Source organism: Acinetobacter sp. EKM10A (assembly GCF_011075215.1).
In the GTDB taxonomy this organism is placed as follows: Bacteria; Pseudomonadota; Gammaproteobacteria; order Pseudomonadales; family Moraxellaceae; genus Acinetobacter; species Acinetobacter baumannii.
Window position 1 is genome coordinate 57,672 of record NZ_JAALLK010000006.1, and the last position, 57,671, is coordinate 115,342.

At 40.0% G+C, this 57,671-nt stretch carries 54 protein-coding genes (1 of these 54 only partly in view); 42 read left to right on the forward strand and 12 right to left on the reverse strand.

Annotation, left to right across the window (positions count from 1 at the left end; genetic code table 11):
* From soxR to G9371_RS09710, 3 genes are all read left to right on the forward strand, one after another.
* A protein-coding gene (gene soxR, locus G9371_RS09700) for a redox-sensitive transcriptional activator SoxR (RefSeq protein WP_000004112.1) crosses the window boundary here: on the forward strand, positions 1–397 show its 3' portion. 56 nt of this gene lie to the left of the window's left edge; the window shows 397 of its 453 coding nt (coding positions 57–453); its start codon lies off the left edge, out of view; it ends in the stop codon at positions 395–397.
* A gap of 161 nt (positions 398–558) precedes the next feature.
* Positions 559–993 (forward strand): I78 family peptidase inhibitor, encoded by a 435-nt coding sequence (locus G9371_RS09705; protein ID WP_000720060.1) that lies wholly within the window; start codon positions 559–561, stop codon positions 991–993.
* An 858-nt stretch (positions 994–1,851) separates the two neighbouring features.
* Positions 1,852–2,787: a dihydrodipicolinate synthase family protein gene (locus G9371_RS09710; RefSeq protein WP_000065199.1), complete on the forward strand. Its 936-nt coding sequence runs from the start codon at positions 1,852–1,854 to the stop codon at positions 2,785–2,787.
* 56 nt (positions 2,788–2,843) lie between these two features.
* On the opposite strand, the gene G9371_RS09715 is transcribed toward G9371_RS09710, so the two are convergent.
* The gene (locus G9371_RS09715) at positions 2,844–3,752 is read right to left on the reverse strand and encodes a DMT family transporter (protein WP_000106975.1); all 909 of its coding nucleotides are present in this window, start codon (positions 3,750–3,752) and stop codon (positions 2,844–2,846) included.
* A gap of 417 nt (positions 3,753–4,169) precedes the next feature.
* Here G9371_RS09715 and G9371_RS09720 point away from each other — a divergent pair, with 417 nt between their 5' ends.
* The 6 genes from G9371_RS09720 to G9371_RS09745 all read left to right on the forward strand — a co-directional run bounded on the left by G9371_RS09720 (position 4,170) and on the right by G9371_RS09745 (position 9,344).
* Complete coding sequence (locus G9371_RS09720; RefSeq protein ID WP_029424206.1) at positions 4,170–4,853, forward strand: GntR family transcriptional regulator; 684 nt, start codon at positions 4,170–4,172, stop codon at positions 4,851–4,853.
* Between the two features lie 168 nt (positions 4,854–5,021).
* Complete coding sequence (locus G9371_RS09725; protein WP_004709512.1) at positions 5,022–5,954, forward strand: 4-hydroxyproline epimerase; 933 nt, start codon at positions 5,022–5,024, stop codon at positions 5,952–5,954.
* A complete protein-coding gene (locus tag G9371_RS09730; protein WP_029424205.1) occupies positions 5,951–7,054 on the forward strand; it encodes an NAD(P)/FAD-dependent oxidoreductase in 1,104 nt (367 codons plus the stop codon). Before G9371_RS09725 ends, G9371_RS09730 begins: the two co-directional genes overlap by 4 nt.
* A complete protein-coding gene (locus G9371_RS09735) occupies positions 7,055–7,285 on the forward strand; it encodes a (2Fe-2S)-binding protein (protein WP_000615327.1) in 231 nt (76 codons plus the stop codon).
* Positions 7,285–8,547, forward strand: a complete 1,263-nt coding sequence (locus tag G9371_RS09740) for an FAD/NAD(P)-binding oxidoreductase (RefSeq protein WP_029424204.1) — start codon at positions 7,285–7,287, stop codon at positions 8,545–8,547. The genes G9371_RS09735 and G9371_RS09740 overlap by 1 nt, the downstream gene beginning before the upstream one ends.
* Before the next feature lie 44 nt (positions 8,548–8,591).
* The gene (locus G9371_RS09745) at positions 8,592–9,344 is read left to right on the forward strand and encodes an AraC family transcriptional regulator (protein WP_029424203.1); all 753 of its coding nucleotides are present in this window, start codon (positions 8,592–8,594) and stop codon (positions 9,342–9,344) included.
* 66 nt (positions 9,345–9,410) lie between these two features.
* Here the strand turns inward: G9371_RS09745 and abaF are convergent, their stop codons facing one another.
* From abaF to G9371_RS09760, 3 genes are all read right to left on the reverse strand, one after another.
* Entirely contained in the window at positions 9,411–10,700 is a 1,290-nt protein-coding gene (gene abaF, locus G9371_RS09750; RefSeq protein WP_000214024.1) for a fosfomycin efflux MFS transporter AbaF, read from the reverse strand.
* A 157-nt stretch (positions 10,701–10,857) separates the two neighbouring features.
* Positions 10,858–12,438, reverse strand: a complete 1,581-nt coding sequence (locus G9371_RS09755) for an aldehyde dehydrogenase (NADP(+)) (RefSeq protein WP_029424202.1) — start codon at positions 12,436–12,438, stop codon at positions 10,858–10,860.
* Between the two features lie 152 nt (positions 12,439–12,590).
* The gene (locus tag G9371_RS09760) at positions 12,591–14,162 is read right to left on the reverse strand and encodes an APC family permease (RefSeq protein ID WP_000203776.1); all 1,572 of its coding nucleotides are present in this window, start codon (positions 14,160–14,162) and stop codon (positions 12,591–12,593) included.
* Between the two features lie 448 nt (positions 14,163–14,610).
* On the opposite strand from G9371_RS09760, the gene G9371_RS09765 reads away from it, so the two are divergent.
* Complete coding sequence (locus tag G9371_RS09765; RefSeq protein ID WP_029424201.1) at positions 14,611–15,990, forward strand: L-serine ammonia-lyase; 1,380 nt, start codon at positions 14,611–14,613, stop codon at positions 15,988–15,990.
* Between the two features lie 43 nt (positions 15,991–16,033).
* Here the strand turns inward: G9371_RS09765 and paaZ are convergent, their stop codons facing one another.
* The gene (gene paaZ / locus G9371_RS09770) at positions 16,034–18,136 is read right to left on the reverse strand and encodes a phenylacetic acid degradation bifunctional protein PaaZ (RefSeq protein WP_165471266.1); all 2,103 of its coding nucleotides are present in this window, start codon (positions 18,134–18,136) and stop codon (positions 16,034–16,036) included.
* Positions 18,137–18,400: 264 nt separating this feature from the next.
* On the opposite strand from paaZ, the gene paaA reads away from it, so the two are divergent.
* From paaA to G9371_RS09835, 13 genes are all read left to right on the forward strand, one after another.
* Positions 18,401–19,339, forward strand: a complete 939-nt coding sequence (gene paaA / locus G9371_RS09775; protein ID WP_029424199.1) for a 1,2-phenylacetyl-CoA epoxidase subunit PaaA — start codon at positions 18,401–18,403, stop codon at positions 19,337–19,339.
* A 32-nt stretch (positions 19,340–19,371) separates the two neighbouring features.
* The gene (gene paaB / locus G9371_RS09780; protein ID WP_000389648.1) at positions 19,372–19,662 is read left to right on the forward strand and encodes a 1,2-phenylacetyl-CoA epoxidase subunit PaaB; all 291 of its coding nucleotides are present in this window, start codon (positions 19,372–19,374) and stop codon (positions 19,660–19,662) included.
* A 12-nt stretch (positions 19,663–19,674) separates the two neighbouring features.
* Entirely contained in the window at positions 19,675–20,430 is a 756-nt protein-coding gene (gene paaC / locus G9371_RS09785) for a 1,2-phenylacetyl-CoA epoxidase subunit PaaC (protein WP_001016798.1), read from the forward strand.
* Between the two features lie 16 nt (positions 20,431–20,446).
* Positions 20,447–20,947, forward strand: coding sequence for a 1,2-phenylacetyl-CoA epoxidase subunit PaaD (paaD, locus tag G9371_RS09790; protein WP_029424198.1), 501 nt, complete (start codon positions 20,447–20,449; stop codon positions 20,945–20,947).
* A gap of 23 nt (positions 20,948–20,970) precedes the next feature.
* Positions 20,971–22,032 carry a 1,2-phenylacetyl-CoA epoxidase subunit PaaE gene (gene paaE / locus G9371_RS09795; RefSeq protein WP_029424197.1) on the forward strand — a complete coding sequence of 354 codons (1,062 nt, stop codon included), beginning with the start codon at positions 20,971–20,973 and terminating at the stop codon, positions 22,030–22,032.
* A gap of 8 nt (positions 22,033–22,040) precedes the next feature.
* On the forward strand, positions 22,041–22,814 hold the full coding sequence (locus G9371_RS09800; RefSeq protein WP_016141437.1) for an enoyl-CoA hydratase-related protein: 774 nt from the start codon (positions 22,041–22,043) through the stop codon (positions 22,812–22,814).
* Positions 22,814–23,605 carry a 2-(1,2-epoxy-1,2-dihydrophenyl)acetyl-CoA isomerase PaaG gene (gene paaG / locus G9371_RS09805; RefSeq protein WP_165471267.1) on the forward strand — a complete coding sequence of 264 codons (792 nt, stop codon included), beginning with the start codon at positions 22,814–22,816 and terminating at the stop codon, positions 23,603–23,605. The genes G9371_RS09800 and paaG overlap by 1 nt, the downstream gene beginning before the upstream one ends.
* A gap of 2 nt (positions 23,606–23,607) precedes the next feature.
* The gene (locus G9371_RS09810) at positions 23,608–25,146 is read left to right on the forward strand and encodes a 3-hydroxyacyl-CoA dehydrogenase (RefSeq protein ID WP_029424196.1); all 1,539 of its coding nucleotides are present in this window, start codon (positions 23,608–23,610) and stop codon (positions 25,144–25,146) included.
* Between the two features lie 12 nt (positions 25,147–25,158).
* Positions 25,159–26,367 carry a 3-oxoadipyl-CoA thiolase gene (pcaF, locus tag G9371_RS09815; RefSeq protein ID WP_000390396.1) on the forward strand — a complete coding sequence of 403 codons (1,209 nt, stop codon included), beginning with the start codon at positions 25,159–25,161 and terminating at the stop codon, positions 26,365–26,367.
* Between the two features lie 40 nt (positions 26,368–26,407).
* Complete coding sequence (gene paaK, locus G9371_RS09820) at positions 26,408–27,697, forward strand: phenylacetate--CoA ligase PaaK (RefSeq protein WP_029424195.1); 1,290 nt, start codon at positions 26,408–26,410, stop codon at positions 27,695–27,697.
* Between the two features lie 53 nt (positions 27,698–27,750).
* Entirely contained in the window at positions 27,751–28,716 is a 966-nt protein-coding gene (gene paaX, locus G9371_RS09825; protein ID WP_000062822.1) for a phenylacetic acid degradation operon negative regulatory protein PaaX, read from the forward strand.
* Positions 28,703–29,308, forward strand: coding sequence for a DapH/DapD/GlmU-related protein (locus G9371_RS09830; RefSeq protein ID WP_029424194.1), 606 nt, complete (start codon positions 28,703–28,705; stop codon positions 29,306–29,308). The genes paaX and G9371_RS09830 overlap by 14 nt, the downstream gene beginning before the upstream one ends.
* 77 nt (positions 29,309–29,385) lie before the next feature.
* Positions 29,386–29,769, forward strand: coding sequence for a PaaI family thioesterase (locus tag G9371_RS09835; RefSeq protein WP_029424193.1), 384 nt, complete (start codon positions 29,386–29,388; stop codon positions 29,767–29,769).
* 360 nt (positions 29,770–30,129) lie between these two features.
* Here G9371_RS09835 and G9371_RS09840 read toward each other — a convergent pair whose 3' ends face one another.
* A complete protein-coding gene (locus G9371_RS09840; protein ID WP_002108265.1) occupies positions 30,130–31,302 on the reverse strand; it encodes a reverse transcriptase family protein in 1,173 nt (390 codons plus the stop codon).
* 205 nt (positions 31,303–31,507) lie between these two features.
* Positions 31,508–32,734: a hypothetical protein gene (locus G9371_RS09845; protein ID WP_024437433.1), complete on the reverse strand. Its 1,227-nt coding sequence runs from the start codon at positions 32,732–32,734 to the stop codon at positions 31,508–31,510.
* Positions 32,735–33,717: 983 nt separating this feature from the next.
* On the opposite strand from G9371_RS09845, the gene G9371_RS09850 reads away from it, so the two are divergent.
* From G9371_RS09850 to G9371_RS09880, 7 genes are all read left to right on the forward strand, one after another.
* Positions 33,718–34,287: a TetR/AcrR family transcriptional regulator gene (locus G9371_RS09850; protein WP_029424192.1), complete on the forward strand. Its 570-nt coding sequence runs from the start codon at positions 33,718–33,720 to the stop codon at positions 34,285–34,287.
* Positions 34,288–34,514: 227 nt separating this feature from the next.
* The gene (locus G9371_RS09855) at positions 34,515–35,441 is read left to right on the forward strand and encodes a LysR family transcriptional regulator (RefSeq protein ID WP_000546794.1); all 927 of its coding nucleotides are present in this window, start codon (positions 34,515–34,517) and stop codon (positions 35,439–35,441) included.
* A 111-nt stretch (positions 35,442–35,552) separates the two neighbouring features.
* Entirely contained in the window at positions 35,553–36,746 is a 1,194-nt protein-coding gene (locus G9371_RS09860) for a CaiB/BaiF CoA transferase family protein (RefSeq protein ID WP_000050378.1), read from the forward strand.
* Positions 36,743–37,681, forward strand: a complete 939-nt coding sequence (locus G9371_RS09865) for a hydroxymethylglutaryl-CoA lyase (RefSeq protein WP_000123653.1) — start codon at positions 36,743–36,745, stop codon at positions 37,679–37,681. The genes G9371_RS09860 and G9371_RS09865 overlap by 4 nt, the downstream gene beginning before the upstream one ends.
* 113 nt (positions 37,682–37,794) lie before the next feature.
* Complete coding sequence (locus G9371_RS09870) at positions 37,795–39,111, forward strand: MFS transporter (protein ID WP_029424191.1); 1,317 nt, start codon at positions 37,795–37,797, stop codon at positions 39,109–39,111.
* A gap of 397 nt (positions 39,112–39,508) precedes the next feature.
* The gene (locus tag G9371_RS09875) at positions 39,509–40,573 is read left to right on the forward strand and encodes a catalase family peroxidase (protein ID WP_001061483.1); all 1,065 of its coding nucleotides are present in this window, start codon (positions 39,509–39,511) and stop codon (positions 40,571–40,573) included.
* A 12-nt stretch (positions 40,574–40,585) separates the two neighbouring features.
* The gene (locus G9371_RS09880; protein WP_029424190.1) at positions 40,586–41,158 is read left to right on the forward strand and encodes a cytochrome b; all 573 of its coding nucleotides are present in this window, start codon (positions 40,586–40,588) and stop codon (positions 41,156–41,158) included.
* 140 nt (positions 41,159–41,298) lie between these two features.
* Here G9371_RS09880 and G9371_RS09885 read toward each other — a convergent pair whose 3' ends face one another.
* Positions 41,299–41,583, reverse strand: a complete 285-nt coding sequence (locus G9371_RS09885) for a DUF1330 domain-containing protein (protein WP_001277471.1) — start codon at positions 41,581–41,583, stop codon at positions 41,299–41,301.
* A 62-nt stretch (positions 41,584–41,645) separates the two neighbouring features.
* Positions 41,646–42,308, reverse strand: coding sequence for a GntR family transcriptional regulator (locus G9371_RS09890; RefSeq protein WP_001049495.1), 663 nt, complete (start codon positions 42,306–42,308; stop codon positions 41,646–41,648).
* Between the two features lie 152 nt (positions 42,309–42,460).
* On the opposite strand from G9371_RS09890, the gene G9371_RS09895 reads away from it, so the two are divergent.
* The 10 genes from G9371_RS09895 to G9371_RS09940 all read left to right on the forward strand — a co-directional run bounded on the left by G9371_RS09895 (position 42,461) and on the right by G9371_RS09940 (position 52,189).
* Complete coding sequence (locus tag G9371_RS09895) at positions 42,461–43,063, forward strand: amino acid synthesis family protein (protein WP_000420415.1); 603 nt, start codon at positions 42,461–42,463, stop codon at positions 43,061–43,063.
* Positions 43,032–43,823, forward strand: coding sequence for an alpha/beta fold hydrolase (locus G9371_RS09900; protein WP_000987212.1), 792 nt, complete (start codon positions 43,032–43,034; stop codon positions 43,821–43,823). The genes G9371_RS09895 and G9371_RS09900 overlap by 32 nt, the downstream gene beginning before the upstream one ends.
* Before the next feature lie 30 nt (positions 43,824–43,853).
* A complete protein-coding gene (gene tgnA, locus G9371_RS09905) occupies positions 43,854–44,786 on the forward strand; it encodes a flavin-dependent trigonelline monooxygenase reductase component (protein WP_004747604.1) in 933 nt (310 codons plus the stop codon).
* A 2-nt stretch (positions 44,787–44,788) separates the two neighbouring features.
* Positions 44,789–45,826, forward strand: coding sequence for a flavin-dependent trigonelline monooxygenase oxygenase component (gene tgnB / locus G9371_RS09910; protein WP_029424189.1), 1,038 nt, complete (start codon positions 44,789–44,791; stop codon positions 45,824–45,826).
* 11 nt (positions 45,827–45,837) lie between these two features.
* Positions 45,838–47,307, forward strand: coding sequence for a (Z)-2-((N-methylformamido)methylene)-5-hydroxybutyrolactone dehydrogenase (tgnC, locus tag G9371_RS09915; RefSeq protein WP_165471268.1), 1,470 nt, complete (start codon positions 45,838–45,840; stop codon positions 47,305–47,307).
* A 122-nt stretch (positions 47,308–47,429) separates the two neighbouring features.
* Complete coding sequence (locus tag G9371_RS09920) at positions 47,430–47,573, forward strand: hypothetical protein (RefSeq protein WP_081313759.1); 144 nt, start codon at positions 47,430–47,432, stop codon at positions 47,571–47,573.
* Positions 47,574–47,611: 38 nt separating this feature from the next.
* Positions 47,612–49,018 (forward strand): purine-cytosine permease family protein, encoded by a 1,407-nt coding sequence (locus tag G9371_RS09925; protein WP_029424187.1) that lies wholly within the window; start codon positions 47,612–47,614, stop codon positions 49,016–49,018.
* Positions 49,019–49,043: 25 nt separating this feature from the next.
* Positions 49,044–50,213 (forward strand): hypothetical protein, encoded by a 1,170-nt coding sequence (locus G9371_RS09930; RefSeq protein ID WP_029424186.1) that lies wholly within the window; start codon positions 49,044–49,046, stop codon positions 50,211–50,213.
* A gap of 138 nt (positions 50,214–50,351) precedes the next feature.
* On the forward strand, positions 50,352–51,809 hold the full coding sequence (locus tag G9371_RS09935; RefSeq protein ID WP_029424185.1) for an NAD-dependent succinate-semialdehyde dehydrogenase: 1,458 nt from the start codon (positions 50,352–50,354) through the stop codon (positions 51,807–51,809).
* Entirely contained in the window at positions 51,806–52,189 is a 384-nt protein-coding gene (locus G9371_RS09940; protein ID WP_029424184.1) for a carboxymuconolactone decarboxylase family protein, read from the forward strand. Before G9371_RS09935 ends, G9371_RS09940 begins: the two co-directional genes overlap by 4 nt.
* A gap of 64 nt (positions 52,190–52,253) precedes the next feature.
* On the opposite strand, the gene G9371_RS09945 is transcribed toward G9371_RS09940, so the two are convergent.
* The gene (locus tag G9371_RS09945; protein WP_029424183.1) at positions 52,254–53,159 is read right to left on the reverse strand and encodes a LysR family transcriptional regulator; all 906 of its coding nucleotides are present in this window, start codon (positions 53,157–53,159) and stop codon (positions 52,254–52,256) included.
* A gap of 98 nt (positions 53,160–53,257) precedes the next feature.
* On the opposite strand from G9371_RS09945, the gene G9371_RS09950 reads away from it, so the two are divergent.
* Positions 53,258–53,854, forward strand: coding sequence for an NAD(P)H-dependent oxidoreductase (locus tag G9371_RS09950; RefSeq protein WP_029424182.1), 597 nt, complete (start codon positions 53,258–53,260; stop codon positions 53,852–53,854).
* A gap of 56 nt (positions 53,855–53,910) precedes the next feature.
* On the opposite strand, the gene pobR is transcribed toward G9371_RS09950, so the two are convergent.
* Complete coding sequence (gene pobR / locus G9371_RS09955) at positions 53,911–54,726, reverse strand: IclR family transcriptional regulator PobR (RefSeq protein WP_001139492.1); 816 nt, start codon at positions 54,724–54,726, stop codon at positions 53,911–53,913.
* Between the two features lie 141 nt (positions 54,727–54,867).
* Here pobR and pobA point away from each other — a divergent pair, with 141 nt between their 5' ends.
* Positions 54,868–56,082 carry a 4-hydroxybenzoate 3-monooxygenase gene (gene pobA / locus G9371_RS09960; RefSeq protein ID WP_002157479.1) on the forward strand — a complete coding sequence of 405 codons (1,215 nt, stop codon included), beginning with the start codon at positions 54,868–54,870 and terminating at the stop codon, positions 56,080–56,082.
* 142 nt (positions 56,083–56,224) lie between these two features.
* On the opposite strand, the gene alr is transcribed toward pobA, so the two are convergent.
* Positions 56,225–57,517, reverse strand: a complete 1,293-nt coding sequence (gene alr, locus G9371_RS09965) for an alanine racemase (RefSeq protein WP_004747594.1) — start codon at positions 57,515–57,517, stop codon at positions 56,225–56,227.
* Positions 57,518–57,671: the final 154 nt, after the last annotated feature.

The following is a 57,671-nucleotide window of genomic DNA, read 5'->3' on the forward strand; positions in this document are numbered from 1 at the left end:
CGGTGTTGCAGTTTCAACCCTTCATTTTTACGAATCTAAAGGTTTAATTAAAAGTATAAGAACCAATGGTAACCAACGCCGTTTTACTCTAGTGGTGTTACGCTACATTGCAATCATTAAAATTGCTCAAAAAGTTGGTATTCCATTAGATGAAATAAAACAAGCCCTAAGTAAGTATCCGATGGGTTCTAAATTAACTGCACAACAATGGAAAGAGCTATCTCTCGATTGGCGAAAGAATTTGGATGAGCGTATTCAAAAACTCACAAGACTCAGAGACGAAATGGATTGGTGTATTGGATGTGGTTGTTTGTCATTAGAACAATGTCCATTAAGAAATCCCAATGATGTGTTGGGGCAAGAAGGTGCCGGGCCGCGTATTTTAGAAAGACCATAGAAGATAAATTTTATTGTTAGATATAACGCATCATAATTTAACATTTGCAATAGAGAATTATTTTGTAAGTTGCTCTCTATGAAGGTTTTTTATTGTAAACAAGTCATATAAAACATAAATTTTTTTGATATCTTTATTTCTTTTAGTAAGAAGCAAAATTTATGAAAAAAATTATCTTTCTTGGTTTAGCGCTTGTTTCGTTAACGGCTTGCTCATCAGTACAACATAAAGATTCAACTCCTCCAAAAATTGGTTCACCAAATCCTGCTAGTCAATATTGCGTTGAACAAGGCGGGAAATTAGAAATTAGAAATGAAGCAAATGGTCAGGTAGGTTATTGCCATTTGCCAAATGGACAAGTCGTCGAAGAGTGGAAATTATTCCGTGATAATCAGGCGAACTGTGTTTCAGAAGAAGCTCAAAAATTAGTTGGGCTATCTGGTTTAACCGATGATCAAATTAAGCAAAAAACGAAGTCAGAAATTGTTCGTAAAGTTGCTCCAGGTCAACCGATGACAATGGATTATCGTTCAAATCGAGTAACTGTCACAATTGATCCAACTTCTAAAAAAATTACTCAAGCAACATGTGGTTAATTCTTTAATTAAAGAATTAATTTAAGTTCGAACAAGAAGGCCTGTCAAAAGACAGGCTTTTTTAGACAGCCAAATAAATTGTTAAGCTTAATCACATAAATTTTCATAATGCACAAAAACCTGTTAAACCTCATTCAAAGAAAAACAAACATAGGTGTTAAGTTTTAAGTTCCTTTTAAATCATGTGTAGGACCGAGCTATGATGCAAGCAATGTTTTTCTTTAGTGCTGGAGCAGTTTTTGGTTATTGCTATCGTCATTACGATGCTAAAGTTAAAAAAGCCAATGATTCAAAATAAATGATTAAAAAGCCTGCTTCTTGAGTAGGCTTTTTTCTTTGTATTATTTCCACCCATTGAATAGAACATATTTTAAGTAATCATAAAAAAAGCCCCTAGCGGACTAGAGGCAGAAAAACTTCAGATGCAGGTAACAGGTGAATTATGCATCTGAGTTAAGTAGGTTGTATCAAACCATGTAGAGCACTTTACCAGTAAAAATGAGTAAAAATAGGGATGTGCGACTAATGGCTAATGTTTTCTGTATCTTTTTTAACCATTTTTGAAAGTAAATAATTTTCTTCAGACCCGTTTAATTTTTGAATCTTTATTATTAATAAATCAGAAAAAAGCTTTCAAAATATATCTTATTCATCAGTTCTACAGTTTTTATCTTTGTTTTTATACGTTTTTTTAGATGAAAAGAATTTTAGAACAAAGACTATTCTTTTTTATGTATATCGTATACGATATATGAAGAATGATTGGACAGCTATTGATACCCATTCCATAACTTTTGAGATGGATTAACTCAAAAGTACAACTACCAATAGTTTTAACTATATTACTGAGGAATAATTATGAGTAATATCTTCACAGGATGTATCCCGGCGCTAATGACTCCATGTACTCCTAACCGTGAGCCAGATTTTGATGCGCTTGTGAAAAAAGGGCATGAGCTTATTGAAGCGGGAATGAGTGCGGTAGTGTATTGTGGTTCAATGGGCGATTGGCCTTTATTGACCGAAGCTCAACGTCAAGAAGGGGTAGCACGACTTGTAGCTGCTGGTATTCCGACAATTGTGGGTACTGGGGCAGTTAATTCAAAAGAAGCAGTTTCTCATGCAGCTCATGCAGAAAAAGTAGGTGCACAAGGGCTTATGGTAATTCCACGTGTATTATCACGTGGTGCATCACCAACTGCACAAAAGGCACACTTTTCTGCGATTTTAAAAGCTGCTCCTAGCTTACCTGCGGTAATTTACAATAGCCCGTATTATGGATTTGCGACTCGTGCAGATTTGTTTTTTGAATTACGCCGTGAATTTCCAAACTTAATTGGTTTTAAAGAGTTTGGTGGTGCTGCTGATATGCGTTATGCAGCTGAGTTCATCACTTCTCAAGATGACTCTGTGACATTAATGGCTGGTGTAGATACTCAAGTTTTCCATGGTTTCGTTAACTGCAATGCAACGGGAGCAATTACGGGCATTGGTAATGCTTTGCCTAAAGAAGTTTTACAGTTGGTTGACCTTAGTAAGAAAGCTGCAGCAGGCGATGCGAAAGCTCGTCGTTTGGCACAAGAATTATCAAGCGCTTTAGAAGTTTTATCGTCTTTTGATGAAGGTACTGATTTAGTCCTTTATTACAAGTACTTAATGGTACTTAATGGCGATAAAGAATATACCTTACATTTTAACGAAACGGATGCATTGAGTGAATCACAACGTAAATACGTTGAAACTCAGTATGAATTATTCCGTACTTGGTACCGTAACTGGTCAGCTGAAATCTAAGCAAATATCTATAAAAAAAGAGGCTAACAATTTAGCCTCTTTTTTACTTCTATTATTTATTTTTTAGTGAGAACAATAACGCAGAGGAATATTAAAACTAAACCTAAATAACTATTCATTGTTAAACTTTCGCCTACTACAACAACTGCCAATAAAGCTGCAACAGGAATTTCGACCAAAGCTAACGTCATGGCTTGACTGGCTGGAATACGTTTTAAACCAAAGCTAAAAAATAAATAGCCTAAGAACATAGGTACGATTGGGATATAAAGGGCTACCCAAATATTATTTGGATAATTAAATAGGTGAGTTGCTGTAATTAATAAAGTAGGTAATAACAGAACTGCTGAAATCCCAAAGATCACGCCCATGGCAGCTCTTGAGTCGATGCCTTTATGGATTAAGTTTTTCATAATCCATGAATATGTTGCATAACTCAGACTTGAGAGTAAGCCAAAAAATACACCTAATAACCGTTCGGATTGGCCCCCTTGATGTTGGTGACTATGTTCGCCTGCATATGAGAGTAAAACGACTCCTAAAAAACCAAGAATAAAACTGATAAGCCATTTTAAAGAAAGCTTACGTTTATCTAATAGCCACTCAAGCATAACTGAGAACAAAGGGGCGCAGCCAATTGAAATAACAGTACCAATAGAAACACCAGCTAATGAAACCGAGGAATAAAAAGCAAACGGACAAAGAATAGAAACAATGACGGCAATCAAAACTTTAGTTTTATAGTCAAAAAGCTTTCGGTAATCTTTTTTAATAGCTTTTAAACTTAAAAATGTGTGAATTAAACCACCGAAGCCCACAGAAATAGTAGCAATTACAAGTGGACTGATGCCCTTTGCAAAAGATGCTGCTGTGCCTGCCGTACCCCATAGAAAAGCAGCAAATAGTACAGATAAGAAACCCGTATAATAAGTCAGGGAAAATTTTGCTTCTGTTGGCGTACTCATATGAAGTGACTCAAACTCTGAAAGTTTTATGCAGCAAGATTTCTACAAGATAATAATTTTTACCTTGTAAGGAATAATCAGCTCAATGGATAAGAATTTTTGACAGTTTCCCGTCAAGAGAACAGGGTAGTATGCTGGTATTTATGACGATTTGCTTGGTTAAATACAATAAAATAATGACGATTTCGGCATAGTCTAATAATAGTTTTGTGAATTAAATGGTATAAAGTATACTTTGTATATGAATGATTTTAAAAATTATTGGTTTATAGTGATATAAAAATAGTTTTTAAAAGCTTTATATGAAGGATAAGCCGTACCGAAAATGATGCTTTCAAAGCAATAATTTCATTATGGTGGATGACTAAAATTATCATCCTTTTGTTTGTGTCATATTTTGAGGTTAAGAGAATATTCGTGACGCTACCATCTTTTAATGTATCAAATCTTGGTGCAATGCCTTCGGTATCTGAAGTTATTGTCAAATATATTAGAGAAGCAATTATTGCAGGGCATATTGCTGAAGGTGAGCCTATCCGTCAGGATGAAATTGCCAAGCTATTTAATGTCAGCAAAATTCCGGTACGTGAAGCCTTAAAGCAACTTGAAGCCGAAGGCTTGGTGGAGTTTATAAAAAATCGTGGTGCAATTGTGACCCGAATCTCTGAAGAAGAATTAGCTCAGATTTTTGAAGTACGGGTTATGTTAGAAACGAAGTTGATTCAGCTCGCCGTGCCGAATATGACAGAAGAAACTTATAAAAGGGCAGATGAAATTTGTAATGCCTTTATTGATAACATGGATATTGGAAGCTGGACCACACTAAATTGGCAGTTACATGCCTGCCTGTATGAACCGGCACAGCGGCCTTATATGCTCGGATTAATTCGTTCTATTTACGATAAAATTGAGCGCTATTTAAGATTACAAATGAATGTTTCCGAAGGTAAATCGCGTGCAAATGATGAGCACAAAGAAATTGTGAAAGCCTGTAAAGCCAAGGATGTTGATTTGGCGGTTAAGTTAATTGAAGAGCATATTAATGGTGTTTGCCAATCACTTTATGAGCACTTACCTCCTCATAAAAATGTGAAAAAATAAGCGCTGCATTCTTTATCATTTCAATTAGGCCAATGGCCTAATTTTTTTGTCTTTATTTTAGATGAAGCAAGTTTTCACTATGCTGATTTCGTCATAGATTCATAAGAAAACGATCAAGCTTGCTGTTTTGAGATCAGTCATCCTAGAAAAAAATGTAAGGATACTTCTATGAAAACAGTAAAAATTTTGGACTCTCATACTGGTGGCGAACCAACACGATTAGTGCTTGAAGGTTTTCCTGATTTAGGTACAGGAGACATGGAAAGCCGCCGAAAAATATTATCAGAACAATATGACCATTTCCGTAGAGCAACTATGTTAGAGCCGCGCGGTAATGATGTTTTGGTTGGCGCATTATTGTGTAAGCCAGTGAATCCTAAAGCGAGTGCGGGCGTTATTTTCTTTAATAACACAGGCTACCTCGGCATGTGTGGTCATGGCACGATTGGTTTGGTAGCTTCATTAGCACACTTGGGCAAAATACAAGTGGGTACACACTTAATTGAAACTCCAGTGGGCGATGTTGAAGCGACATTGCATGAAGATCATTCAGTGAGTGTGCGAAATGTACCGGCATATCGTTATAAAAAAGCAGTCGAAGTTGATGTTGAAAAATATGGAAAAGTTACTGGTGATATTGCATGGGGAGGTAACTGGTTCTTCTTGATTAATGATCATGGACAACGTGTTGCAAGTGATAATTTGGATCAACTTACCGAATATGCGTGGACGGTTAGACAAGCGCTTTCGGCACAAGGAATAACCGGTAAAGATGGGCAAGAAATTGACCATATTGAGTTATTTGCAAGTGACACCGAAGCAGACAGTAAAAATTTCGTACTTTGCCCAGGCAAGGCCTATGACCGTTCACCGTGTGGAACTGGAACGAGTGCGAAAATTGCTTGCTTGGCCGCAGATGGCAAACTTGAGCCAGGAAAGTTATGGAAACAAGCCAGCATTATCGGTAGCCAGTTTATTGCTTCGTATGAACAAGCAGGGGAATATGTGATTCCAACCATTCGTGGTGAAGCTTACATGAGTGCCGAAGCAACTTTATTTATGGATGAAAATGACCCATTTGCTTGGGGTATTCAGCTATGAGAACCGATGCCATCGTCATTGGGGCAGGCATTGTAGGTGCGGCATGTGCTTATGAATTGGCTCGGCAAGGGTTAAATGTGCAAGTTTTGGATGCTCGGGTTGGTGGTGCAACAGCCGCGGGCATGGGGCATTTGGTCATTATGGATGACTTGGAAGCCGAATTAAAACTTAGTCATTGGTCAGTTCTGCTATGGCATGGATTAGGACACGAGCTTTCGGAAGAATGTGCCTATCGCCAAACGCCAACTTTATGGCTGGCAAGTAGCCCAGAAGAAATGCAGATTGCTGAGGAAAAATATCAACGTCTCACTGCGCAAGGCGTCCGTTGCCAACTTCGAAACGCAGATGAAGTTCATCAGCTCGAACCTCACTTAAAGCAGGGTCTTTATGGTGGTTTAGAAGTTTTTGATGATGGAATTTTATATGCGCCTTGTGCTGCTGAATGGTTATTAAAAAAATTTCCCTACAAGGTTCAGGTTCAACAAGCTAAAGTTATTCATATTGAAGAAAATCGGGTTCAGTTAAGTGATGGCACATGGCTAGAAGCTGCGCATATCGTTTTGGCTAACGGTATTCATGCGACAGATTTTTTTCCAGAGTTACCGATTGAACCTAAAAAAGGTCATTTGGCGATTACTGACCGTTACCCTGAATTAAATGTAAAGCATACATTGGTGGCTTTGGCTTATGCGGCCAGTACTCAAGCGACAAGTGGAATTTCGGTGGCTTGTAATATTCAGCCTAGACCGACGGGCCAGCTTTTTATTGGGTCATCTCGTCAGTTCAATACGGTTGATCCGACTGTAGAGCCAGAAGTCTTTACTCGGGTACTTAAAGAGGCTGTCGATTATTTTCCAGCTTTGGCTGATCTTAATGTTATTCGGGCATGGACAGGCTTTCGCGCAGCCACACCCGATGGTATTCCGGTAATTGGACGACATCCTGCATTTCAATCGGTTTATTTAGCGGTAGGGCATGAAGGTTTAGGTGTAACCACAGCAACAGGTACAGCAAAACTGATTGCCTCACACATATGTGGATTAACTTTTGATATAGATCCAGAACCTTTTTTACCTCATCGTTTTATAGGAGCTGCATAGATGATTCAGCTTTTTATTAACGGCCAACCGGTTTCTGTGATTGAAGGTACGAGTGTTGCTGCTGCTTTAGCACAAGCGAAATCTTACAGCCGTTTGTCAGTTTGTGGTGAAAAACGTACTCCATTTTGTGGAATGGGAGTTTGTCAGGAATGCCGTGTCAATATTAATGGACTCAGAGTGCTTGCTTGTCAGACGCTGTGCCAGCAAGACATGAAAGTGGAAACACAATAATGGAAAAACAATATGATGTGGTGGTTGTCGGTGCTGGGCCTGCAGGGTTGTCAGCTGCTATTGCAGCCGCCGAAAGTGGCGGGCGAATTTTAATATTGGATAATAACCCACAGGCGGGCGGTCAAATCTGGCGCGCTGGACCGATTTTCCCTGTACCTGAAATGGCGCAGCAGAAATATCAACAAATTAAGGCTCATTCTAATATTGAATTTATGTTTGGTGCGAAAATTGTCGCCGCACCTTTTGCAGGCCAATTGCTTGTTGAGCGACCTCACGACAGCCTAAACTTGTCTTATCGCCAGCTTATATTGTGTACGGGAGCAAGAGAACTGTTTTTGCCTTTTCCCGGTTGGACTTTACCTGGCGTAACAGGGGCAGGTGGTTTGCAAGCCTTAATTAAAGCAGGCACACCTGTCAAAAATGAACGCATTGTGATTGCAGGTTCAGGGCCATTACTTTTAGCAAGTGCGGATACGGCAAAAAAAGCAGAGGCTCAAGTTCTCTATGTTGCCGAACAGGCGGCTTCATCTTCCGTTCGTAAATTTGCACTGCAACTTTGGCGTTGGCCTTCGAAAGTAATACAAGCGTTATCTTTACCTCATCGTTTATATCAACCTGACAGTTATGTGGTTGAGGCGATTGGTCAGGAGCGTCTTGAACGAGTAAGGCTACAAACGCCGAAGGGAATTGTTGAAATTGAGTGTGATCGACTCGCGTGCGGATTTGGTTTAGTCCCGAATACTCAATTAGGGCAGTTAATGGGTTGTCAAATTAAGGACAATGCGATTACGGTCGATGACTATCAACATACATCACAGCCACAGGTGTGGGCAGCAGGTGAGTGTACAGGTTTTGGCGGAAGTGAGCTGGCGATGGTTGAAGGTAGCATCGCAGGTTATGCAGCTATAGGCCAAAATGAAAAAGCGAGACAATTATTTGCTCAAAGACAACGGTATCGTTTATTTGCGCATCTCCTTGAGAAAAGCTTTAAGTTACGTGCTGAGTTAAAAACGCTTGCACGCCCAGAAACTATTTTTTGTCGATGTGAAGATGTAACTTTTGATAAAGTTGCCGAGCGTAATAGTTGGATTGATGCAAAATTACATACACGCTGTGGAATGGGAGCTTGCCAAGGAAGCACGTGTGCAACAGCAGCAGCTTGTTTATTTGATTGGCAGTTGCCTAACTCTCGACCACCATTACTTCCTACTCGTGTAAAAAGCCTCATGGCGATGTCTACTTCTCCTTTAAATCAAAAATGAAATGTTCTAGAGTAGACAAGTTATAACTTTGTCCGCTCTAGCTCATGACTTTGGTTCAAATTCCGAAATTAACTACCACTTTGGAAGATTTTTTAAAAAATCTGGAAAGTATAGAACCATTATTTGATGCTTTATCTTCGGTGGTATTTTTCATCAAAAATACCGAAGCACGTTATGTCTTCGTCAATCAAACATTAGTAAATCGCTGCGGTCTAAAAGATAAAACTGCAATATTGGGAAAAACCTCTTCTGAAGTTTTTCCTCATTCACTTGGAAAAATATATACATCGCAAGATTTACAAGTCATTCGCCGTGGTAAAAAGTTAACAGAGCAATTAGAGCTGCATTTATATGCAAAGAACCAGTCGGGTTGGTGTTTGACTTATAAAGAGCCTTTATTTGATGCGGATGGAAAGTTAGTAGGAATAGCGGGTATTTCTAATGATTTAAATGTGCCTGAAAATACACATCCTGCTTTTTACAAAATGGTTCAGGTTGAGGAATATATTAAAAAGAATTATGCCGAAACGATTACGTTGGCACACTTGACCGCAATTGCAGGTGTATCTGTGGCTCAGTTAGAACGGTATTGCAAAAAAATATACCATTTAACGCCGCGGCAAATGATTAGCAAAATTCGTCTTCAAGTCGCTACTGAACTATTGGCGACAGATTTACCCATTACTCAAATTGGTTTGCGCTGTGGTTATACCGACCACAGTGCTTTTTGTCGTCAGTTTAAGCTGCATACAGGCATGTCGCCTACCTTATATCGCGCCTCTACCAAAAATATTTAGATAAAAAATTGGGCTGTATAAAACAACCCAAAATTATTGTTAAGCAGATAATTTATATATTAAAGATTAATCTTTAAAAGCCAATGATCGGCCTTTGGTTTCTTTCACTAGCAAAATCGAGACAATAGAAATCAGACTTGCGGCAACCAAATATAAAGAAATCGGAACCGAGCTATTAAATTCTTTGAGTAATGTTAGGGCAATTAATGGAGCAAGCGAACCTGCCATAATGGGTGCGACTTGATAACAAAATGAAAGCGCCGTATAGCGGATGTGAGTTGGAAATAACTCAGTCATTAACGCAGAGTAAGGCGAGTAGGTCATGGACTCAATAAATAAACCAAGCACAATTGCTAACATAATGAGCCAGTCATTGCCTGTATCCATTAAAGGAAAGCCGACAAAACCCCAAAAAGCAGTAAGTACAGCTCCAATAAGATAAATAGGTTTACGGCCAAATATATCGCTTAAATGTCCCATAAAAGGAATAATAAAGAAATGGATCAGATGAGCGCCAAACATGAGCAGTAAGATCTGCGAAGTATCTTTATGGACGACTAACTTTAAATAACTGATCGAAAAAGTAACCACCATATAGTACAAAATGTTTTCTGCAAATCTGGCACCGATACCCGCAATAACAGATTTCTTATGATATTTTAAAACCTCAATGATCCCGAGTTGTTGTTTTTCAAGAAGCTGTTGTTTGGCCTGTGCTTCTTTAAACACTTCGGCATCGTCTACATTTTTTCGAATCCATAAACCAATCAGTACCACGACTGCTGAGAACCAAAATGCACAGCGCCATCCCCAGTCTAGGAATTGTTCGGGTGAGAGGTTTTTTGAAAGTAATAATAAAACCAGTGTGGCTACTAAATTTCCGAGCGGTACACCAGTTTGTGGCCAGCTTGCCCAATAACCTCTGCGATCATCTGGACTGTGCTCTGAAACTAAAATAACTGCGCCGCCCCATTCACCACCAAAAGCAAAACCTTGAATTAAACGCAGTATCACTAGGAGTGTAGGTGCCCAATAGCCAATTTGATGAAAGGTCGGAATACAGCCCATTAAAAAAGTAGTGATACCGACAATAATCAGGCTAATTTGCAATAATTTCTTGCGTCCAATTTTATCGCCGTAGTGACCAAACACGAGGCCACCGAGAGGTCTTGCTAAAAATCCAACGGCATACAGGGCAAAGGCCGCCAAAATGCCATCTATAGCATTGCCAGTTTGTTGAAAGAAAAGTTCGCCAAAGACGAGGGCAGAAGCGGTTCCATAAAGGAAAAATTCATACCATTCTGCTACGGAGCCAACCATGGAGGCCGCTACAACCTTTTTTAGTGTTGTCGTCATATACCAATATCCTTATTTGAAAATATGTTACGCATTGATTTGATGGAGCATCGTGCTATTCATTTTTTGCACTTTTTTATTTAAATAATGTGCGGTTACGCTGGAGGCTTTGAACTAAAAAAGGAGTTCATCTCTTGGATAAACTCCTTTAAAAAAATTAAAGAGCAGCTTTACTCATTTCACCATTGACTAAGCGCGCGATACCAAGCGGATTGGCGTTTTGAAGGGCGAGTGGCAATAAGTGATCTGGATAGTTTTGGTAGCATACTGGACGTAAATAACGTTCGATTGCCAAGGTTCCTACCGATGTACCGCGTGCATCTGAAGTTGCAGGATATGGCCCGCCGTGAACCATGGCATCACAGACTTCCACACCTGTTGGGTAACCATTTAGAAGTAAACGTCCTGCTTTTTCTTCGAGTAATGGAATAAGGGTCGCGAAGTTCTCAAAATCTTGTGGCTCGGCAATTAATGATGCTGTAAGTTGACCACGTAGACCATTTAAAGTGAGAGCAAGCTGCTCTGCCGATTCAACTTCAATCACAATCGTCGTTGGGCCGAACACTTCTTCTTGAAGTAATTCATCATGCTCGAGTAAAAGAGATACATCGGCTTTAAAGAGCTGAGGATAGGCTTGCTGGCCTTGTTGTGGTTGACCCGCTAAATGCTCAATCTTGTCATGTGCGAGTAATGCTTCAAGACCATGCTCGTAGCTTCTTAAAGTGCCTTTGTTAAGCATAGTTTGTGGCGGTTGCTGAGCCATTGCAGCCTTGAACTGGTCAAGGAATTGGCTAAATTCAGGTGATTTAATTCCAATAATTAGGCCCGGATTAGTACAAAACTGACCGCAGCCTAAAACCACTGAACCACTAAGTTCGGTCGCAATTTTATCACCACGCACTTTTAGAGCTTCGGGTAATAAAATCATTGGGTTAATGCTCGACATTTCGGCAAAAACAGGAATGGGTTCAGGACGTGCGGCAGCTAAATCGCATAGAGCACGACCACCTTTGAGTGAACCTGTAAATCCAACGGCTTTGATTGCTGGATGTTTTACCAGTGGCTCACCGACACCTTGACCATAAATCATGCTAAAGATGCCTTTTGGCATAGCGCATTTCTCAATCGCACTACAAATGGCATTTGCAATGGATTCTGCTGTTGCCATGTGACCGCTATGAGCCTTCACAATAACTGGACATCCAGCAGCAAGTGCTGAAGCGGTATCGCCACCCGCAGTAGAAAAGGCGAGAGGGAAATTACTTGCGCCAAATACGGCCACTGGTCCAACACCGATTTTATATTGACGTAAATCTGGACGTGGAAGTGGCTGGCGCTCAGGTAAAGCCAAATCAATACGGGCACCTAAATAGTCACCACGGCGTAATACTTGAGCAAATAGGCGTAATTGACCTGTGGTCCGCCCACGTTCACCGCGAATACGCGCTTCTGGTAAGGCAGTTTCTTGACAGACTGTTGCAATAAACTGGTCATCAAGCGCATCAATTTCACTGGCAATCGTTTCTAGAAAAACAGCGCGTTGTTCTGGCGTAGTTTGTCTAAAAGCCGGATAAGCCAATGCAGTTGCTTGAGCTGCCTGATCAATTTCTTCAGGAGTTGCTTGAGCAAACTGATAGGGTAATGCTTCATCTGTTGCAGCATCGTAGCTTAATACAAACTTACTGCCTGCACTTGAACGTTGACCTGCAATAAAATTTTGACCAGTAATATTTAACATTATCAACCTCACTTGAGAGTGAACGTCAAAAGTGGTTCTTATGACGTTGGAGAGTTATCAAAGCGAAGGTTTTACATTTGAGAATATTGTATTTTGTATACGGTATTAATCAAAAGAAAACCTTAACTTATATGTGTTTAAGCAAACGAACGCTAAGCTTCATCGTCATTTTTAATCAGTGCTTTTGGTAAACCTGAGCGTATACCCCAGTAGTAGCAACCAAGAGAAATCACCATGACGAATAAGGTGTCGAAAGGCGCTGCCAATAGGTGTGTTGCGCCATCACCGAAGCTGCCAAGGTAAGAGGCAAGAATCATTAAAATGTAGTAAACAAGGAGCCATGTTGATGACTTTAACTGTTGGGCAAGGCTGACTTCTTGGGTTGGCACGTAGCGCTTAAAAATGACGTAGAGTGCAAACAACACGATTTGTGCGCCTAGCAACCATGAAATGACATTCCAGCCAGACCAATACACAATAAAAGACGCAATGACAAAAGCGAGCGGCCCGAGAACAGTAAATCCTTTTACATAGAATGGACGTTCAAGCTCAGGAGCATTACGGCGTAAGGCACCCACTGTGACAGGAGCAAGGGCATAACTTAAAACTAACGCTGCTGAAACTACGGAAATTAATTTATCCCAAGATGGAAACGGCATGGTCCAAAATACTGAAAGTGCAAACGTTAACCATAATGCATAACGAGGAATGCCTGATTTCGGATCTACACGCGTAAAAATACGGAAGAATGTATTACTGTTTGACCATGCATAAATGACACGTGGAGTTGCAGCCATATAGATATTGCCGCAGCCAGACGGAGAAATAATGGCATCTGAAACAACTAACAGTGCTAACCATCCCAAACCTAATAACATGGCAATGTCACGGTAAGGTAATGGGAACTTGTCACTAAGTCCTGACCAACCATTTGCTAACATATCGGTAGGTACTGCACCTAAGAAAGCAACTTGAAGCACTACATAAATAATCGTTGCCAAAACGACAGATAAGATGAGTGCAAAAGGAATCGTAAATTGAGGACGTTTTACTTCACTTGCTACCGAAATAATCGGCGTTAAACCCAAATACGCAAAAATAATACCACCAGCAGATACGGCACCTTGTACGCCGTGAGCGCCCATTGGGGCAAACTCGGTCATTGAAAAGTTTGCAGGTTTAAAATGGTATAGAAGAGCAACCATCACTAAAACCGGAACAGCAAATTTCAATGCACTAATCAGATTGTTGGCAATTGCAAAGGTTTTTACGCTGTAATAGTTCAATGCAAAAAATACGCATAAAAGCGCAAACTGAAACAACCATCCAATGGTAGTTGGAGTTCGAACACCATCATGTACGGCGGTAAGAGAAGGGAACCATGCGGCTGCATATTCGCGGGCAGCGACGACTTCAATTGCAATTAAACTTGAAAAGGCAATGACGGTCACAGAACCCAATAAATATCCTTGTAATGGGCCATGTGAAAATACGGGATAACGGATAATACCGCCTGCTCGGGGTAAGGCTGCGCCTAACTCACAATAAATAATTCCCAGAATTAAAACGGCAAAGCCCCCAATAATCCATGACAATATACCCGCAGGGCCGGCTTGAGAGGCCACATGACTTGCTGAAAATAACCATCCTGAACCGAAAATGGCGCCTAAGCCAATGAATGTAAGATCCATTAGAGATAACTGTTTTTTAAACTGACTTGTCATTACGTTTTCCTTAACGACAGAACTATTGTTCTTTCATATATCGTATACGATATATGGTTATTGGTAAATAGGGGAATTTTTATTCTATTTATGGGCAATGAATGATTTAAATACTATGTAAATGTTTGTTTTTAATTGATTTTAAATAGTCTAAATTTCAAGAAAATAACTTGAAAACCAAATATTTTTATAAAAAATTGGCAAAGGTTTGTGATTTTATTTGCTCAAAAGAACAATTCTTCAATATTGGTTGAGTCATTTACCATTTAAATTAATGGAAAATTCAATTTTTTAAAAAGGCTGTATTAGCAATTGATTGTGTTGTTTTTAGGCAATGAACCATTTATTTTCAGTGCTTTATAGATGGCTTAATGATAATTTTAGAGCTATCCGAAAGGACACAATAATGACGAACATACGAATAATAATGAATCGAAGGTAGGACCACGTGTTTATTAGTGTATTTGATCTTTTTAAAATTGGCATCGGCCCATCTAGCTCCCATACAGTTGGACCCATGCGAGCGGCATACAGTTTTGTGGATGATTTATTGAAGCAAAACGATTTACAAGCGACGGTTAGAGTTCAGGTGAAGTTATATGGATCGCTGTCGGCAACCGGTGTCGGTCATGCGACAGACAAGGCTGTTCTTTTAGGTTTAATGGGCTTTGATCCTGAACATATTGATACTCAAGTAAGTACAAGCTTGATTGAAGATGTTCTTGAAAATAAGGCAATCCAGCTTAATCAGCAAAAGAGTATTTCTTTTGACTATAAGCATGATGTGCTTTTTTTAGATGAATCTTTGCCTTATCACCCCAATGCAATGGAGCTGATAGCGTATAACGGGGCACAAGAAGTTTTGTATGCAGAAACTTACTATTCGGTTGGTGGTGGCTTTATTGTCAGTGAAAGACAATTAACACACACCCACACTGAAACCAACGACGTTAAAGTTCCATATCCATTTCACAGTGCGGCTGAACTTTTAAGCTTATGTAAGACTCATCATTTATCAGTGAGCGAGTTAATGCTTGAAAATGAAAAAAGGTGGCGGAGTGAAACTGAGATTCGCAGCAAGATTATGGAAATCTGGAAAGTGATGCAGCAGTGCATTCACAACGGATTAATTAATGAAGGAATATTACCGGGCGGATTAAACGTAAAACGTCGTGCTAAAAAAATTCACGATAAGTTATTAAATAAGAAAAACTCAAACCTGATTGTGACGACTTTTCATGCGATGGAATGGGTCAATTTATTTGCCTTAGCGGTAAATGAAGAAAATGCTGCTGGCGGTCGAGTAGTGACGGCACCTACAAATGGGGCCGCAGGAATTATTCCGGCAGTTTTATATTACTACGTGACTTTCTCTAAAGACTTTTCCGAAGATAAAGTGGTTCGTTTCTTTTTAAGTGCGGCAGCCGTTGGCATTTTATGTAAACTCAATGCTTCTATTTCTGGTGCAGAAGTAGGGTGTCAGGGTGAAGTCGGCTCGGCATGTGCAATGGCTTCGGCGGGTTTAGCCGAGATTTTAGGAGCATCGCCTGAACAGGTGGAACATGCGGCTGAAATTGGGCTTGAACATAATTTAGGTTTAACGTGTGACCCGATTGGTGGTTTGGTTCAGGTGCCTTGCATTGAACGAAATGCAATTGCAGCCGTAAAAGCCATTAATGCAGCCCAAATGGCACTTCATGATGACGATGAACACTTTGTCACCCTAGATAAAGTCATTCAGACTATGAAGGAAACAGGTAAAGATATGTCTGAGAAATATAAAGAGACTTCAAAAGGTGGCCTTGCTGTTAACGCCATTGAGTGCTAAAAAAATGAGATGGGGACGAGGTGACCCCATCTCAATTTAAACATTAAGCCTCACGAGCAACTAAGGTTAAAATGTCGTAAGTTGCGACAAGTTCACCGCGTTGGTTTTTGACTTTAATATCCCATACCACAACGCCATGCGCAGGCTGAGACGGGTCTTTTTGTGGTTTAGGTGTTTTTTGTTTACAGGTGAGTTCAACCTGAATCGAGTCACCGATTTTAACAGGTTCAACAAAACGTAAGTTGTCCATACCATAATTGGCAATTACAGGGCCTTGTGCTGCATCTACAAATAGACCTGCTGCGGCAGACACAATGAAGTAGCCGTGTGCCACACGTTCACCAAAGAAAGACTCGGCCGCTGCGATTTTGTCAGTATGTGCATAGAAGTAGTCACCGCTTAAACAAGCAAAATTGACAATATCTGCTTCGGTGACTGTACGACGCGCCGTTAATAAACGTTCACCAATCACTAACTCATCAAAAGACTTTTTAAATGGATGTACACGGTCCTCATTAACTTTTGAGCCAGCAGTCCATGAGTGAGTAATTTGCGTCAGACTGTTTGGAGAACCCTGAATTGCAGTGCGCTGCATATAATGTTTAACCGCGCGAATACCACCTAACTCTTCACCGCCACCTGCACGACCAGGGCCGCCGTGTACTAAATGTGGAAGTGGTGAACCATGACCTGTACTTTCTTTTGCTGACTCTGCATCGAGTACATGCACACGGCCATGCCAAGGCGCAATTTTTTGAATAATCTGTTCAATATTTTCATCGTTATTTATAACGACAGAAGCCACTAGGCTACCTTCACCACGTGAAACAAGATCAGCTAGTTCTTCAATGTTTTGATATGGCATGAGTGTACATACCGGACCGAAAGCTTCCGTGGTATGAACATTCGTCGCTTGTAAAGGTTGTTCGCACACCAATAAAGTTGGAGCGAAAAAAGCGCCTTTTTCAGGATGATCTGCATTAAATGTAAAGCTATCGTTGCCACCAAAAACAATTTTTGCATCTTTGCTGAGTTCGGCAACTTTTTCTGCAACGTCATGTTTTTGTTTTATGCTCGCTAAAGCACCCATGGTGGTTTCTTCTTTTTGAGGGTCGCCCACCACAACTTTAGCAAGTTTGGCAGTCAGCTTCTCTTGTACAGTCGCTAACAAATTTTCAGGAACGAAAGCGCGACGAATAGCAGTACATTTTTGGCCTGTTTTTGTAGTCATTTCACGGAAGACTTCACGCACAAATAAATCGACAGTCTCTTCATTTGCCTCAGGGCTTAAAATTGCACTGTTTACAGAGTCGGCTTCCATGCTAAATGGAATCGAATATTTATTGAGGTGAGGGTGGTTACGTAGTTTTTGACCTGTGTAAGCAGAACCTGTAAAGGTGACACAGTCTTGTGGGCCTAACTGTTCTAACAGGTCATAAGTCTGACCGCAAATGAGTTGTAGTGAGCCTTTTGGTAAGACATGTGTTTCCTCAATGGCTTTTACAACTGCTTGAGTTAATTGGGCACCATCGGTTGCTGGTTTCACAATACATGGCACGCCTGCAAGTAGCGTCGGTGCAATCTTTTCAAGCATTCCCCAAATTGGGAAGTTAAAAGCATTAATGTGAACGGCAACACCTGCTTTAGGGCTTAAAATGTGTTTAGCGCCGAAAGTGCCATTTTTAGAGAGTTGAATCCAGCTATCTTCAGTAATAATTTTTTCATCATTGAGTTCACGGCGAACCAGACTTGAATAAGCAAATAATGTCTGGATCCCGCCTTCAATATCAATCCACGCATCTTTACGAGTTGCGCCTGTCGCATAAGCAAGTTTGTAGAAGTCTTCCTTACGTTCAAGTAAATGTTGGGCAATTTGTTTTAACGCATTAGCACGTTGGTGAAACGTCCAGTTAGCCAGTTCTGAACCATTCTGTTTGGCATACTGAACAACACGTTTCATATCTATGCCATGACTACTTACGGCATAAATCGATTCACCTGTAATGGCATGATAAACGGTACGTAATTCTTCGTCAGACGAATGCCATGTTCCATAGACATAAGAAGCAAGATGAGGCAGTTGATGCTCAGACTGCTGAAAATCTGTGTCAGTTGAGGTTCCTTCTAGGTGTGCTTGTTCAAGCATGACCAAACTCCTTTTTATTTGATACATCAATTATAAAAATTGCAAAAATATGATTCATAATTTCAGATTAATTTGTCTAAAAGTCAACTTTATTTTGATTTGTAAACGTAAAAATATTTTTTGTTTTTAATTAATATTTATTAATTTCAAATATTTATTTCTTGTTTATTGATTGGATTTAATTTGATACTAAAAAAGTGATTGACTTTGTTTTTAGTGTATCGAAAAATAGATTCAAGGGTGATACCTACAGGGAATGAAAGAATGGAAAACAATTACCAGAAATTTGAACAAAATATTGCCAATGAAATTACGATCGAGGCTAAGGATCAAATGCCTGATGCCTACCGCAAAACATTGATTCGTCAAATCGGGCAACATGGCCATTCTGAAATTGTAGGTATGTTGCCTGAAGGAAACTGGATTACTCGTGCGCCAACTTTAAAACGCAAAGCGGTTTTGCTCGCGAAAGTACAAGATGAAGCGGGTCATGGTTTATATCTGTATAGCGCAGCAGAAACCTTAGGTGCTGACCGTGATGACATGATGGAAAAGTTGATTAATGGGAAAATGAAATACTCATCAATCTTTAACTATCCAACTTTGACTTGGGCAGATGTGGCTGCAATTGGTTGGCTTGTCGATGGGGCAGCCATTGTGAACCAAGTTGCGCTTTGCCGTACTTCATATGGGCCATATGCACGTGCAATGGTACGTATTTGTAAAGAAGAAAGTTTCCACCAACGTCAAGGTTTTGAAGCCATGATGGCTTTGGCAAACGGTACACCGGAACAAAAACAGATGGCCCAAGATGCAGTGAACCGTTTCTGGTGGCCAGCACTCATGATGTTTGGTCCAAGTGATGAGCACTCTCCAAACAGCGCACAAAGCATGGCGTGGAAAATCAAACGCTTTAGTAACGATGAATTACGTCAAAAGTTTGTCGATAACACTGTACCGCAAGTGTTGCAACTCGGCTTGGAAGTACCGGACCCAGATTTAAAGTTCAATGAAGAAACAGGCCACTATGAGTTTGGCGAGATTGACTGGCACGAATTTAATGACGTGATTGCCGGACGTGGACCATGTAATCACGAGCGTATCGAAGCACGCCGTAAAGCATGGGAAAACGGCAAATGGGTTCGTGATGCAGCAGTAGTCTACGCGAAAAAACAGCAGCTTGAAGCGAACAAAGTGGCTTAACAAGATTTATGGAAAAATTTGAGGAAATCAAAATGGAAGATAAAAACAACTGGTCGCTCTACGAAGTATTTGTACGTAGTAAACAAGGCTTAAGCCACCGTCATGTAGGCAGCTTAAGAGCACCGGATGATGAAATTGCATTACAACATGCTCGTGATGTTTACACGCGTCGTAATGAAGGAATTAGCATTTGGGTGGTCCGTTCAGAACTGATTAAGTCATCACAGCCAGATGAAAAAGCTGAATTTTTCGATCCTTCTTTAGACAAGGTTTATCGTCATCCGACTTTTTACCATATCCCAGATGGCATTGAGCACATGTAAGGGGAATGGCAAATGAATCATTCAGTTTTATCTAAATTCTTATTACATATTGGCGACAGCCAACTGGTTTTATCTCAGCGTTTGGCTGAATGGTGCGGGCATGCACCTGAGCTAGAAATTGATATTGCCTTAGCCAATATCGGCTTGGACTTGTTGGGTCAAGCAAGAAACTTTCTGACTTTGGCTGGTCAATATGATGAAGCTCAACGTGATGAAGACCAACTTGCGTATTTCCGTACAGAACGTGAGTTTTTAAACCTCTTGTTGTGCGAACAACCCAATGGTGACTTTGCACAAACGATTGTACGCCAATGGTTGATGGACCATTACCATCTTCATTTATTTACGGCTTTAGCGCAAAGCTCACTTCCTGAATTAAGTGCGCTTGCTGTCAAATCTTTAAAAGAAGTGAAGTATCACATCCGCTTTTCGACAAGCTGGATGGAACGTTTAAGTTTAAGCACAGATGAAGCGCATCAACGTGTACAAGACGGATTAAATAATTTATGGCGCTTTACCGCTGAATTATTTGAACTGAGTGCAGACGAAAAAGCATTAGTTGCAGAAGGTGTGATTCCAGATTTTTCAAATGAAAAAGAACAATGGAACCAAACCATTGCAGATGAGCTTAAGCGTTTTGAATTAAATGTTGCTGTGAACGGTGCTTATCGCCGTGGTGCGAAACAAGGATTGCATACCGAGCATTTGGGTTATTTGTTGGCTGAAATGCAATGTATTCAAAGAACTTATCCGGGAATGACCTGGTAAGACAAGGAGGTGAGCCATGCAAATGATTCGTCATTGCATCGACCAATGTTGGGACGTTCTACAAACGGTAAGTGACCCTGAAATTCCGGTTTTATCGGTTGTCGATTTAGGCATGATTCGCGGTGTAGAGATTAACAATCAACAAGAAATCGTTGTTCGTCTAACTCCGACATATAGCGGTTGCCCAGCAACAGATATGCTCAAAGCACAAATTGTTGAGGCATTTACCGCAGAAGCTTTGACACCGGTCAAAGTCATGGTCGATTTGTCAGAAGCATGGACCACGGATTGGATGTCTGAAGCAGGGAAAAAGAAACTGCAAGTTTATGGCATTGCACCACCTGAAGGGTTGGCGCATCAATGTGGTACTCATGTTCATTTAAATGATGGTGTCGAGTGCCCACGTTGCAAAAGCCGACATACCCGACTGTTAACAGAGTTTAGTTCTACTGCCTGTAAAGCACTTTATAAATGTCAGGACTGTCTTGAGCCTTTTGATTACTTCAAATGTATTTAAGTCTTTAGATAAGGAAATCAGCCATGAGCCAATTTGTACCATTAAAAGTAAAAAGTATTACACCGCAAACCGATCAGGCAATTTGTATTGCATTTGACGTTGTACCTGAACAACAAGAACAATTTCAATTTCAACCGGGGCAACATTTAACCATTCGCCATTTAACCGAAGCGGGTGAAATCCGCCGATGTTATTCAATTTGTAGCTATGCGGGCAAAGAAGATATCAGTATTGCGGTTAAAAAAATTGATCAGGGTCAATTTTCAAACTGGGCAAATGACCATTTAAAAGTGGGCGATGTACTTGAAGTCATGCCACCACAAGGCGTGTTTTTTCAAAAAGCAGCCAAGATGGGCGGACAAAACTATTTAGGCGTTGCTGCGGGTAGTGGTATCACGCCAATTCTATCAATTATTAAACAAGTTTTATTTGAACAACCTGAAGCTAACTTTACCTTGCTCTATGGCAATCGCTCATGGAAACAAACCATGTTTGCCGAGCAAATTATGGATTTGAAGGATCAGTTTAAAGAACGCTTTCAACTCATCAATATTTTTTCTCGTGAGTTCAACGATAGTGAACTGATGAACGGTCGTATTGATGCAGAAAAGCTTAAGCAACTTTTTGATTTTGAAGTGCTTGAAACAAATTTTGACCATGTTTTTGCCTGCGGCCCAGACGAAATGATGAATGCCGTAGAAAATACGTTGCCGAACTTTGGTATTGCCAAAGAGCGCATTCACACCGAACGTTTCCATACAGGACAAGCGCGTAAACGTTGTGTTGAAGCAGATGCAAACCGTAAAGAAGAAAAGGTCAACATCATTTTAGATGGTCGTGAGCTGATTGTTTCTGTGGCTCAAGATGATGAAAGTATTCTTGATGCAGCTTTACGTGCGGGTGCCGACTTACCGTATGCATGTAAAGGTGGGGTATGCGCAACCTGTCGCTGTAAGGTACTTTCAGGCGAAGTCGACATGTTCCTTAACTATAGTCTTGAAGAAGATGAAGTTGAAAAGGGCTATGTGCTGAGCTGTCAGACCTTACCAAAAGGCTCAAATGTTCGCTTGAGTTTTGATGAATAGAGGCTGTCATGCAAGAGTTGATCAAAGCCAGCACAGCAACTGATGGTGTTTTGTTATTAACCCTAAACCGTCCGGAAAAAAGAAATGCTTTAAACAATGCAACATTGCAGTGTTTATGCGAGTTGCTCGAAGAAGCTGAACATAATGCTCAAGTCAAAGCAGTGGTTTTAACGGGTAACGCTCAGTGTTTTGCGGCTGGAGCAGATCTAAGTGAGTTGGCTGCAATGGACGCCGTGTCTTTGCAACTCGATATTCGCCCGAAGCTTTGGCAAAAAATTGATGCTTTTAGTAAGCCACTGATTAGTGCAGTCAATGGCTATGCCTTAGGCGCTGGGTTTGAGTTGGTTTTGCATTCAGATATGGTGGTTTGCGGTGAAAATGCCCGATTCGCTTTACCTGAAATTACCTTAGGTATGTTGCCGGGTGCAGGCGGAACACAACGTTTAGCACGCTTGGTAGGACAACAACTCACCATGCGCTGGGCTATGACAGGTGAGATGATTTCGGCAAAACAAGCCGAGCAACATGGCATTTGCAGTCAAGTGGTGCCGACCGAATTAACCGTCGAATACGCCGTTCAACTTGCAGCCAAAATTGCCAAACAAGCGCCTTTAGCGATTCGCGTGATTAAACAATCAATTAAAAGTATTCATGAAACAACATTAAGTCAGGGACTCAAGTTTGAACGTCAAAACTTTGTCTGGCTGGCGGCTACAAAAGATCGAAACGAAGGGATTAACGCTTTCTTTGAGAAAAGAAAGCCAGTGTTTAGAGGTGAGTGATGGACTATCAAAATATTATTGCTGAAGAAAAAAATGGTGTTGGCTACCTGACATTTAACCGCCCAAAAGCACTGAATAGCTTTAACGTTGATATGCACCGTGAAGTGGCTGAGGTTTTAAGCCAGTGGACCAAAAATCCGGATGTTCGCTGTGTTGTGATTAGTGGCGAAGGCCGTGGCTTCTGTGCAGGGCAAGACTTAGGTGATCGTGTAGTAGACCCAAATGCTGAAGCTCCAGATTTAGGATATTCCATTGAAACTTACTATAACCCGCTCATTAAAAGGATTGTAAATATGCCAAAGCCTGTCATTTGCGCCGTAAATGGCGTGGCAGCAGGTGCAGGGGCAAATATTGCACTGGCATGTGACTTGGTGATTGCAGCTAAATCGGCAAACTTCGTACAAGCCTTTTGCCGTTTAGGTTTGGTTCCAGACTCGGCTGGTACATGGTTTTTACCACGTGCTGTAGGTCATGCACGTGCGATGGGATTGGCTTTGTTAGGTGACAAGCTCCCAGCAGAAACCGCAAAAGAATGGGGCATGATTTGGGATGTGGTTGAAGACGCCGAGCTTAAAACAAAAGTGACTGAACTCGCTGAACGTTTAGCGAAACAGCCTACATTTGGTCTATCTCTCATTAAAAAAGCCATTCATCAATCAAGCAATAACACTTTTGATGAGCAAATGCTGTTAGAACGAGATTTACAACGCATTGCAGGCCGTTCTGAAGATTATCGTGAAGGTGTACAAGCCTTTATGAATAAACGTGAACCAAATTTTAAAGGGCGCTAAGCATGACAGATTTAGACTTATCTCGTGCCCGAATTGCCGTTATTGGTTCTGGCACTATGGGCATCGGCATTGCTCAGTTAGCCATTGTTAATGGGCACTCGACTGTTTTATATGATCTAGACGCTCAAAAAGCGCAACAAGCCACTCAAGGCTTAGGGCAGACATTTAAAAAGCTGGTTGAAAAGAGCAAGCTCACACAACAGCAAGCTGATGAAGCTTTAGCGCGTTTAACTGTGGTGAATCAAGTTGAAGCACTGCGTGATGCTGACTTGGTTATTGAAGCGGTCGTTGAGAAAAAAGAAGTTAAACAGTCTTTATTTAAACAGCTCGCTGAAATTTGTAGTGCACAAACCATTTTTGCAAGTAACACATCTTCAATTTCAGTGACTGCAATTGCGGCGGGCATTACTCACCCTGAACGCGTAGTGGGTTTACACTTTTTTAATCCTGCACCAGTCATGAAACTGGTTGAAATTGTGCAAGGCTTAAAAACACCAAACAGCTTATGTTTGGCTTTAAAAAACTTGATGTTGAATTGGAAAAAAATTCCTGTACTCACCAAGTCGACTCCCGGTTTTATTGTTAACCGAATTGCACGTCCGTTTTATGCAGAAGGCTTTAGAGCACTGCAAGAACAAGTCACCAGCTATGACCAGCTAGATTATGCCTTAAAGCAATGTGGCGGTTTTGCGATGGGGCCTTGTGAACTTACTGACCTGATTGGGCAAGATGTTAACTTTTCGGTGACGCAAAGCGTTTACCAAGAGTTTTTTTACGAACCACGCTACCGTCCAAGCCTCATTCAAAAAGAATTGGTCGATGCAGGTGCTTGGGGCCGTAAGTCAAAACAAGGCTTTTATACCTATAACGAAAAAAATCAGTACGAGACATTTCAGCCTCAAGCTGTGGTTGCCAAACCAGTCGATGCCCATATTCAGCTAAAAGGGACTTGGTCTCAGTTACCTGCGTTTTTAACGCGTTTAGGTTTAAAAGGCGGATCTGCGAGTGATGACAATATCCTTCAAATTGATGATATCGACTTACGTTTAAGCCAAGGTGAGTCAGCCAATATTCATTACCTAAGCCGTAAAGTGGTTTTAATGGATTGGCACCATGATTTTGAGCAGGCGGAGGCTTTAGTACTGAGTCATAACGAACTTTGTGAAGCAAGTGATCTGGCTAAAGTTGAAGCTTATTTTGCACAGTTTGGTATGAGTGTGATGTGGATTAAAGACCATCCGGCACTGTTAACCTTACGCACCATCGCTTTACTCATTAATGAAGCCTGTGAAGCAAGTTTACATGGTGTTGCGAGTCTGGAAGATATTGATAATGCCATGAAATATGGAGTGAATTATCCTAAAGGCCCTTATCAGTGGTTGACACAAATGGGTGGCGCTTATGTGCTCCAAACCTTAAATAACTTATATGCACTGTATGGAGAGGAAAAATATCGCGCGAGTATCTACCTCAAGCAATATGTAGCGAAAACTCAAAACATTGCTACTCAATATTCACGCGATATGACCGAATTTGCATAATCAGGAGTCAACATGGAAGACGTTTTAATTTGCGATTTTATTCGTACCCCAATTGGACGATATGCAGGTGCCTTAAGTGCTGTACGTGCAGATGATTTAGCTGCATTGCCCATCAAATATTTAAAAGATAAACACCCGAACTTACCGTGGAATACTGTAGACGAAGTGTTTTTAGGATGTGCTAACCAAGCAGGTGAAGACAACCGTAACGTTGCACGTATGGCAACACTCTTGGCTGGCCTACCTGATACTGTACCAGCGATGACGGTCAATCGCTTATGTGCTTCGGGTTTAGATGCAGTAGGCCTTGCGGCACGCTCAATTAAAGCTGGTGAAGCACAATTTGTGTTGGCAGGTGGTGTTGAGTCGATGAGCCGTGCGCCATTTGTACAAGCTAAACCAACTGAAGCGTTTAGCCGTACACCTGAAATTTATGACACCACCATTGGTTGGCGCTTTGTAAATAAGCAGCTTAAAGCGCAATACGGCACCGACAGCATGCCGGAAACTGCGGAAAATGTAGCTGAAAAATATCAGATTAGTCGTGAAGATCAAGATGCGTTTGCATTGCGTAGCCAACAAAAAACCGCTGCTGCCCAGCAAAACGGTTTCTTTAACGATGAGATTTTGCCTGTCGAGATTGTAGATCGTAAGAAAAACGTGGTTGTGGTGAACCGCGATGAGCATCCGCGTGAAACGACCCTTGAAGCACTCGCAAAGTTAAAAGCGCCATTTAAAAAAGAAGGCGGTTCGGTGACTGCCGGAAATGCCTCTGGTGTAAATGATGGTGCTGCGTGTGTGTTAATTACCAACCGTGAATTTGCAGATACACATGGTTTAAAACCTTTAGCACGCGTGATAGGCATTGCAAGTGCAGGGGTTGAACCCAAATATATGGGTATAGGTCCTGTTCCGGCTGTACAGAAAATTTTAAAGCAAACAGGTTTAACGCTAGATCAGATGGATGTGATTGAGCTGAATGAAGCATTCGCAGCCCAATCTTTGGCTTGTATGCGTGAACTCGGTTTAAAAGATGACGATGAACGCGTGAACCCAAATGGCGGTGCGATTGCGTTAGGACATCCATTAGGCATGAGCGGTACACGTTTAGTCATTACGGCAACACGTGAGCTAAAAAAACGAGGTGGACGTTATGCACTTTGCACGATGTGTGTAGGTGTTGGACAAGGCGTTGCACTGATTTTGGAAAACTTAAATTAATTCAGACGGTTTTTAAAATTACATAATGAGGAGAGAGGCGATGGACAGCCTTACAATGGATAATGTTGAGCAATTAAAACTTGCAGAGCTTAGAGAGCTGCAAACTAAACGGTTAAAGCAAACCCTGACTTTTGTATATGAAAATAGTCCGGTCTATAAGAAAAAGTTCGATGAAGCAGGTGTACATCCTGATGACTTCGTGACTTTAGACGATCTGGCAAAGTTTCCATTTACCACCAAACAAGATTTAAGAGACAACTATCCTTTTGGAATGTTTGCCGTACCGCAAGAGCAAATTGTGCGTTTACATGCATCATCGGGTACAACGGGTAAACCGACTGTGGTGGGTTATACCCAAAAAGATATTAACACTTGGTCGGACATTGTTGCGCGTTGCTTACGTATGGCAGGTTTAACCGCAAAAGACATGGTTCAGGTGGCTTATGGCTATGGACTATTTACAGGTGGTTTAGGCGCACATTATGGTGCCGAGCGCTTAGGTGCAACGGTTATTCCAATGTCTGGCGGGCAAACTGAAAAGCAAGTACAGCTTATTCAAGACTTTAAACCGACTGCAATTATGGTTACGCCATCGTATTGCGTGAGTATTATTGAAAAGCTGGAACAGCAATTTGGTACTGCACGTAATACGTCTTTAAAAGTCGGTATTTTTGGTGCCGAGCCGTGGACCAACGAACTGCGCCGTGAAATTGAAGAACGCCTTAATATTAAAGCACTCGATATTTATGGTTTGTCTGAGGTCATGGGTCCAGGCGTTGCGATGCAGTGCTTAGGTGAGGGCGAAGGGTTAACCATTTGGGAAGATCATTTCTACCCAGAAATTATTAACCCTGAAACAGGTGAAGTCTGTAAAGATGGCGAACTTGGCGAGCTAGTCTTTACAACCATTACCAAAGAAGGCTTACCGATTATTCGTTACCGTACTCGTGATTTGACCCGTTTACTACCGGGTGAAAATCTGGCTATGCGCAAAATGGATAAAATTGTGGGTCGTAGCGACGACATGCTGATTATTCGCGGTGTGAACGTTTTCCCGACTCAAATTGAAGAGCAAATTTTGCAAGTTCCACATTTAGTTCCAAATTATGAAATTTTGGTGACTAAAAAAGGCCATATGGATACTTTGCATATTCGTACAGAGATGTGTCATAACTGTACTATACAGGCCAATCAACTTGCTCAGGAGTTGATGAAACGTATTAAAACCATGATTGGGATTAGCGTTACTGTAGAAGTCGTGACAGAAGCGACCTTACCTCGTTCGGAAGGAAAGGCAAAGCGGGTAATCGATATGCGTCAGATTGCTTAACATCAAGATCATTCAGGGTATAGAATCTATACCCTGAAACTAAACGCCAAGACATGAGTATGAGTGCAAAAATACAGCAAATAATTGATTCTGTTGTAAAGAATGAAACCTTAAGTGGAACTTCGCTTATTTCGACAATTTTTGGAGATTCAGTACTTCATCGGGGTGGAAATATCAGTCTTGCAAGCCTGATTCAGTTATTAGAGCTATTTGGTTTTAATGACCGCGCTGTAAGAACCTCAGTTTTTCGTTTAGTTAAAAATGATTGGTTATGTTCGGACAAAATCGGCAGAACCAGTTTTTATCGAATTACCGATTCGAGCCGTTCGACCTATTTGCAAGCCGAGCAACGCATTTACAACGACCAGATGAAAGAGTGGGACCATTATTGGGATCTTATTCTGATGTCTAGCCTCGACACTGAAAATAAAGCATTGTTAAAAAAAGAACTCGAATGGTTAGGGTTTGCCAATATTTCGACAAACTTAATGGCTTATCCGGGTTGTAACCGTATTGAACTGCAACGCTTGTTGGTTGACTTAAATATGAGTGAGCAGGTGGTGGTGTTTAAAGCCGAAACATTGCAGCTCTTTAATAACTCGGTCGATACCATTGGCCGTATGCTCAGAACCAACTGGCCCATCGATGAATTACGCCAAAGATATCTACAGTTTCTCGATATTTTTAGAGAAATTGGCGTGTTGCTGATGCAGGAAAATGAACAACTCGAACCTGTTCAGGCCTTTCAAATTCGAACTTTGCTGATTCATTATTATCGACGGATTTTATTGAAAGACCCTGCATTGCCGCTTGAGTTGTTGCCAACTGACTGGCCCGCGATTAGTGCACGAACGTTATCAATGAATATTTATAAAAAAGTATTTGAACCTGCCGATGAATACTTCTTGTCTGTTGCCGCAACAGCAGAAGGACCAATGCCAAATGCCACAGCACATTATTGGCGCCGTTTCGGAGGTTTGGTTGCGACAAATGAGAGGTTAAATCATGCCTTGTTATAGTATTGACGGTGTTATTCCAGTCGTTAGCCCAGACGCTTTTGTACACCCAACTGCTGTTTTAATTGGTGATGTGATTATTGAAGCGGGCGTATATGTAGGACCATTTGCCTCATTGCGTGCCGATTTTGGTCGTATCCATATTAAGCAAAATGCCAATATACAAGATAGCTGCACCGTACATGGCTTTCCGCAAAGCGTGACTTTAGTTGAGGAAATGGGCCACATAGGGCATGGGGCAATTTTGCATGGTTGCCGCATTGGAAAAAATGTTTTGGTCGGCATGAACAGCGTAATTTTGGACTATGCCGAAATTGGTGAAAACACTATTATTGGTGCAAATAGCTTGGTCAAAACCAAAGATATTATTCCGGCAAATGTATTGGCAATGGGTAGTCCTGCCAAGGTTGCACGTGAGTTATCAGAACAAGAAAAAAAGTGGAAAACCCGCGGCACGCAAGAATACATGGAGCTTGCACAGCGCTGCTTAAATTCAATGCAAGAAGTTCAGCCTTTAACTTCAGAGTTGGATGACCGCCTGACCTATAAGGACTTTAGTTCTTCAAACTATCAGATTAAACAAGATAGTGTTTAACAGCGATTCATAAGTCGATTTCAATACACATAGGTTTATAACACTTAAGGAATACTCGCACGAGTAGGGAGACGTTTGTGCAAAAAATGGAAACGACTGCGGTTGATCAGTTCGCAGAATTATTAGGTGTTCAAGTGCTGCATCGCAGTTTTGATGAAGCGCGTTGTCAGCTTCATGTAAAAGACGAACACATGAATGCCTTGGGCGGCGTGCATGGTGGCGTCATATTTTCTTTAGCCGATATTGCTTTTGCGATGGCTTGTAATGCAGGGGATGCACCATATACTGGCTTACAGGCTGATATTCGTTATATGAGCGGTGCGAAAGATAGGGTGTTAATTGCATCGGCAACCAAGGTCGGCAGTAGTAAAAAATTTGCTCATTATGAAGTAGTGATAACAGATGGTTTGAGTAATAGAGTCGCTTTGTTTACATCTACCTGTTACAGACTTGCGCCGTAACAGGTGGTTATTTGGGGGATTAGATCTCCGAAGCAGAACTTAACTAAATAAGTAATATATTAGAAGATATAAAGTTTAAGCGAGTCAGAAGTAATATTTAGTATTATCTTTAGGAGGTATTTATAATCAAAACTTCTACTCTAAAAGTGAGCTGATGGTCGAATAATATCTAAACATTGGCTATATTTAACTAGCTAGGACATGGCACGAAGTCTAGTTCAGCTATAAAGATAAAGCTTAATTTTCTCCCCTTTTAGTAATGGAAGTTATGGTCTATAAAGATGTGTAATGAGTTGAAATTAATTAAAGCACTCAACTCATTATGATAAATAAAGGATATGATAATTAAAATATAATAGTTTAATGTATTGGCCATACGATTTTATTATAATTATTTAAAGCTTTTTCGCCAAACTCTTTATCTATCGATAGGGCATATATTATTAATCCATGCAAATGATTTTTAAAACCAAGAACAGAAGAGAATTTTTTATATTTAGCTTGTCGTACCGGACCAATATCAGGATGTAAACAAAAATAAATGTTTTGATTAATTTTGTTTTTAAATTTTTTATCTAACTTTACTTTTTCTCTATCAACATTTAAACCTAAAACTATTTTTTTAGCTTTAGGAGAGATTATTTTTGTTTTTTGTATATTAGGAGTAAAACCATAATTTATTAAAATTTTATATACCATTTTTATAATTTCAATAGCATCTTTTCTTGAAAAATTTATATTTTTAGATGAAAAGGTAATATCATCTGAATATCGGGAATATTCTAATTCATTTTTAACTGAAAATGCTGTCAATTGTTTATCAAGTTCTCTACATACTAGATTTGAAAGACTTGGACTCGTTGGTGCTCCTTGAGGTAAATGTCCCAATTCAATACCTTCGGTAGAAGAATAAACCGTATAATTGGTTTTTTTTGAAATTTTAAACCTTGGTGGAATAGTATTCCGGTTTCTAGGACTATTCCATGTACATATTCTTGCAAGTTCAAAAGATAAAAGAGCCGGAAATTCTAGGGATCGAAATACTTTGTACACAGATACTTCGGAGATGCTTTCAAAGAAAGCTGTAATGTCTAATTTTATCAACCATTTACTATTCGTATGTAGGCTAGCTGCATCAACAATGGAAATACCAGGAGTATACGCAAAACTATTTTCATGACATTCAACAAATTTCAAAATATTTTGATGAATATATTTTTGAACTTTAACAAGTTGAGGATGCGGAATAAAAATTCTTCTTTTTTCTAAAGAATTTTTTTTTCTTATTTGAAAATAGCGATATAGAGGTTCTTCTAAATCCCAATAATCTTCTAAATCTCTATAAACTATTGAACGAAGGAAACTATATTCGACGTTAGCTAAATATGAAAGGTGTCTTAAAGTGAATATAGGATTAATATTATTTTTAGATCTAATTCTTTTAGCATGTTCTAATGCACTATCAATAATTTCTTTATCAATCTTATTTTTTTTGCCTTCAATTTTATAGTGCTGAGGAGACCATGATTTCATTTACTTTGGCCCCGGAGGGGTAAGTAAGATCGCGACAATAAGTGAGGACACAATCGAGCGACTTTAGTCGCTATTGTCGTGATCTTGGTTACTCTTTTGCGAGAGCTATTACTTGGGCTTATATAGAATATAGCCGACTGATTGAGTTTAAAACTAATCAGACAAGTAACTGTAATAGTTACTTGAGCGAACGCTAAATGAAACATTATGGTCTCCTCAACGATGTAGGATAATATTCCTTTTTATCAATATTGGGAAGTATAGTAACGTTATTCGACTCATTTTTTTTTAAATATTTTATTAGTAAATATCCTTCATCTGTTATTCGGTTATAGTCATCAATCCACTCTAAATAGCGTAGATTAACAATTATATCGGTTACAGAGCTAGATGAAAGCTTAGTCTTTTTAGAAATAGCTCGTACTGATCTAGGAGGTTTTTTTAAAGAAAATAAGACAAGTATATAAGATTTCCCTTTTTCACTTAAATTTGAAAACTTCTTAGATACAACGATATTTTTATCTTTCATTAAATTTAAATAGTCTTCTGTATCTAATGACTTTATATTAGTTGGTAATTGCTCACTGAAATCTATAGTCGTTCTTCCTCTGAATAGAGGGAACCATTTTTCTGACCTTTTATAAAGAATTTCAGGAGCATTGTTCGGTATGCCATGTTCATAATAAATTAGTGATCCTACATCTCCATAACCTACTGCGAAAGGAGGATCTGATCGTTTATTAGGATTATATTTATTACAAATCTCTCTAATTTTTTTTTGCTCTATTGGATTAAAAGAGTTGGATATAGTTGGACAAACACAAACATAGTTTATTTGTGGTTTAAGTTTATGTTTACTAACGAAATCTAATGCATTTTCCGTAATTGCATAGCACACAATATAAAAACTAATATAACCTGAAGAATGCCAACTTTCGATAGACGGTGTTTGTGCAAAAGCTTCAAGAAATTTTCTAATTTGATTACCTGAAGCTATAGTGTCCGTTAATATAATCACTTTATTAATTTTTTTTGCTCTAATTTTTTCTGCACTAGGATAGTAAAAAAAATTTTGGGAGTTCGATCTTTGTAGGGTAGTTGCAATATTATTTAAAATTCCTTCACTTCCAACTTCATGATTAGAATTTATACCATTATTGATAGGAGGAAAGGCTGAACCTATAGCTCTTCTTGGTCTTTCACTTGCAAATTTATATACAGTTTCTCCATTAGATACTTCTCGTTCGACAAATAGTGCAATCTTATCATTGTTAAAAAGGCTATATATTTCATTTTTAATTTTTACTTGAAATTCATGACTTGAAACCCATTGTAATTTTTGTATTAACAATTGAGCATAAGGTTGATCTACTTCCTCAAATTGATTAAGCCATTTTTTGTATCTTTCATTTTCTTCTAGATAATTTTCCATAAGCTAGAAATTAAGTGTATTTGATTTCTAAATCATATTTAAATTTTTATAAATTTTCTAGGTATAATTATCAATTAATATATAAGAATTAATATATAAAAATCGAATAATTTTACTAGGTATGCGGAGGAGAATGATTAAGATTTTATAGAAAAAAGAATAGCCTTTTTATGAAATAAGATAAATTTAAAGTAAGTAGTTAAAAAATTAATAATATTTTATATTTATCTTTTAGCTGGCACTCCAGATATGTAAAGCTTATCAATTTCAACTAATAAAAAGAATAGAGAAGAATCAAAATATAAAACGAATAAAGTGTTAACAAACTTCTAATTTCTCACTTAAATTACAAAATGAGCACCGCATTAAGCCTAAAAAATCCCCCCTCTACAACCCCCACTTAACAATAACCCACCCATTATTTAGCCTTACTTTTCTAATGATTTAATTTAAAACAAATGGCATTTTGCGTGCTTGACTGTAAAAGGGTTGGGCACTATTCTTTGCCTGCTGGCCACATTGCCAGCCGGTCGTCGCGGACCGATTACAACAGCATCAGAATTATTCCTTTCTGAGGGATAATTTTGTGTGAGCATCTCCTCGTCTCCTCCCGTAGCGGTAGGACGGGAGAGGGACACCTTCGGGTGTGCTGGTTGTTGTACCAGTCCGCGAACCCTTTCTCGTTCTGCCACCATAATTTAAATGTCTGGTAGAACTCCCAATAAAAAGGAGTTGGCTTTGCACATCCATTATTTCTTGGCTCTCAATGCCAAAAGCTATAACGACACAGCTTAAAAATTAAAGCAGCTTGATTGCCCTAAGGTTTTCAGGCTTAAAGTCATTTTTACTTAAAACTCAGCAATAACAAACTTGAGATGTGCCAAGCACAGTCTTTACGGCTTTGCTGTGCCTTTTTTTCTCCCAAAAGGGGCACAGGCTTTTTTATCTCTACATACAACAAAAATTTTTATAACGGTAAAACTATGCCAAATTTAGTTCTCCCAACACGTACCCTATACGTTGTAAATAAAGCAATTGATCTGTTCCATCACCGTGGTTTTCACCTTATTGGCGTCGACAGAATAGTGAAAGAATCAGAAATTACGAAAGCGACTTTTTATAATTATTTCCACTCTAAAGAACGGCTTATTGAAATCTGCCTGATTGTGCAAAAAGAAAAGCTCCAAGAACAAGTGGTCGCAATGGTCGAGTATGACTTAAACACTGCCGCAATAGATAAACTTAAGAAGCTTTATTATTTACATACCGATTTAGAAGGGCCGTATTACTTATTATTTAAAGCTATTTTTGAGATTAAAAATAGTTATCCCAAAGCCTATCAGACCGCAATGCGCTATAGAACATGGCTCAAAAATGAAATTTATAGTCAGCTTAGAGTGCTAAACGCGGATGCTTCTTTTACCGATGCCAAGCTATTTGTATATATGGTGGAGGGCACAATTATTCAGCTTTTAAGTTCAGATGGGGCAATCGAGCGGGAAAAGATGTTGGATTGTTTTTTAAACTCTTTTGTTAGAAATTTTAGTCCGTGATTGGGGAAGCATATGTATGAACTGAATTGTGAGAGTTTTATGATGTTATTCCATAATCAGCTTTTAATACTCAGCAAATTAATTTAGATTTGATTTTAACTTGGTAAGTTTAAGCTTTTGATAATATTTTATTTATCAGAATCATAGGCGAGAAATATAAAATTTTTATAATTCTATATATTTATTATAGCGTTATGAGTTTCAAGTTATAAGATGGGTCATCTGTAGTGCATATAGAAAATATTATTCGTAAACTGGATTTGGTCACCTTAACGATTTTCCAGTCTGTTTGTGATGAAAAATCTCTGAGCAAGGCCGCTGAAAAAAATATGATTGCGCTGTCTGCTGCAAGTAAGCGTTTGACTGATTTGGAGCATTTGATTGGAACCAAACTGTTTATTCGTGATGGTAAGGGCATGCAAATTACGCCTGCTGGTGAAAGCCTGCTTTATCATTGCAGAACCATCTTAGACTCGGTTTATAAAGCTTCGGTTGAGTTAGAAGAATACAAAGTAGGCATTAAAGGTTTTGTACGATTACAGGCAAATTTATCAACGATCATTCAGTTTTTACCCGAAAGTCTACATCCTTTTATTGTTGAAAACCCTCAAATTAAGATTGAGCTTGAAGAACGTCCAAGTATAGAAATTATTCAAAATGTAAGTAATAAAATTGCTGACTTAGGCATCTGCATTGCTGAGAATTTATCAGAAGATCTGGATTATTATCATTATCGTAGCGATCGGCTGGTCGCGGTCATACAAAACCAGCAATATTTAAGTGAACAGAAAATCATTTCCTTTGAAGATGCATTAGATTACGACTTTATTGGCTTACATACTCAAAGTGCAATTAACCGAATTTTGCAGCAAAAGTCTGAAGCGTTAGGAAAGCAGCTCAAACTCAGAATATTGGTGACAAGTTTTGATGCTGTTTGCCGTATGGTACAGGCGGGTATGGGGATTGGGATTTTGCCACATAAGGTATTTGAAATCTTTGGTAAACCCTTAGGGCTGGCAAGTGTAGAGTTAACCGATGATTGGGCAAAAAGGGACTTATATCTTGTGTCCAAGCGTGATGAGTTTTTAAATCCAGTAACTTTGCTTTTAAAACAATATTTTATGCATCCACATAAAGAAATTATACCTAAATGATTTTTATAGGTTTCGCAAAACACGAAGACTTGTTGATCTTTTAAGAATTGTATTACTGCTCATTGCGCCATAAATTTAATTCTATCGGAAGTAGATATAATATGGATTGTTATGAGTCTAGCCCTTGAGAAAATAAAAGTCCTAGAAATAGGAACGCTAATTGCAGCTCCTTTTGCAACACGCATTCTTGCTGAGTTCGGTGCTGAAGTCATAAAAATTGAACCTATTGGCAAAGGCGATCCACTTCGTAAATGGCGTAAGTTACATCACGGAACATCTTTGTGGTGGTATTTACAGTCACGTAATAAGAAATCTTTAGCGCTTAATCTTAAGTCACCGGAAGCAATTGCTTTAATCAAAAAGATGATTGTCGATACCGACATTCTGGTCGAAAACATGCGTCCCGGTGCGCTTGAAAAGCTGGGGTTAGATTGGGAAACCCTAAAATCAATTAACCCTAAACTGACTTTTGTTCGCATATCTGGTTATGGTCAATCTGGCCCTTATAAAGACAAGCCGGGCTTTGGTGCGATTGGTGAGGCAATGGGTGGAATTCGTTATACAACGGGTTCACAAGATTCTGCGCCTGCACGAGTTGGCGTGAGTTTGGGTGACTCACTTGCTTCATTACATGCAGTGATTGGCGCTTTAATGTCGATTGTAAATATCAAAACCAATAACGGTAACGGACAGATTGTTGACGTGTCACTCGCAGAGAGTGTCTTCAATATTATGGAAAGTGTTGTCCCGGAATACGACTTACATGGTTTTATTCGGGAGCGTTCCGGAGGTTCATTACCGGGTATTGCCCCTTCAAATACCTATCGAACGAAAGACAATGCTTTTGTGGTAATTGCAGGAAACAGTGACCCAATTTTTAAACGCTTAATGCATGTAATTGGTCGTGAAGATTTGGCAAATCGACCTGAGTTTGAACACAACGATGGGCGTGCGCAACAAAGTGATTTGCTAGATGCTGCAATTGAATCATGGAGTCGACAGCATTCAATTGATGAAGTCTTGCAACAGCTTGAACAGGCTGAGGTTCCTTCTGGGCGAATTTATTCTGTAGCCGATATGGTCAATGATCCGCACTTTAATGCACGTGATATGTTGCTTTCAACCGAGTTGCCTGATGGTCAGGTGGTAAAAATGCCGGGTATTGTTCCGAAGCTTTCCGAAACCCCGGGGCAGGTCAAATGGCGTGGTCCTGAGCTGGGTGAGCATACCGAATCTGTTTTAAAACAATACGGATATCAAGCTGAAGAAATTGAAAGCCTACGTGTATCGGGAGTAGTGCAATGACAGCATTTTCCGACTTACTTGTTGTACAAGAAGTCTCTCCACGAGATGGTTTGCAAATTGAGCCAACTTGGGTGCCTACCGATAAGAAAATTGATTTGATTAATCAATTGTCGACAATGGGTTTCTCTCGAATTGAAGCAGGCTCTTTTGTCTCGCCAAAAGCGATTCCAAATTTGAGAGATGGTGAGGAGGTTTTTACAGGAATTACACGCCATAAAGATATTATTTATGTTGGGCTAATTCCAAACTTAAAAGGCGCGCTTCGGGCAGTGGAAGCCAATGCAAATGAGTTGAATCTAGTCCTCTCTGCTAGCCAAACTCACAATCTTGCCAATATGCGTATGACTAAAGCTCAATCGTTTGCGGGATTTACCGAAATTGTGGAACAGCTACAGGGTAAAACACAGTTTAATGGAACTGTTGCGACAACGTTTGGCTGTCCATTTGAGGGAAAAATCAGTGAAAAAGAAGTGTTCAACCTAGTTGAGCACTATCTAAAACTGGGTATTCATAACATTACACTGGCAGATACCACTGGTATGGCGAACCCAGTGCAAGTGAAAAGAATTGTCTCTCACGTTTTATCGTTAATTTCACCTGAGCAGTTGACCCTACATTTTCATAATACACGTGGATTGGGATTAACTAATGTTCTTGCAGCTTATGAGGTTGGAGCAAGACGGTTTGATGCTGCATTGGGTGGTTTAGGTGGGTGCCCGTTTGCACCAGGGGCTTCTGGAAATATTTGTACTGAAGATTTGGTCAATATGTGCGAAGAAATTGGAATACCCACCACTATTGATTTAGATGCTCTTATTCAACTTTCCAGAACCTTACCAGCTCTTTTAGGGCATGACACGCCAAGCCAACTTGCTAAGGCGGGGAGAAATACAGACTTGCATCCTATACCGGATTACATCAAATCACTTAATTAAGATACGTCACTCAAGATAGTTGGAAATGAGACGATATTCGTATCGTTATCGGTCAACTCGTCTTTAAAATCTTGATAGGACGCGTCTTAAGGCTCATTTTCAGGAGAAAATAAATGAGTTTAACGCAAAGCATGGAATTATCGGCTGAAGCAATTGCCGAAAAGCAATTAATAAAAAAAGTAGCATGGAAAATCATGCCATTAATTATGGTGTGTTACTTATTTGCTTTTTTTGATCGTATCAACATTAGTTTCTCCAAGTTTCAGTTACAAGCTGATTTATCTCTAAGCAATACAGCTTATGGCCTTGGTGCCAGTTTGTTTGTAATTGGGTATGTAATATTTGAAGTACCGAGTAATTTATTGCTACATAAATTTGGTGCAAGAAAATGGATTGCACGCATCATGATTTCTTGGGGTGTTGCAACGGCCTTAATGGTATTTGTGACCACAGAGTGGCAATTTTATGTATTGCGTTTCTTGATTGGTGCAATGGAGGCTGGCTTTGCTCCGGGTGTGCTGTATTACATGACGCTTTGGTTTCCTCAAAGCTATCGTGGTCGAATTATTTCATTATTTTTCCTTGCTTCTGCTTTTTCAGGCATCTTTGGAGGACCAATTTCAGGGGTGTTATTGTCATCACTCGATGGTGTGATGAACATGCGTGGTTGGCATTGGTTATTTTTAGTCGGTGGCGTGCCTTGCGTTTTACTGGGTCTTTGTGTTCTTACTTATTTAAAAGATCGTATTGATGATGCGCAATGGCTATCATCCTCAGAAAAAGCTCACTTAAAACGTTTGGTTGAACCTAAACAACCAGAAAAGGCTTCTCATTCATTATGGGCTGCCATTAAAACCCCGGGATTATTAATTTTAGGTGCTATCTATTTTCTGATTCAAATTGCATCTTATGGTTTAAATTTCTGGGGGCCACAGTTAATAAAAAGCTCAGGCATTGATGATACCCAAATGATTGGTTTTCTTAGTGCCATTCCATACCTCATGGGAGCAATTACAATGGTAATTGTTGGACGTTTAGCAGATAAATCTGGAGAACGTTTAAAATTTACTGCTGGTTTACTCTCTTTAGGTGCTATTGGTTTCTTTACCGCCGGTTTCTTTGATGCGAACCCCGTTGTTGTGGTCATTTCGCTTGCTTTATTAGGGGCCGGTATTGTTGCTGCAATTCCTTCTTTCTGGAATTTACCACCTAAAGTCTTGGTCGGAGCTGGGGCGGGGGCTGCTGGTGGCACAGCGCTTATTAATACATTAGGGCAAGTAGGGGGAATTGTTAGCCCTATTATGGTTGGCCATATTAAAGACATAACAGGGAGCACAACGCCTGCGCTGTATATTATTGCAAGCTTATGTGTTGTGTGTATTGCACTACTAATATGGGCTACGCCAAAACGGTTAAAAGAGAAAGGTTAAACGATTCACTCATGCTCAAAGCCAGTTGGTTGGCTGGGCATGAGTGTATTTAATATGAAAATGACCTAATAGTTAAAATATAAAATTTATAGCCAACTTATAAAACTAAAAGCCAATGTGACTTGTCAAAAAGTGGGAACTTTTACTTTTTTCGTTCCCATGCTTTATTTATCTCTATTCAAATGTTAATAAACTTAATACTAACCTCACGGTACGTAACTTATATGGCCCAGAAATAAATATTATATTAAGGCTTATCACTATTAGATTCAGAAATTTCGGGATTTTATTTACTTAGCTAATCTTGAACATAATTCCATCAATATAAGTAATACTCTTTTTATAGGATCAAACTTTTCTTTATAAATGCAGCTATATAATTTACACAGGATGAAGAATGAATAATTTGAATTTTAAAACTCTAAAGAAGTATTGGCTGCGATTCGTGGGTATTGCTGTAATCGCAGGCGCTTTAGTATTGGCATTTGCTTGGACCGCTGGTCTATTTGGACATCGAACAACATCCAAAACTTTTTTGGGTGACACATTAAAAAACTTTGATCCCGGATATCGACGTGCACACGGTAAAGGTATTTGTTTTGATGGCACTTACCATAGTAATGGTGCGGCAGCAGCACTCTCTAAAGCCACTGTATTTGCCAAGTCTGATATACCGGCAATTGGCCGATTTTCTATTGGAAGCGGTAACCCGCATGCGGCAGATAATTCTACCGCAACAGTGAGTATGGCTTTATTACTTTCTCCAGCCGATCATTCGCAGTGGCGCATGAAATTAAACAACTTTCCTTATTTCCCGACTCGAAATGCTGAAGGTTTTTTGGCGCAGCAAAAAGCATTTAAACCGGTTCCGTCTACTGGTAAACCTGATCCAGTCCTTGTTGAGGCGTTTTTAAAAGAATATCCCGAAGCGCGTAAGTCTATTGAGCAAAAGGCCAAGATGCCATTAACCGGTAGTTTTAGCGGTGCAGAATTTTATGTCGTAAATGCCTTTATATTGCGAGCGGCCAATGGACAAGAACAGCCAGTCCGTTGGTCTATGCGTCCTCATTCAAAATTTATTAGTCTGACGAAAGAGCAACGTGATCAAGCTGATCATGATTTCTTATTTAAAGACATCAAAAAACGTTTGGCTGAAGGACCGCTCTATTGGGACTTGGTTTTGCAACTTGCCGAGCCGGGAGACCCGGTGAATGACCCATCTCAGCCTTGGCCAAAAGACCGTAAAGAAGTTATAGCCGGAACATTAGAAGTCAAAAATGTAACTGATCAGGTAAATGGCGCATGTCGTGATATTAACTTTGACCCAACTTTGGTGCCACCGGGAATTGAGTTATCAGATGACCCAGTACTCGCAGCACGAGCGGCGATCTATTCACAGTCTTACAATGCTCGATTACGTGAAATTGGATTTGGCAAAGCAACGGATGCCGTGGGCAAATAGGAGAGATGAACAATGCAAAATAAATCTAACGATAATGCTCCACGTCATTTTAATTTGACTGCGCGAATACTGCATTGGCTTATGGCGGCAGCAATTCTGGCTATGCTATTTATTGGGGTAGGAATGACCACCTCAATGACTTGGCGTCCGTGGTTAATCGATATTCACCGTCCTTTAGGAATCGCAATCTTACTATTGGTCATCATAAGATTAATAAATCGACTCTGTTATCCAATTCCACCTTTGCCGCCGACTGTACCGCGCTGGCAGGCGTTTCTTGCCCATGCATCACATTGGCTACTTTATATTTTGATGTTTAGTTTGCCATTGCTCGGATGGGCGACGCTATCAGCAGGTAACTGGCCTGTCACTTTATTTCCGGGTTGGGATCTTCCACCTATAGCACCAACCAACTCTACGCTTTACGCTTGGTTCCGTACATTACATGGAATTTTGGCTTGGCTATTATTTGCTGTTGTCATTGGTCATTTATCTGCTGCATTATTACATGCATGGATTTATCGCGATGGCGTATTTTCGAGTATGGCTTTGGGGCCTTCTTCTAAAAAAGAAGAAGCTGATTAGTTTGCTTGAAATTTTTTCGATTGAACGATGAGTTAATGGTGAGGTTTTTATAAGGTTTATTTAAAACATATAAATAAGCTCGCTGATGTAACAACTTAAAATAGAATTGATTTCTCAAGTTGAGAAATCAATTCAGCAATTTAGATCCCTTCAACAAAACTCACCATGACATCACAGCAGCCTTGGCGTTTACTTTTGGCAAGCTGATATTCAGGTGAAAAATAACATTCACGTGCGGTTTCCATATCTGGAAACTCAATCACCACATGACGTTCAAACTCTTGTCCTTCTAAGACTTCTGAGGCACCGCCACGCGCAAGAAACTTGGCGCCGTACTTTTGAAAAGCTTGCGGAGCAGTGGCCATATATTGTTTATATTGTTCCATATCATGAATGGTGACATGAGCAATCCAGTACGCAGACATATCGTATTTCCCTATAACTTATTCAATAAAGGTCTATTTACCTTTTCCTAAAATTTGTGATTTCACGCATCTAAAATATTTTTTGCGACAGCAGCAGCTTCAGCAATATGTTCAGCAACAGCTTGTTTTGCCTTTTCAGGGTCTTTGTGAAGATAGATGGCCTCACACATATTTTTAATACGTTGATAACCTGAAATTTCACGCTTTGTTGATTTCATGGTCATGGCACGAAGACGGCTAATTCGACCGTTTAAACGTTGAACCACTTCCCAAGCAATATGGTGATTGGCTGTAGTAAAAATAGTTTCATAAAGCCGGGTAGAGGTCGCAATAATGAGATTGATGTCATCGGCGGCAAATGCAGCTTTAAGATCTTCTAATAGAAGTTTTAATTTTTCAGCAGTTTTTTCATCTAGATTTTTAGTGCAGTCGACCACGGCACTTTGCTCTAATAAAAGACGAATTTCATAAATTTGTGAAGCGATGTCCCAGTTAAGGAGCGAAACGATAGGGCCTTTATTTGGCAAAATCTCGACTAAACCTTCTGCTTCCAAATAACGAATCACTTCGCGAACGACAGAACGGCTCACGCCAAGTTCTTCACATAACGTTCTTTCAACCAATCTTTTTCCTGAAGGGAAATAGCCCGTAATAATGGCATTACGCACTTTATCTAAACACAGCTCTCGTAAAGTTACGGGCGGGTTTTCAATTTTAAGATTCATAAATAATTAAATTTTCCTGTTTTTTAACATGTTGAGTTTCATTACATGTTTTTCAATAAAAATTAGCATAGCAAACTCTTGCTTTTTTTTCAGTATGTATTATGGTATACCATAATACGAATGGCAAGATAATTTACTTGCAAGGAAGAGCAATGGAACTCATACGTAAAACTGTGCTTCATGTAGAAACCACTTATGTAGATGGCGGCAAAGAAGCAGCCAAGCCTTTAAAAATGGTGGCAGCAGCAGCGGTGATTAAAAATCCGTGGGCAGGGCAAGGTTATGTAGAAAACCTAACACCAGAAATTCGTCGTATCGCTCCAATCTTAAGCGAGCATTTAACCAAGCTTATTCTTGATGAAGTCGGTTCGGGCGAGGCTGTTGAAGCTTTTGGTAAAAGTGCAGTGGTGGGCTTAAATGGTGAACTTGAGCATGCATCAGCTTTAATTCACACCTTACATTTTGGTAATACTTACCGTAGTGCTGTTGGCGCGAAGTCTTATTTGGCATTTAACAATACCCGTGGCCCAGCAAATGCGCCGATTTTAATTCCAATGATGGATAAAAATGACGAAGGCCGCCGTTCTCATTACTTAACATTGCAATTTGCAATTCCAGATGCACCTGCTGCCGACGAACTGGTTGTTGTGATTGGTGCAGCAACAGGTGGTCGACCACATCATCGTATTGGTGATCGTTATAAAGATTTGGAAGAGTTAGGTCATGATGTCAAAAACCCTGCAGCTGTCAAATAACCGTATTGCTCACTATTTTGAGCAAGGCGAAGGAGAGCCTCTGGTTCTGATCCATGGAGTGGGAATGCAAGCTGCGGCATGGTATCCACAAATTGAATATTTTTCTAAACATTATCATGTGATTTCAGTAGATATGCCGGGACATGGTCAAAGCACCAAATTACCGGCAGACGCAAAATTACAAGATTTTGTTGAATGGACCATCGAATTTATTACAGCCTTAAATTTAGGCCCGGTAAATTTAGCAGGGCATTCAATGGGCTCGCTAATTACCACAGGCGTCAGTGTTACCCGTCCTGATTTAGTTAAACGGATGGCTGTACTCAATGGTGTGTATAAACGGACACCACAGGCACGTCATGCAGTCATCCAAAGAGCTGAAGAGTTAAAAACAGGCCGTATTGATGTTGAAACTCCACTACAACGCTGGTTTGGTGAAAGTGAAGTCGAGCGTATAGCTGCTGCCAAAGTAAAAACTTGGCTCGAAAATGTCGACTTGTCTGGTTATACCACTGCATATTCTGCGTTTGCACAAGGCGATGAAACCTATGCAGATGACTGGTCAAAGATCACTTGTCCTGCTTTGGTGTTAACCGGAACGGATGATCCGAATTCAACTGCAGAAATGGCAATACAAATGGCAAAACAGGCAAAGCATGGCACTGCAATTGTCATTGAAAATGAACGTCACATGGTGAACTTAACTGCACCTGACAAAGTGAATAATGCAATGCAAGCGTGGTTGGAAACCAGCGTTTAATTTGCCACACATTGCTGAAGGAATATAACAATGAGTGAAATGGATACTATTAATAAAATGCGTGAACTACGTGATGCTTTCGGGTCATTTATGACGGGCGTTACGGTGGTCACAACCTGTAAAGAAGATGGAACGCCACTTGGCTTTACAGCGAACTCTTTTGCTTCGGTGTCTTTGGACCCAGCTTTACTTCTAGTGAGTATTGCCAAGACATCAAGCAATTATCATAACTTTGCAAATGCTACACATTTTGCAATCAATATTTTGGCAGAAGAGCAAAAGGATGTTTCGAATACCTTTGCTCGTCCAAGCGAAGACCGTTTTGCAAATCTTTCATGGTCAAAAAGTGCTTGCCAGAACCCGCTGATCGATCATGTCAGTGCATGGTTTGACTGTACAACCTATCAAGTTGTCGATGCAGGTGACCATGCCATTTTAATTGGTAAAGTTGAAGATTTTGCTTCGACCGGTTTTGCAGGTCTTGGTTATTATCGTGGTGGATACTTCACACCAGCGAAACTTTCTGCCGAGGTGATCTCTGGTCCTAAAGTGGTGATGAGTGCCATTATCGGACATGAAAATACCATTTTACTTGAAGAAACTGCCGATCATAAATGGACTATTCCGCATGTCATGGTCGATAAAGACGGTGCCGATAAAGCACTTGAGAAAATCTTTGCACAATATCAGCCAGATGCTTCTGCCAACTTCATTTACTCTGTATATGAAAACGTTGAAAACCAGCAGCAATATATTTCATTTTTATGCAACACACCCGTAGCTCAAGCCACTAAAGGTCAGTTTGTCGATTTAAATGATCTTGAGAAACTTGAGTTTGTAGACAGTGCTTTAGAAAGTATGCTGATGCGCTATCGCAAAGAAAACCATTTGAAAACTTATGGTGTTTATTACGGAAATCAGACAACAGGTACAGTTCGTCAAATCGTTAAAGAGGAAGTTTAATCATGCGTTTTTCATTATTTGTGCATATGGAACGTGTTTCTGATCAGCAAACCCAGAAGCAGCTTTATGATGAAATGATTGAGCTTTGTCAGATTGCAGACCGTGGCGGTATGCATGCGGTTTGGACAGGTGAGCACCACGCCATGAACTTTACCATTGCACCGAACCCATTTTTAAATCTGGTCGATTTAGCGAATAAAACCAAAAATGTTCGTTTAGGTACGGGTACGGTGGTAGCGCCATTCTGGCATCCGATTAAACTTGCAGGTGAAGCTGCAATGACCGACATTATTACCAATGGCCGTTTAGATATTGGTATTGCTCGTGGTGCATATTCGTTTGAATATGAACGTATGGTTCCGGGCATGGATGCATGGAGTGCAGGTCAGCGTTTACGTGAAATGATTCCCGCAATTAAAAACCTTTGGAAAGGCGATTATGAGCATAACGGGGAATTTTGGCAGTTTCCAAAAACGACTTCGGCGCCTCAACCGCTTCAACAACCGCATCCACCAATTTGGGTTGCTGCCCGTGATCCAAATAGCCACGAATTTGCTGTGCAAAATGGCTGTAATGTACAGGTAACACCGTTACATTTAGGTGATGAAGAAGTTGAAAAGCTCATGGGGCATTTCAATGCAGCTTGTAAAAAGTTCAGTGATGTACCGCGTCCGGAAATTATGTTGCTCCGCCATACCTATGTGGCAGATAGTGAAGAAGATGCTCAACTGGCAGCAGATGAAATCAATACCTTCTATAACTACTTCGGCGCTTGGTTTAAAAATGAGCGTGAAATTCATCAAGGTTTAATTGCACCTTTAAGCCCTGAAGAAATTGCTGCACATCCTTTTTATACACCTGAGGCGATGCGCAAAAATAACGTGATTGGACAAGCCCAAGAAGTCATTGACCGCTTAAAAGCTTATGAAGCAATGGGCTATAACGAATATTCTTTCTGGATTGATACGGGCATGAGCTTTGAACGTAAAAAAGCCTCATTAGAACGTATGATCAATGAAGTTATGCCGGCATTTGCATAGAGGCGAATATCATGACAGCAGATTTTCAGCTTTATATTAATGGTCAATTTGAATCTGGTGCAGCAACGTTTGAAAGTATTAATCCTGCAACAGGTGAAGTCTGGGCACATATGCCGGAAGCTCGAACCGATGAAGTCAATCGAGCAGTTCAAGCGGCATCTCAGGCATTAAAAGCACTGGAGTGGGCAGGTTTAACGGCCTCCCAGCGCGGTAAATTGCTCTATAAATTGGCTGATTTAATTGAAAAAGCTGCACCGCAACTTGCTCAAATTGAAACCAGTGACACGGGCAAAATTATTCGTGAAACATCGAGCCAGATTGCCTATGTCGCTGAATATTATCGCTACTATGCAGGTATTGCCGACAAATTAGAGGGCAGTTTTCTACCGATTGATAAGGCAGACATGCAAGCATGGATTGTTCGTGAACCCGTGGGTGTGGTTGCTGCAATTGTTCCTTGGAACAGTCAGTTATTTTTATCGGCAGTGAAGGTAGGTCCAGCTTTAGCGGCAGGTTGTACCGTCGTGCTAAAAGCCTCTGAAGACGGCCCTGGACCATTGTTAGCCTTTGCTAAATTGGTCCATGAAGCGGGTTTTCCGGCTGGAGTGGTCAACGTGATTACCGGTTTCGGACCTGAATGTGGCGCCGTGCTGAGTAGTCATCCTGATGTTGCACATGTTGCGTTTACAGGCGGTCCAGAAACGGCAAGGCACATTGTGCGTAACTCGGCTGAAAATCTTGCAAAAGTTTCACTCGAATTAGGCGGAAAATCACCATTTATTGTATTTGCTGATGCAGATATTCAAAGTGCGGTAAATGCTCAGGTCGCTGCTATTTTTGCTGCTACTGGGCAAAGTTGTGTAGCAGGTTCACGCTTACTGGTTGAAGAAAGCATTAAAGATGAATTTGTTCAGCGTTTGGTTGAGCGTGTACAAACCATAAAAATTGGTTTACCTCATGAAATGGCAACCGAGTTTGGACCGCTTTGTACCTTACGCCAACGCCAAAAAATTGAGCAAGTCGTTGCAAGTTCAATCCAGCAAGGTGCAAAACTGCTTATTGGGGGTAAAAGCCTTGAGCGAGCAGGTTATTACTATCCACCAACCATTTTAGATTGCACCGACGCACCTCAAGCAGATTGCATTACCACTGAACTATTTGGTCCGGTGTTATCTGTAGATAGTTTCAAAGATGAAGCGGAAGCTGTGCAAAAAGCCAATAGTACGCCTTACGGGTTGGCAGCAGGCGTTTTTACCACCAATTTAAGCCGTGCTCACCGCATGACGAAAGTGATTGGGTCGGGAATTGTTTGGCTAAATACTTACCGTGCTGTTTCTCCACTTGCACCTTTTGGTGGACATGGGCTTTCGGGGCATGGTCGGGAAGGTGGTGCAAATGCTGTTTTAGATTACACCACCACAAAAACAGTTTGGTTACGTACCTCAGATGAGCCAATTGATGACCCATTTGTCATGAGATAAGTCATGACTTGAGGTATGAAAATATAACGGGATTTTAATTTCAAGGATGAAAAAATGAATCAGTCAAACTTATCAATCGCCTAAAGCTTTAAATAGTTGAAAACGTAAAACTAGATGTATCGATGCTTAATCAAGTATTGATTGGACTGGCTTTACCTTTTTCTTGGCTAAAACAACACAAACAGAGAAATAAGCTGTTTGTAAAAGGAATTAAAAAGATGAGGCCGAGTCATACCGACATGACTTTGGCTGGGCAGATTTTTTGATGTTGAGGAAATGAATTCCTCAAAGAGAGATTAAGGATATGAGCCAAAACGAAAATAGCAATAATGCTTTCGCCATCGAAAGTCATTCCATTGATTATGTTGCTCCCTCTGAACGTAATGGGAAAGTTCGCGATCTATTCACATTATGGTTTTGTACCAATATTGCACCGCTCGCCGTCATTACGGGTGCAATGTCAATTTTAACCTTTAACCTCAATATTGTAAGTGCATTGCTTGCGATCTGCTGCGGACATTTTTTTGGTGCAGCGATTTTAGCTTTAACCTCTGCACAAGGCCCACAGGTCGGCATTCCTCAAATGATTCAGAGCCGCGCACAGTTCGGGCGTTATGGGGCATTGCTGGTTGTACTGTTTACCACCCTCATTTATTTAGGTTTTTTCATCTCTAACATTATTTTGTCAGGCAAAACCCTTCATACCGTTGTTCCTGCTATTCCTGTGCCGACTGCGACCGTGATTGGTGCGATTGCAGCAACCACAATAGGCGTGATCGGTTACCACTTTATTCATAAGTTCAATAAAATCGGAACTTGGTTTATGGGTGGTTCGTTGCTCATTGGCCTCATGATTATGGTGCCGCATATTAATGCAGATGTACTTGCTAAAGGCTCTTTCAATATGAAAGGCTGGTTTGCCATGTTTGGTTTGTGTGCGGTATGGCAAATTAGTTTCTCGCCTTATACCTCAGACTATTCACGATATTTGCCGAAGTCGATTGGTATTTATAAGCCATTTATCTTTACCTATTTAGGCGCATCGTTAGGAACCATTTTTGCGATGGCATTTGGGACGATTGCGGTCAGTATTGGCTCAACGGCAGATGCCATGGAAGCAGTAAAGTCAGGTACTGGACTGTTCGGTTATGTTCTTATGATTTTGTTCTTATGCAATATCATTGGTCACAATGCCATGAACCTATACGGCGCGGTTCTGTCGTGTATTACTTCTATTCAGACTTTTGCAGGGCAGTGGATGCCAAGCCGAAATATCCGAGTCGTGTTATCAATCATTGTGTTAGTTCTAGCGACTTTAACGGCGCTTTGGGCATCAAGTAACTTTATTAGTTTCTTCTTGAATGTGATTTTTGCTCTGTTATTTATTTTGGTGCCATGGGTGTCTATTAATTTACTAGATTTCTATGTGGTAAATAAAAAGTCTTATGACATTCAATCCATCTTTGCACGTGATGGTGGTATTTACGGCAAATTTAATGCAAAAGCGCTTACGGCTTATTTCATTGGGATTGCGGTACAAATTCCGCTCTTAAAAAATGCGTTTTTCACAGGTGCATTGGCTGATGTAATTCCGGATGCGGATATTTCATGGGTCATTGGTTTGGTGGTGAGTCTGGTGGTGTATTACGTCTTTAATCTAGGAAAGATTAAATGTTCTGCACCTGCATTAAACGCAAAATTACCTCAATAAGCATTGTAGTGAAAGGAATCCGACAATGAAAAAAAGCTATTTACAAGTGGCTCTAAGCACAGCATTGATGGCTGTAATCTATCCGAGTTACGCAGGTATAAGTTTTGGAAACACCGATGATGAATACGGCAAGCTCACCGTATCCGGCTATGTTCGCGCTAACTATCAAGATAAACACTATGGAGAGTCTGCTTCTGATCAAAAAATTCGTTTTGATGCTGCGCAGTTAAAACTGGACTACGAGCGTGGACCGTTATTTGGTCATGCGGAATATCGTTGTTATCAATATGACCATCTATGTGATTTTTCTACCTTAATTGATGGTTATGTAGGGTACAAATTAAATAAAACAGATCAAGTGGTGGCAGGTGTTCAGCCGATTCCATTTGGACCGGGACGTTTTTGGGGCAATAGCCTATATGGAAGTATGAGCACAACCGCAGGTTTAGAAGACGTTCATAATCTTGGTTTGAATTATCATTTTGAATTGCCGACAGCAACCAAGTTTGATGTGGGGTATTTTGCGGTAGATGGTGGAAACTACACAGGCTCTACCCAAGATTCAGGTCGCTACACTGCAAATTATGTGAGTTCAGACGATCCCAACAAAACCGATTTGCAAGAAAAGAACATGTGGGTAGGCCGAGTGACTCAAAATATAAATCTTGGAATTAATGGATTAACCACACAACTCGGTGGCTCCTATTGGACATCCGATATTGAAAATAAAGCCACTTCGAGTGATGGGCGCCGTCATGCATGGGCACTTTTTGGCAAAGCCAATTATGGCAATTTAAATGTGACCCTTACTGGCGGTAAAAATGATGTAACTAATCAGGACCAGCTTAATCCTAATCAGTCGCTCATGGGCTCTTACGACAGTGAATATTATGTAGCTAACAAAGGAACTTTCTATACGGCAGATGTGGGCTACTCTTTCAAAAATGTTAAGCAAATCGGAAACATTACGCCGTACTTTATGTACAGCCATTACGATAAAGATCAGGACAGTATGAAAGATTCGATTCGTAATATTATTGGTGTGTCTATTGACCATAAACAGCTATCTTTGGTGGCTGAATACATCATGAGTAAAAATGACCCATTCATTGGTGGGACTCAAGATTCATTGGCAAAAGGGGATGATAACCAGTGGAATAAGTTGCTTAACTTAACGCTGTTTTATTATTTCTAAAGACATTTAAACATTCGGGCATACCGAAAATTTTTTTAAATTAATTTTTGGTATGCCATAATACAAAGTTGATGGTGAGCTATTTAATTTATGTATCGCTCGACTATCAATGCAGAAGATCTTAATAGGATAATGATCATGCAGCTTAATGAACTCGCTTTATTTCGTCAGCAAGCTTTTGTTGCTGGAAAGTGGTGCGATGCAGACCATCAACAAACATCCGAAATTTTAAATCCAGCGACATTAGAGGTTATTGGTACTGTCCCAAATATGGGCAAGGCTGAAGCCGAGCGTGCCATTGAAGCTGCCAAAGAAGCTTGGCCGCTATGGAAAAATAAAACAGCAAAAGATCGATCAATTATTTTAAAAAAATGGTTCGATTTAATTATTTCAAATGCAGATGAATTGGCTTTTATTTTAACAAGTGAGCAAGGAAAGCCTTTAGCCGAAGCCAAAGGTGAAATTTTATATGCTGCCAGTTTTATTGAATGGTTTGCCGAAGAAGCAAAACGAGTGTATGGCGATATTATTCCGAGTCCATATCCAGATGCTCGTATTGTTGTAAATAAACAGCCTATTGGTGTTGTGGCAGCCATTACACCGTGGAATTTTCCCGCTGCCATGATTACGCGTAAGGTTGCTCCAGCCTTGGCGGCAGGTTGTCCTTGTATAGTAAAACCGGCGCCTGAAACGCCTTTTACTGCTTTGGCTTTAGTGGACTTAGCCGTGCAAGCGGGTGTGCCTGCTGAAATTTTTAGTGTGATTACAGGCGATGCAGCTCATATTGGTGATGCGATTTTTGAAAGTGATGTCATACGTAAGTTTACTTTTACGGGTTCAACACCAGTTGGCAAAATGTTGCTTGAGCGTTCAGCAAAAACCTTAAAAAAAGTTTCATTAGAATTGGGTGGCAATGCGCCGTTTATTGTATTTGATGATGCCGATTTAGAAGCAGCAATTGAGGGAGCGCTCATTGCTAAATTTAGAAATGCAGGGCAAACCTGTGTATGTGTCAATCGATTCTTAGTGCAGGCGGGCATTTATGAAAAATTTATTGCTGCCTTAAGCCAAAAAATTCAAAACTTTAATATTGGTAATGGATTAGAAGCAGGGCATGACATTGGGCCATTAATTAATGCCAATGCGGTGAAAAAAGTTGAAGCACATATTCAAGATGCCTTAGATAAAAATGGTCGTCTTGTGGTTGGTGGTAAAAGGCATACTGCGGGTGAATTATTTTTTGAACCGACACTGATTGCAGATGTTACCGCTGATATGGATGTGGCAACCCAAGAAACGTTTGGTCCGCTAGCAGCTGTATTCAAATTTGAAACCGAGCAACAAGCAGTTGAAATGGCAAATGCAACTGAATTTGGTTTAGCCGCATATTGTTATACCAAAGATTTAGGCCGTGCTTGGCGAATGAGTGAACAGCTTGATTATGGCATGGTCGGAATTAATAAAGGCCTTATTTCAAATGAAGTTGCGCCTTTTGGTGGCATTAAACAGTCTGGTTTGGGGCGTGAAGGTTCTAAATACGGTATTGAAGATTATCTGGAAATTAAATACACCTTGTTTGGAGGATTGAATATATGAGTAATGAAAAATTTGAAAAGGGTTTAGCAATCCGCAAACAAGTTCTTGGTGAAGAATATGTAAATAATTCAATCAACAATGCTGATGAGTTTAATCTTCCTCTTCAAGAATTAGTCACTGAATATTGCTGGGGAGCTGTTTGGGGGCGTGAAGAATTAAGTAAGCCTGAGCGCAGTTTAATTAACTTGGCAATGATCTCAGCTTTAAATCGTCCGCATGAATTAAAACTACATGTTAAAGGTGCACTTCGAAATGGTGTACCTAAAGAGAAAATTCGTGAAGTGCTTTTGCAGGTTGCAATTTACTGTGGCGTGCCTGCTGCTGTAGATAGCTTTCGAATTGCTAAAGAGGCAATTAAAGAGTTTGAATCTGAGCATTAAACGTTGCCTTTGAATAATTAAAAAAGCCTTGTTCAAGTGGACGAGGCTTTTTTTATTTTTAAGCTTATTTGTTCAGTTCAGGGGGTAAATGCTGCGCCAAATAATCAATTGCAAGACGGGTTTTGAGTGGCATAAAAGGCAGTGTAGGCCATACCAAATGAATCGGAAAAGCAGTGCTCGACATGGCGTCTAACACTTGTACCAGCTTACCGTCCTGTAATTCATTTTGAATGAGCCAGTCGGGTAGCCAAGCGATACCAGCTCCAGCAAGCGCTGCATTTTTAATAGCTTGTAAGTCATTTAAAAGAAGTTTTGCTTTGGGCTTAATAAAGAAAGGCTCGCTATTTTCTTTTTGAAGTCGCCATTTCTGCATTTGACCAAAATGCGGATCGGCAATCGTGGCGTGATGCTCTAAGTCTTCAATATGTTCTAGGGGACCTGCTTCATTTAAATAGTCAGGTGAGGCACAAAGTAGCATTCGATGCTCACCAATCGGCTTGGCAACGAGCTGAGTGGTGTCAGGCAATGCCCCGATTCTTATACATAAATCAAAACCTTCTTCGATCAAGTCTACATTTCGGTCATTAAATGAAATTTCTAACTGTAAGTCCGCATGTTGCTGAGCAAATTTAACCATGAGCGGGGCAGCAAAAAGTTGCCCGAACAGCACTGGCACAGACATTCTTAACCGGCCTGTTGCGTTAATTTTCCTTTGGTCTAATAAAGCTGCTGCATTTTGTATTTCACTTAACGCTCGACGGCTATGTTCATAAAACAAAGCGCCTTCGTCAGTCATGCTGAGTGAACGTGTTGTTCTTTTAAATAAAGCCACACCAAGCTGATCTTCAAGGCGAGCAATATTTTTACTTATGGCTGAGCGAGTTAAATGCAATTGCTCGGCAGCTTTTACAAAACTTCCAGCTTCAACCACAGTCACAAATATAGATATTGCACTTAGTTCATGTTGCATGATTGTTGCCTAAAAGGAATCAATGATAAGAAATAATATCATCACTGTTGAATTTATTGTGGAGTTAATATGGCTTCATCAAAAACGTGGAGACAGTCATGGCTAAAATATTGGTATTAAAATCCAGCATTATGGGTGAGGGTTCACAAACCAATCGCCTAATTGATGTAATGCTTGAACATCGAAAAGACCAAGGTTTGCAAGATGACATTACCATACGCAATTTAGCTGAAACGAACTTGCCTGTATTAGATTTAGAAATTTTTCAGGCGCTTCGTGGGGCTGAAAATGTAAATCAAGACATTCAACGAATCGTAACTTTGTCGGACGAATTAATTGCTGAATTAAAAAGCGCTGATTTATTGATCATTGGCGCACCCATGTACAACTTAAATGTCCCGACTCAACTTAAAAACTGGTTTGATTTAGTGGCACGAGCAAGACAAACATTCCGCTATACCGAAACTTATCCTCAAGGTTTGGTTGAAGGGGTAAAAGCTGTGGTAGTAAGTAGTCGGGGTGGTATTCATGTCGGCCAAGAAACTGAGGCAGTTACACCTTATCTCAAAGCTGTGTTAGGGCTAATGGGCATTCATGACGTCGATTTTATCTATGCAGAAGGCTTAGACATGCAGGCCTATCGCAGCAACGCTTTAGATTTGGCAAGCCAGCAAGTTAAAGAATTCGCTGTTTAAAATTATGAGTTGAAACTCTTGTACCTCTAATTGATGACGAGAGTTTCTAAGTCTATTTAAATTACATTTCTAAGTTCATTTGCCGTGTTACGCAGCAATGGCAAAATTTGCTGAACCAAATAATCTTCTTGTATGCGGTTGGTTTGAGACATGCAGTTAAGTGCTGCCACTGCTTGACCTTGTGCATTAAAAACGGGCACGGCAATCGCAATTACACCAAGTTCATGTTCTTCTTTAGAAAGACAATAATCCGATAACGAAATACCCTTAAGCACTTCAAAAAACTTTGACTCATCTACTATGGTAAAAGGCGTTAAGCGTTTTAAACCGTAATTTTTTACCCACGTATGTTGCGCTTCTTCAGGTAGTGCTGCTAGCAATACTTTACCCGTGGAAGTGGCATGGGCAGGGAGACGGTTTCCTAAATGCATGCCATAAGGGCTAACGCGCAAATTATCTTGCTGTGGTAAATAACTACGGGCAATCGGCACCACTTCGTTATCGTCTAACACCACAATCGAAAAAGTCAGAGATGTCTGGGCACACAAAAGATTTAAAAATGATTGAGCAACTTTAGGCAGGTGGGCAGAGCTTAGATAAGAACTCGAAAAGCGCAGTACGCGATGAGTGAGCCAAAAGTAATGTTCATCGGTTTCTAAATAGCCTAAGTATTTTAAAGTTTTTAGGTAACGCCTTGCCGCTGTACGACTAATACCTGTTCGTTCTGCCACTTGAGTGACATTAAGCCGTTGCCGATCTGTTCCAAAAGCTTCCAATAAAGCCAAGCCTTTTGCTAATCCTGCAATGTAGTCATCTTGACGAATTTTCTCATGCGAGTTCGGGTGCTCTAGAAAAGCATCGAGAGAAGGCATCCTTTCATTCCTGTTATTTTGGTTGTTTCTGTCCGCTATTCGGACAAACTAAATGATAAACGGTTATTTTCATCTTGAATACATAGTGAACAAAACTTAAAGCCAGTAATTTAAAAGTCAGGATGAAACAAGGATGAAGTTATGGATATTTTAAAGACACAGGTTGCAATTATTGGTTCTGGACCAGCAGGGTTATTGCTTGGGCAACTTCTATATAAAGCTGGAATTGATCATATTATTGTTGAGCAACGTAGTGCTGAATATGTGGCTTCACGGATTCGTGCAGGAATTTTAGAGCAAGTTTCGGTCGATTTACTTAAACAAGCAGGCGTTGACCAAAACTTAAAAGAAAAAGGATTACCACATTCGGGCATCGAAATCTTAACCAATGGTGAAAAGCATCGGGTTGATTTGGCTGCACTCACAGGTGGAAAACAAGTGACTGTATATGGTCAGACCGAAGTCACCAAAGATTTAATGGCTGCGCGTGAAGCAGCACAGCTCACTTCATTTTATGAAGCTCAAAATGTACAAGTAAAAGATTTCTACACTGCACCGAAAGTTGAGTTTGAGTACCAAGGTAAAGCTTTTCAAATTCAGTGTGACTTTATAGCAGGGTGTGATGGTTACCACGGTGTCTGCCGTGCCAGTGTGCCAGAAGACAAAATTAAAACCTTTGAAAAAGTTTATCCGTTTGGCTGGTTAGGGGTGTTGGCCGATGTCCCACCTGTAGCCGATGAACTCATTTATGTACAGTCTGAACGTGGATTTGCTTTATGTAGTATGCGCTCAGAAACACGTAGCCGTTATTATTTACAAGTCCCTTTAACAGATCACGTCGAAGACTGGTCGGATGAAAAGTTCTGGGATGAGTTAAAAAACCGCCTAGATCCTGAAAGCCGTGAAAAGTTAGTGACAGGTCCTTCTATTGAAAAAAGTATCGCACCGTTACGTAGCTTTGTGACCGAGCCAATGCGTTTTGGAAAACTATTTTTAGCAGGTGATGCTGCGCATATTGTTCCACCAACAGGAGCAAAAGGCTTAAATCTCGCTGCATCTGATATTGCTTATTTATCAAGCGCACTCATTGAATATTACGCCGAAGGTTCCGAACAAGGGATAAATGAATACTCTGAAAAATGCCTACAACGCGTATGGAAAGCAGAGCGTTTTTCTTGGTGGATGACTCATTTATTGCATCGTTTTGAAACTGAAAGTGAGTTTGACCATAAGATTAAACAAGCCGAGTTGAGTTATGTACTGGGTTCAATTGCGGGTAAAACAACCTTGGCTGAAAACTATGTCGGGTTGCCTTATGAAATTAAGCAAATTGATAGTTTTAAGCACGCCAGCTAAAGACTAAATAAAAGGGGCATGAAAATGCTCTTTTTTTATATAAGAATTTAAGTAGGATGTAATAGATTAAGAGATATGGTCATACTAAAAGTAGCCCCGATACTTTTTGAAATATAGGGCTACTTATCAATTCACCTAAAGTTTACTCAGCGGTTGCTGCAACTTTACTATTGGTTAATATCACTTGTTGTGGAGATTGAATAGGTTTAATCACTTGTGGATTAGAGTTACTCCATGGAGTATAGGCCTCTGTCAAAATATGGCCTGTAAGACTCGTTAAATCACTAGATTGAACCTCAGCATTGCCTTGACGTCCAAATAATACAACTTCATCGCCCGCTTTGGCTTCTGGAATATCTGTTACATCAACCATAACAGTATTCATTGATACTCGACCAACCACTGGCGCTTTTTGTCCATTTACTAAGACAAAAGCTTTATTACTAAAACTACGACGGTAGCCATCCGAATAACCGACAGGCAGGTTTGCAAGTTTGGAGTCACGTGTCAACGTATAAGTTTGGTCATAACCTACAGTTGAACCTTTAAGGTAATTATTAACTGCAGCAATTTGTGTTTTAAATGCCATCATGCGTTTATATTCTGGGTGATTAGGAAAATCTCCATAAATAATTGCGCCTGCACGGACCATATCTAAATGTGATTCAGGAACATTTACGGTAGCAAATGAATTTGCTGTATGTAATGTTAATTCTTTACGATTTAGTTTGGCTTTTTTAATCAACCATGCTGTTTGTTCATTAAATTGAGCTAGGCGCTCACGAACATATTTTTCATCTTCTACAGCATAATGGGTCATAATGCCATCAATTTTAAGATTTGGAAGCTTAGTGATTGCAACAGCTTGTTCTTTACCTTGAGCTGTAGACATTTCAAGACCATTACGATCCATACCACCCGAATTTAAAGCCAAGCTATAATGAACAGTTGTATTGTTCGCTTCTGCCCATTTAGAGATACGGGTAGCCTGATCATAATTACCCAAAAGCTCTTCGATATTTAACGCATGTGCATTGATGATTTCACTATCTGTGGCTGTACGTAAACGTGTAATTTTACCTTTATAGCCATGCTTACGCACCATCGCCGCTTCTGCATTACTGGTGATGCCAATACACGATACGTTTAACTTCATAACACTCGGCATAAGTAGGTCAATACTATGCCCATATGCATTTGCTTTCATGACTACACAAAGTTGTGTTTTGCCATTAAGTAATTGATTTGTCCTTTTAATATTATCTTCAAAAGCTTGAGTATCAACTTCAATCCATGCATTTGCTGTAGGTGCAGGGCTGATTTCATTTGTGATATGAGACGTGAGTAAAGGTGCAGCATGGGCAAATTGCATGGAACCGAATAATACCAATGCACAGCTATAAGCGAGATGCGAAAAATTTGTTTTAAGTTTCATGAGTTTTTTAATCTTTCCTGGCTGAATATGATTTAACGCTGGGTGGATTTTTATGGTTAAGTACAGAGATATAATTAATTTAAAATGTCACACGATTTGGTAGTAATAATAATTTCTCCTTAAAATATTACAGTCAGTGTTAAGTGAAATTTAA

Bases quoted from the DNA above. Each gene is read 5' to 3' on its own strand.
- G9371_RS09845 (WP_024437433.1), bottom strand. From the start codon at position 32,734: ATGGAAAATTATCTAGAAGAAAATGAAAGATACAAAAAATGGCTTAAT.
- alr (WP_004747594.1), bottom strand. From the start codon at position 57,517: ATGAAACTTAAAACAAATTTTTCGCATCTCGCTTATAGCTGTGCATTG.
- G9371_RS09940 (WP_029424184.1), top strand. From the start codon at position 51,806: ATGAGTAATGAAAAATTTGAAAAGGGTTTAGCAATCCGCAAACAAGTT.
- G9371_RS09935 (WP_029424185.1), top strand. From the start codon at position 50,352: ATGCAGCTTAATGAACTCGCTTTATTTCGTCAGCAAGCTTTTGTTGCT.
- G9371_RS09810 (WP_029424196.1), top strand. From the start codon at position 23,608: ATGACAGATTTAGACTTATCTCGTGCCCGAATTGCCGTTATTGGTTCT.
- G9371_RS09865 (WP_000123653.1), top strand. From the start codon at position 36,743: ATGACAGCATTTTCCGACTTACTTGTTGTACAAGAAGTCTCTCCACGA.
- G9371_RS09735 (WP_000615327.1), top strand. From the start codon at position 7,055: ATGATTCAGCTTTTTATTAACGGCCAACCGGTTTCTGTGATTGAAGGT.
- G9371_RS09925 (WP_029424187.1), top strand. From the start codon at position 47,612: ATGAGCCAAAACGAAAATAGCAATAATGCTTTCGCCATCGAAAGTCAT.
- G9371_RS09800 (WP_016141437.1), top strand. From the start codon at position 22,041: ATGCAAGAGTTGATCAAAGCCAGCACAGCAACTGATGGTGTTTTGTTA.
- G9371_RS09950 (WP_029424182.1), top strand. From the start codon at position 53,258: ATGGCTAAAATATTGGTATTAAAATCCAGCATTATGGGTGAGGGTTCA.
- tgnC (WP_165471268.1), top strand. From the start codon at position 45,838: ATGACAGCAGATTTTCAGCTTTATATTAATGGTCAATTTGAATCTGGT.
- G9371_RS09890 (WP_001049495.1), bottom strand. From the start codon at position 42,308: ATGAATCTTAAAATTGAAAACCCGCCCGTAACTTTACGAGAGCTGTGT.
- pcaF (WP_000390396.1), top strand. From the start codon at position 25,159: ATGGAAGACGTTTTAATTTGCGATTTTATTCGTACCCCAATTGGACGA.
- paaA (WP_029424199.1), top strand. From the start codon at position 18,401: ATGGAAAACAATTACCAGAAATTTGAACAAAATATTGCCAATGAAATT.
- G9371_RS09900 (WP_000987212.1), top strand. From the start codon at position 43,032: ATGATGTCAAAAACCCTGCAGCTGTCAAATAACCGTATTGCTCACTAT.
- G9371_RS09930 (WP_029424186.1), top strand. From the start codon at position 49,044: ATGAAAAAAAGCTATTTACAAGTGGCTCTAAGCACAGCATTGATGGCT.
- paaK (WP_029424195.1), top strand. From the start codon at position 26,408: ATGGACAGCCTTACAATGGATAATGTTGAGCAATTAAAACTTGCAGAG.
- G9371_RS09895 (WP_000420415.1), top strand. From the start codon at position 42,461: ATGGAACTCATACGTAAAACTGTGCTTCATGTAGAAACCACTTATGTA.
- G9371_RS09860 (WP_000050378.1), top strand. From the start codon at position 35,553: ATGAGTCTAGCCCTTGAGAAAATAAAAGTCCTAGAAATAGGAACGCTA.
- G9371_RS09740 (WP_029424204.1), top strand. From the start codon at position 7,285: ATGGAAAAACAATATGATGTGGTGGTTGTCGGTGCTGGGCCTGCAGGG.
- G9371_RS09885 (WP_001277471.1), bottom strand. From the start codon at position 41,583: ATGTCTGCGTACTGGATTGCTCATGTCACCATTCATGATATGGAACAA.
- G9371_RS09945 (WP_029424183.1), bottom strand. From the start codon at position 53,159: ATGCAACATGAACTAAGTGCAATATCTATATTTGTGACTGTGGTTGAA.
- paaD (WP_029424198.1), top strand. From the start codon at position 20,447: ATGCAAATGATTCGTCATTGCATCGACCAATGTTGGGACGTTCTACAA.
- G9371_RS09705 (WP_000720060.1), top strand. From the start codon at position 559: ATGAAAAAAATTATCTTTCTTGGTTTAGCGCTTGTTTCGTTAACGGCT.
- G9371_RS09730 (WP_029424205.1), top strand. From the start codon at position 5,951: ATGAGAACCGATGCCATCGTCATTGGGGCAGGCATTGTAGGTGCGGCA.
- G9371_RS09840 (WP_002108265.1), bottom strand. From the start codon at position 31,302: ATGAAATCATGGTCTCCTCAGCACTATAAAATTGAAGGCAAAAAAAAT.
- G9371_RS09760 (WP_000203776.1), bottom strand. From the start codon at position 14,162: ATGACAAGTCAGTTTAAAAAACAGTTATCTCTAATGGATCTTACATTC.
- G9371_RS09850 (WP_029424192.1), top strand. From the start codon at position 33,718: ATGCCAAATTTAGTTCTCCCAACACGTACCCTATACGTTGTAAATAAA.
- G9371_RS09830 (WP_029424194.1), top strand. From the start codon at position 28,703: ATGCCTTGTTATAGTATTGACGGTGTTATTCCAGTCGTTAGCCCAGAC.
- G9371_RS09755 (WP_029424202.1), bottom strand. From the start codon at position 12,438: ATGTTAAATATTACTGGTCAAAATTTTATTGCAGGTCAACGTTCAAGT.
- G9371_RS09920 (WP_081313759.1), top strand. From the start codon at position 47,430: ATGCTTAATCAAGTATTGATTGGACTGGCTTTACCTTTTTCTTGGCTA.
- G9371_RS09875 (WP_001061483.1), top strand. From the start codon at position 39,509: ATGAATAATTTGAATTTTAAAACTCTAAAGAAGTATTGGCTGCGATTC.
- tgnB (WP_029424189.1), top strand. From the start codon at position 44,789: ATGCGTTTTTCATTATTTGTGCATATGGAACGTGTTTCTGATCAGCAA.
- paaE (WP_029424197.1), top strand. From the start codon at position 20,971: ATGAGCCAATTTGTACCATTAAAAGTAAAAAGTATTACACCGCAAACC.
- G9371_RS09715 (WP_000106975.1), bottom strand. From the start codon at position 3,752: ATGAGTACGCCAACAGAAGCAAAATTTTCCCTGACTTATTATACGGGT.
- tgnA (WP_004747604.1), top strand. From the start codon at position 43,854: ATGAGTGAAATGGATACTATTAATAAAATGCGTGAACTACGTGATGCT.
- G9371_RS09710 (WP_000065199.1), top strand. From the start codon at position 1,852: ATGAGTAATATCTTCACAGGATGTATCCCGGCGCTAATGACTCCATGT.
- abaF (WP_000214024.1), bottom strand. From the start codon at position 10,700: ATGACGACAACACTAAAAAAGGTTGTAGCGGCCTCCATGGTTGGCTCC.
- G9371_RS09745 (WP_029424203.1), top strand. From the start codon at position 8,592: ATGACTTTGGTTCAAATTCCGAAATTAACTACCACTTTGGAAGATTTT.
- G9371_RS09870 (WP_029424191.1), top strand. From the start codon at position 37,795: ATGAGTTTAACGCAAAGCATGGAATTATCGGCTGAAGCAATTGCCGAA.
- paaC (WP_001016798.1), top strand. From the start codon at position 19,675: ATGAATCATTCAGTTTTATCTAAATTCTTATTACATATTGGCGACAGC.
- paaZ (WP_165471266.1), bottom strand. From the start codon at position 18,136: ATGCTTGAACAAGCACACCTAGAAGGAACCTCAACTGACACAGATTTT.
- paaG (WP_165471267.1), top strand. From the start codon at position 22,814: ATGGACTATCAAAATATTATTGCTGAAGAAAAAAATGGTGTTGGCTAC.
- pobR (WP_001139492.1), bottom strand. From the start codon at position 54,726: ATGCCTTCTCTCGATGCTTTTCTAGAGCACCCGAACTCGCATGAGAAA.
- G9371_RS09725 (WP_004709512.1), top strand. From the start codon at position 5,022: ATGAAAACAGTAAAAATTTTGGACTCTCATACTGGTGGCGAACCAACA.
- G9371_RS09880 (WP_029424190.1), top strand. From the start codon at position 40,586: ATGCAAAATAAATCTAACGATAATGCTCCACGTCATTTTAATTTGACT.
- paaB (WP_000389648.1), top strand. From the start codon at position 19,372: ATGGAAGATAAAAACAACTGGTCGCTCTACGAAGTATTTGTACGTAGT.
- pobA (WP_002157479.1), top strand. From the start codon at position 54,868: ATGGATATTTTAAAGACACAGGTTGCAATTATTGGTTCTGGACCAGCA.
- paaX (WP_000062822.1), top strand. From the start codon at position 27,751: ATGAGTATGAGTGCAAAAATACAGCAAATAATTGATTCTGTTGTAAAG.